Genomic DNA, 54,169 nt, shown 5'->3' with positions numbered 1-54,169 from the left:
AAGTCTCGCTGGAGGGAAGCGTCGGATGATGCGTACGTCTTTGCCCGCACTGTTGCTGCTGGGCCTTTCGCCCTGGGCGGTGGCAAACGCGGCCTGCACCCCCGAAGACCTGGCGGGTGCGACCCCGGTCAAATTGCCCGCCGGCACGGTCATCTCCACGCCGAAAGAATTTTCCATGCTGCTGACGACGCGGCAGGACGGCAGCTTCGACGCGATCCGGCCGCTCCTGAGTTCGCGCAACCGTGAGCTGGATCGCGCCGCTGCCGAATCCATCCGACAGGCCTCCCTCCCGGTCTCCTGCCTGCAAGAACCCGGTGAAGAGATCCTCGTGGTCTTCTCCGCCCTCCCCGCTCAACCTGGGCAGCCCGGCAACGGCACGGTGCAGATCGTCCGCATCGACCCCGCAGCCCCGAAATCAACCAAGTCATGACCATGCTGAAGATCGAAAACCTCCACGCCCGCATCGGCGACAAGGAAATCCTCAAGGGCCTGTCGCTGGATGTTAAGCCCGGCCAGGTGCACGCCATCATGGGCCCCAACGGCGCCGGCAAGTCCACCCTGGGCAATGTCCTGGCCGGCCGCGACGGCTACGAAGTGACCGAAGGCAGCGTGCAGTTCGACGGCGTCGACCTGCTCGACCAGGACCCGGAAGCGCGCGCCGCCGCCGGCCTGTTCCTGGCGTTCCAGTACCCGGTGGAAATCCCGGGCGTGAACAACACCTACTTCCTGCGCGCCGCGCTGAATGCACAGCGCAAGGCCCGCGGTGAAGAAGAACTCGATTCCATGCAGTTCCTGAAGCTGGTGCGCCAGAAGCTGGCCGTGCTGCACCTGAAGGACGAACTGCTGCACCGTGGCGTCAACGAGGGCTTCTCCGGTGGCGAGAAGAAGCGCAACGAGATCTTCCAGCTGGCCGTGCTGGAGCCGAAGCTGGCGATCCTGGACGAAACCGACTCGGGCCTGGACATCGATGCGCTGAAGAGCGTCGCCGACGGCGTCAACGCGCTGCGCGGCGCCGACCGCTCGTTCCTGGTCATTACCCACTACCAGCGCCTGCTCGACTACATCAAGCCGGACGTGGTGCACGTGCTGGCCGATGGCCGCATCGTCAAGAGTGGCGGCCCGGAACTGGCCCTGGAACTGGAAGCGCACGGCTACGACTTCCTGAAGGATCGCGTGGTGCGCGAGGCGGCGGTCTGATGAGCGCCCTGCTCGACTCCATGGCCCAGGCCTTCTGCGGCAGCGATGCGCGCCGCGAGGTGCTCGACGCGGCCCTGCGTGACGGCCTGCCTGCCGCCCGCAACGAAGCCTGGAAGTACACCTCGCTGCGCCAGCTGGAGCGCCGTGCGTTCGCGGCTGCACCACTGCAGGGCCCTGCCCTGGATGCCGCGCTGCTGGAGGACATCCCGGCACCGCGCCTGGTGTTCGTCAACGGCCGCCTGGATCCCGCGCTGAGCGACGTGCAGGCCCTGCCGGCCGGCGTGCAGCTGCAGCCGCTGTCGGCCGCACTGGCATCCGGCGAAGACGCCGTGCGTTTCCTTGGCCGCCGTTACGAGCGCAGCGAGGAGATCTTCGCCCGCCTCAACGCCGCACTAGCCGATGAAGGCGTGGTGCTGCGCGTGGACGAAGGCGTGCAGGTCGAAGCGCCGCTGCAGCTGGTGTTCGCCAGCGTCGCCGGCGAGACCGACCTGGCCTGGCACCACCGCCACCTGATCGAACTGCGTGCCGGCGCCAGCCTGGGCGTGGTCGAGCACCGCTTCAGCGTCGGCGATTCGGCCCACCTGGACAACACCGTGCTGCACGCCCATGTCGCCCGCGATGCCGTGCTCAAGCACGCCCGCGTGCAGACCGGCAGCGCGCGCCAGACCAGCTTCCTGCGCACCGACGCGGTGCTGGCACGTGACGCGCAGTACCACCGCGTCGACCTGGAACTGGGCGCCGCGCTCAGCCGCCATGAACTGAACGTGCGCCTGGAAGGCGACAACGCCCAGCTGACCGCCAACGGCGTGCTGCTTGGCAATGGCCGCCGCCACGTCGAAACCCGCCTGGGCATCGACCACATCGCACGCGATACGAGTTGCGAGCTGCTGTGGCGTGGCGTTGCCGCCAACCGCAGCCGCGTGGTGTTCCATGGTGGCATCCAGATCCGCGAAGGCGCCGACGGCACCGACGCGAACCTGTCCAACAAGAACCTGCTGCTGTCGGCCGATGCCGAGATCGACACCCAGCCGACGCTGGTGATCGACGCCGATGAAGTGAAGGCCGCGCACGGTGCGACCGTCGGCCAGCTCGATGCCAATGCGCTGTTCTACCTGCGCTCGCGCGGCCTGCCGCAGGCACAGGCGCAGGCACTGCTGAGCGCCGCGTTCTGCCACGAGCCGCTGAAGGTCCTGCCGGACGCCCTGCGCGAGCAGCTGGCACGCCGTTTGGACAAGGCCCTGGCCGAGGCGGGCGTGGCATGAACCTGTCCACCCCGCGCCCGATCGAAACCCCCAGCGGTGCCCCCGACTGGGACCGCGTCCGCCTCGACTTCCCGCTGCTGATGCGCGAAGTGCACGGCAAGCCGCTGGTCTATTTCGACAATGCCAACACCGGCCAGAAGCCGGTGCAGGTGATCGGCGCGGTGGACGAGTTCTACCGCCGCTACAACGCCAACGTCAGCCGCGCGGTGCATGCACTGGGCAGCGAAGCCACCGATGCCTACGAAGGCGCACGCAACAAGCTGGCGCGCTTCCTCAACGTGCGCCCCAGCGACCTGGTGCTGTGCAGCGGCACCACCTTCGCCATCAACCTGGTGGCGTACTCGTGGGCGCTGCCGCGGCTGAAGGCCGGCGATGTCATCCTGGTGTCCCGCATGGAACACCATGCCAACATCGTGCCGTGGCAGCTGGTCGCCCAGCGTACCGGCGCCACCATCCGCGTGGCCGAGATCACTCCAGATGGGGCGCTGGACCTGGATGCACTGCGTGCTGCCATGACCCCCGAGGTCAAGCTGCTGGCGGTCACCCACGTGTCCAACGTGCTGGGCACTGTCAACCCGGTGCGCGAAATCTGCCGTGAAGCGCGCAAGCGCGGCATCATCACCGTGGTCGACGGCTCGCAGGCAGTGCCGCACCGCAAGGTCGACGTGGCCGCGATCGGCTGCGACTTCTACGCCATCACCGGCCACAAGATGTGTGGCCCGACCGGCACCGGCGCATTGTGGGCGCGCCGCGAGCACCTTGATGCGATGCCGCCGTTCCTCGGTGGCGGCGAGATGATCAAGGAAGTCAGCTTCGACGGCACCGTATTCAATGATGCCCCGCACAAGTTCGAAGCCGGCACCCCGAACATCGCCGGCTTCATCGGCCTGGGCGTGGCTGCCGACTACCTGCAGCAGCTTGGCCAGGAGAACGTGGAAGCACGCGAGGCCGAACTGCTGGCGCACTTCACCGAAGAGCTGCGCCGCGTTGACGGCCTGCGCATCATCGGCGAAGCGCCGGAGAAGGCCGCCGTGGTCTCGTTCCTGATCGATGGCGCGCATGCCCACGATCTGGCCACCCTGCTCGACCTGGAAGGCGTGGCCGTGCGATCGGGCCAGCACTGCGCGCACCCGCTGCTGCAGTACTTCGGTGTGGCGGCCACCTGCCGTGCCTCGCTGGCGTTCTACAACACCCACACCGAGATCGAGCGCTTCATGACCGCGCTGACCAAGGTACGCAAGCTGCTGGGCTGAGCCCTGCAGACGGGGTCAGAGCCCTTTCGCCCAGCGAAAGGGCTCTGACCCCACGCCGCTCCCCCATTTGCGCCCGCCCACGGCCCACCTAGAATGGGCCGATGAGCACCCTGACCTACCGCGCCGCCACGTCGGCCGACATCCCCGCCCTGATCACCCTGGTCACCTCGGCCTACCGCGGCGACGCCAGCCGCGTCGGCTGGACCACCGAAGCCGACCTGCTGGACGGTGCCCGCATCGACGCCGAAGGCATCCAGGGCGACCTCGACCGCCCGCGCTCCACCATCCTGCTGGCCGAACGCGAGGGCCAACTGGTGGCCTGCGCCCACGTCGCCGATGTCGACGGCAAGGGCTACTTCGGCATGTTCTCGGTCGACCCGGCCCAGCAGGGCGGTGGCGTCGGCAAGCAGCTGATGGATGCCGCCGAAGCGCACGCCGCGCGCGAATGGAACGTGCCGGTGATGCAGATGACCGTCATCGACGTGCGCGACGAACTGATCGCCTTCTACGAGCGTCGCGGCTACAGCCGTACCGGCATCAAGAAGCCGTTCCCGTATGGCGACGAACGCTTCGGCATCCCCAAGCGCGACGACCTGCGCTTCGAGATCCTGGAAAAGCCGCTGGCCGGAGCCGCCGCGTGAGCGAGGCCTGGACCTTTGTCTGTGCCGGCAACGAGCTGCTGCCGGGCGAAATGAAGAGCGTGTTCGACGAAGTGACCGGCACGCCGATCGTGGTGTTCAACCTCGACGGCGAGCTGTACGCACTGGAAGATCAGTGCACGCATGAAGAATTCGAGCTGTCCTCGGGCGAGTTCAACACCACCGAAGGCAGCGTGGAGTGCGTGCTGCACGGCGCGCGCTTCGACGTGCGCGATGGCCGCGCCCTGTGCGCCCCGGCCTATACCCCGGTGCCCAAGTTCCCGGTAAAGCGGGAGCACGACGCGGTCTGGACGCGCGACGACCGGGATTGAGGCCGCGCCCCGGCGAGGGCGCCCACACCCATGGGGTGGATCCACAGAAACGCCTTGAGGGCCTTCCCAGGGCGCCTCAGGGGATCCCCGGCAGCCCACCACACCCCGTACATGCGAATCATTATCGTTGATGTTATTCTACGTAACATCTTCGTAACGACTTCGCCCCTGCGCCATGGCTTCGCCCACGCCCACCGCCACGCTGTGCCAGCTTGCCCGCCAGGGGTGGCCGCTGCTTGTGGCCGTGCTGCTGACGCTGCTGCTGGGCTGGTCGGCGCTGCACGAGGGGCGCGGCACGACAACCAGCGACGCGCCCACGGTGTATGCCCTGGGTGCCGCGCCTGCTTCCCCGCCATACGTGCTGCCGCACGAACAGGCGATGCACCGCGCTGAATCCGAACCCGATGGCAGCCGCGGCGAAAAGCCGCCCGTGCTGCGGCGACTCTGCCTGCAGCACCCTGACAATGCACCTGCAGATGCTCCGGCCCCGGTGACACCGGCCCCTCCGGTGCACATGCCGGGCCGACGCCAGCCCCCTTCCCAGGCTCCGCCCGCGCTGCTGGCCTGACGTTCCGCTGCGCCAAGCGCAGCCGCATCCGCACGTCCCCCATCGTTCTACGTACTGCTGCCGCGCGGCCCGCGCCGGCCGCCCTTCCCTGTTCCCCTTCTGCAGACGCCCATGAACCCGATCAAGAGCCGCAAGCACGCTTCGCCGCTTCGTACCCTGCCGCTGGCCACCGCCAGTCTTGCCGCCGGCCTCGGCCTGGCCACCCTGCCCGCGCTGGCCCACGCCGAAGCCGCCGACAACGCACGCACCCTGGACAAGATCGACGTGCACGCCACCCGCGGCTACAAGGCCGACAAGGTCGCCTCGCCGAAGTTCACCCAACGCCTGCAGGACACCCCGCAGACCATCCAGGTGATCACCAGCGACCTGTTCAACCAGCAGGGCGCCACCACGCTGACCGAGGCACTGCGCAACAGCCCCGGCGTGGGCACCTTCTATGCCGGCGAGAACGGCAACACCACCACCGGTGACGCGCTGTTCATGCGTGGCTTCGACACCTCCAACAGCCTGTACGTGGACGGTGTGCGCGACCTGGGCTCGATCTCGCGCGATGTGTTCAACATCGAACAGGTGGAAGTGACCAAGGGGCCAGCCGGCACCGACAACGGGCGCTCGGCGCCGACCGGTGCGATCAACCTGGTCAGCAAGCAGGCCAACCTGCAGGACGCGACGTCGGCCAGCATTTCGCTGGGCAGCGACCAGCAGCGCCGCGCCACCGCCGACTGGAACCAGTCGCTGGGCGCCACCAGTGCGCTGCGCATCAACGGCATGTGGCAGGACAGCGACCAGCCCGGCCGCGACCATGTGCAGAACAAGCGCTGGGGCATCGCACCTTCGTTGGTGTTCGGCCTGGGCACCGCCACCCGCTATTACCTCAACCTGCTGTACGTGAAGCAGGACAACGTGCCCGATGGTGGCGTGCCCACCCTGGGCCTGCCGGGCTGGACGCCGCAGCCGACACTGGAAGCGCTGGCCGGGCACCCGGTCGATCCGGAAAACTTCTACGGCACCCGCGCCGACCACGATGACGTGACCGCGAAGATGGCCACGTTCCGCTTCGAGCACGACTTCAACGACAGCGTGCGCCTGACCAACACCGCGCGCTGGGGCCGCACCGAGCAGGACTACCTGCTCACCGCCTTCATGGGCACCGGCGTACGCGGCGCGGGCGGCCGCCCGACCGGCAACATCACCTATGCCAACCCGGCCGACCTCTCCAGCTACGCCATCGCGCGCAGCCTGCCGACCTTCAAGGACCAGCGCAACACGATCCTCACCGACCAGCTGAACCTGCGCGCGGACTTCGCCACCGGCGCGGTCGGCCACGCCCTGAGCGCGGGCCTGGAGTTCACCCACGAGGAACTGGACAGCTACGGCCAGGCCGCCACCGCCGGTACCAGCTGGCCCGCCGCCAACCTGTACGACCCGGACTGGAACGTCAGTGGCCTGAGCTGGGCGCACAACGGCGCCGACGCGCACGGCAAGACCACCACCTCCTCGGCCTACCTGTTCGACACCCTGTCCTTCGGTGAAAGCTTCCTGCTGACTGCCGGCGTGCGCGCCGACCACTACAAGACCGAGTACGCCAGCGCGTCGGTGTGTGGCGGTCGTGGCGGCCCGGTGTGCGGCAACAACCCCACCGGCACCGTGCTGCGCAACCCCACCCTGGAAGCCAGCGACACCCTGCTGAACTGGAAGCTGGGCGCGCTGTACAAGGTGGGCGACACGGTCAGCCTGTACGCCAACTACGCCATTTCCCAGCAGCCGCCGGGCGGCGCCAACTTCCAGTTGAGCAGCTCGGCCAGCAGCGCCGACAACCCCAAGCTGGACCCGCAGAAGGCCAAGACCTTCGAAGTGGGCACCAAGTGGGGCTTCATGGATGACGCACTGGCGGTGAACCTGGCGCTGTTCCAGACCGACGTCGACAACGAAATCAACACCACCGTGCTGGACGATGCCGGCAACCCGACCCAGACCGGCAGCAAGCGGGTCAAGGGTGTGGAACTCTCCGCGGTCGGCCGCCTGACCGACAACTGGTCGGTCAGCGCCGGTTACAGCCACCTGAATACAGAAGTGAAGGAAGGCGCCAAGGTGGCCGCCGATGGCACCACCAACCTGACCTACACCCCGGACGATACGTTCACCGGCTGGACCAGCTACATCCTGCCCTACGGCATCACCGTGGGCGGCGGCGTGCGCTACGCCGCTGGCATGCACCGCGGCACCGACGGCGCGGTGGGCACCCCGTCGTTCACCAAATCCTACGTGGTGTACGACGCTGTCGTGTCCTGGGCGATCAACGAGACCATCTCGCTGCGCTTGAATGGCTACAACCTGTTCGACAAGCAGTACGTGGCCAGCATCAACAAGAGCGGCTACCGTTACACCCCGGGTGCCCCGCGCACCTTCCTGCTCAGCGCGGACATCCGCTTCTGATGCATTGCGCGGGGGAGCCACGCTCCCCCGCGCCCCAAAAGGAACCGCCATGCTGCTGCACATTCCCGACGTGCTTTCACCCCAGGACGTGGCGCAGGCACGCAGGCGGCTCGACGCTGCAGACTGGACCGACGGTCGCGAGACCGTCGGTGCGCAGGGAGCGATGGTCAAACACAACCAGCAGCTGCCGGACGCCTTGCCCCTGAAAGCGGAACTGGGCCGGGACGTGCTGGCCGCACTGAGCCGCAGCCCCCTGTTCTTCGCTGCAGCGCTGCCCCTGAAGATCCTGCCGCCACGCTTCAACCGCTACAGCGGTGGCGGCACCTACGGTTTCCATGTCGACGGCGCGGTGATGAACCTGGCCAACGGCGAGCAGCTGCGCTCGGACATCTCCTGCACCCTGTTCCTGTCCGATCCGGACGAGTACGAGGGCGGCGAGCTGATCATCAGCGACACCTACGGCGAACACGAAGTGAAGCTGCCGGCCGGCGACCTGGTCGTGTATCCGTCCAGCAGCCTGCACAAGGTCAATCCGGTCACCTGCGGCGCGCGTGTGGCCTCGTTCTTCTGGGTGCAGAGCATGATCCGCGACGATGTGCAGCGCCGCCTGCTGTGGGAGATGGACGGCTCGATCGAGCGCCTGCGGCAGACCGGCGGCGACGCCGAAGCGGTGCTGCAGCTGACCGGTGTGTACCACAACCTGCTGCGGCGCTGGAGCGAAGTCTGAGCCTTGCCGGGCCGGCCTGCGACATTTTGGCAATCATTCTCATTTGCAACGGCTAACGGCTCTCATTACAATCACGCCCCGTTGATGCCGGCCGCTGCCGGCAGCCCCATGGGGACCCCCGCTTGCTGCGTCCGCTCCGCCCTCGCCCACTGATCCATCGCAAGATGGGTGCCGCCATGCGCGGCCAGCGTCCTGCGCTGGCCAGCCTGCTGGCGTGGGTGGCGATGCTGGCGTTGCTGCTGGGCACCCTGCCGCTGCTGCCGCATCCGGCGACAGCGGCGACCGTGCAGGTACCGCTGGAAGAACGCGGCGGCGAAGGCCCATTGCAGGAAGAAGCCCCGGCCAAGCTGCGCCGCTGTGCCTCCACCCCGGTGAAAGCGGCCGAGAAGGCCCGTTCGCCGCTGCTGCTGGCCAGCCAGTGGCTGCGTACCGAACTTGAACTCGTACCCGCCACGCCGGCCATGCCTGGCGTGCGCACGGACTGGCCACTGGCCGCTCCGGACACGCCCTGGGCCGACGCGCCCGGGCGTCGCCAGCAACGCGGCCAGGCGCCGCCGCTCGCCTGATCAACGGCCCGACGTGACCGCCTGCGCGGTCGCGCCCGCACGCCGCTGCCTGCTTCATCCCTGCCGCCCCTGACCGGGCTTCCCACGCATGCCGCGCCCTTCGCGCCCGGCATCGCACCTCCCTGCATCTTTCGAGGTAACTGCCATGGCCCAGCGCCATCGTGTCCGTTCGTCCCTGTCCCGCCCCCTGCTGACCAGCGCCGTGCTGGCGGCGATGGCGGCCCCTGCTTTCGCGCATGGAGAGGTCGCCGGCGCCCCGCAGACGCTGGACAAGGTGGTGGTCACCGCCTCCGGCTTCGAACAGAAGGTGGTCGATGCACCGGCCAGCATCAGCGTGGTCAGCCGCGAGGAACTGAGCAAGCGCCCCTACACCAACCTGGTCGATGCGCTGCGCGACGTGGAAGGCATCGACGTCGGCCTGGAGGCCACCGACAAGAACGGCCGCGCCACCATCTCCATGCGCGGCCTGCCCTCCGAATACACCCTGGTGCTGATCGACGGCCGCCGCCAGAGCAATGTCGGCCAGCTGTACCCGAACAACTTCGGCGGCGGCCAGTTCGCCTACCTGCCGCCGCTGGATGCGATCGAGCGCATCGAAGTGGTGCGCGGCCCGATGTCAACGCTGTACGGCTCGGACGCGATGGGCGGCGTGATCAACATCATCACCCGTCGCAACCAGGACAGCTGGCATGGCGCGCTCACCCAGGGCTTCACCGTGCAGCAGGACGACCAGTTCGGCGATGCACGCACCACCGACCTGTACCTCAGCGGCCCGCTGCTGAAGGACCGCCTCAGCCTGGCGGTGCGCGGCAGCTACTACGATGCCAAGGCATCGAATCCGGAATGGGATGCACTGACCCTTCCCGACGGCACGCTGTGGGAGCGCAGCATCGGCTTCGGTGGCGGCGGCAAGTCGGTGGCAAACACCAACTGGAATACCGGCGTGCGCCTGGACTTCCGCGTCAACGATGACCACGAGCTGTGGCTGGACTACGACGTCTCGCGGCAGAAGTACGACAACAGCCAAGGCCAGACCGGCACCCTGGACAGCCTGGCCAGCCTGTGGCGCGTGGGTAACGCAGTCATTCCCAACCCGAACGGCAACGGCACGGTCACCCGCCGCGTGGTGCAGCCGCGCGTGGGCTACACCGCCTACCAGCGCTACGAGCGCGACCAGCTGTCGCTGACCCACCAGGGCCGTTACAGCTTCGGCACCTGGCAGACCTCGCTGACCCACAGCAAGAGCAGCAACCTCGGCCGATCGCTGCCGCTGACCCTTGACGAGCGCGCCAACCTGCAGACGTTGTGGAACGACGTGTGCCGTCGTACCGGTGCCGCCAGCAACTGCGCGGCCGGCCGTGGCAATGCGCTGACCGCACTCAACCCCAGTGAAATGGCGCGCCTGCAGGCCTTCCTGCCGCGTCCGCTGCGCACCATGGAACTGGAAGGCTACGTGCTCGACACGATGCTGGATCTGGACTTCGGCGCGCACAAGCTCACTGTCGGCGGCCAGTACAACGACACCGACATGATCGACGGCGTGTTCGGCATGGACGGCGCCGGCTACCGCAGCAACACCAGGCAGAAGCATCGCATGTGGGCGCTGTTCGCCGAGGACAACTGGGCGCTGACCGACACCCTGACTGCCACCTTCGGCCTGCGCTACGACGACCACAACATCTTCGGCAGCCATCTCAGCCCGCGCGGCTACCTGGTGTGGAATGCCAGCGATGCGTGGACCTTCAAGGGTGGCGTCAGCACCGGCTACAAGACCCCGCGTCCGGACCAGCTGTTCCCGGGCATCACCGGCTTTGGTGGCCAGGGCGTGCTGCCGCTGGTGGGCTCGCCGAACCTGAAGCCGGAAACCAGCACCAACTACGAGCTGGCCGCCTACTACGAAGGCCAGCGCTGGGGCTTCAACGTCACCGGCTTCATCAATAAGTTCGAGGACAAGATCGCCAGCGGCGGCACTTTCCCGAACTGCGAAGTGGCACCGGCCGGCAGCGGCTACTGCGTGGACATCGGCCCGGGCTGGGCGGCGCTGGGCTACAGCACCTTCACCCAGAGCGTGAACATCGACAAGGCCGAAACCCGTGGTGCCGAACTGGCCGGCCACGTCGACCTGCTCGACACCCTGCAGCTGCGCGGCAACTACACCTGGACCAGGAGCGAGCAGACCAGCGGCCCGCAGAAGGGGCTGCCGATCACCGGCACCACCCCGGCCAAGCACATGGCCAATGCCAGCCTGAACTGGCAGCTCAACGAGGCCATCAGCCTGTCGCTGATCGGCGAGGGCCGCTACGACCGCTACCGCGACACGCTGCTGGACGCCAACGGCGCCAGCCAGACCCGCTACTACGAGGACTACACCATCTTCCACCTGGGTGGCAGCTGGAAGGCCACGCCATGGCTGACGGTCAATGCGCGGGTCAACAACCTGTTCGACAAGAACTTCGTCTCGCAGTCGTGCCTGCTGATCAGCCAGAGCGAGTTCAACTGCGTGGACGATTACGCGACCAAGGACCAGCGCCGCAGCTACTGGATTTCGTTGAACGCGAAGTTCTGACCGCCGCGCACCGGCAGTGCCGGCCACTGACCGGCATTGCCCTGCTCCGGTGGGTGCCGACCTTGGTCGGCACCGCTTCATCCACGATCCGCGGTAGCGGTAGTGCCGGCCGCTGGCGGAAACCAGCAAGGGCCCCTCCGGGATACAGAACGACACGCAATTGCGAGCTATTCTCACCAATGATGTAATGGGCAGTCCCCGTCCGCCTCGAACCGTGCCGTGAGCCGTCCTGCCTCTTCCGCCGTGCAGCAGCAACAAAGCCGTGGCTTCTGGCTGCGGACGCTGCACCAGTGGCACTGGATCAGCTCGGCGGTGTGCCTGATCGGCATGCTGCTGTTCGCGGTGACCGGCCTGACCCTCAACCATGCCGCGAAGATCGAGGCCAAGCCACAGGTGCAGAACCAGCACCTGGAACTGCCAGCCGATCTGCTTGGCCAGCTCGGCACGCGCGAAAACGGCAATGCGCCGATCCCGCGCCCCGCCCGGCAATGGCTGGATACGCAGCTGGGCATCGCCATCGGCGGCCGCCCGGCCGAGTGGTCGGCCGAGGAGATCTACCTGTCGCTGCCACGACCGGGTGGCGACGCGTGGTTGAGCATCGATCGCGAGACCGGCGCGGTGGAGTACGAATCAACCTCGCGCGGCGCGGTGTCCTACCTCAACGACCTGCACAAGGGCCGCAATGCCGGCCCGGCGTGGGGCTGGTTCCTGGACCTGTTCGCCGTGGCCTGCCTGGTGTTCTGCATCACCGGCCTGTTCCTGCTGCACCTCCATGCACGGCAGCGGCGCATGACCTGGCCGCTGGTCGGCCTCGGCCTGATGATCCCGCTGCTGATCGCCCTGCTGCTGATCCACTGACTTTTCCCCGTTTCCGGAGCCGCCCCATGCGCGTCACCCTGACCATCGCCCTCAGCGGCCTGCTGGCCACCTCGCCAGCCTATGCCACCACCCTCGACATCAACGTCGAAGTGCCCAAGCTCAACGTGGCCGAATACCACCGCCCGTATGTGGCCGTGTGGCTGGAAGGCGCCGACCAGAAGGTCGCGGCCAACCTCTCGGTCTGGTACCAGCAGACCAGCAACAGCGAAGGCCACGGCACCAAGTGGCTGCCCGACCTGCGCCAGTGGTGGCGCAAGAGCGGTCGCACCCTGCAGGTGCCGGTGGATGGCGTGACCGGTCCGACCCGCCCGGTCGGCAAGCACGCGCTGTCGTTCAACGACAAGCAGCCGGCACTGAAGCAGCTGGCCCCGGGCAACTACACCCTGGTAGTGGAAGCGGTGCGTGAAGTCGGCGGCCGCGAACTGCTGAAGATCCCCTTCACCTGGCCAGCCACCGCCGCGCAGAACGGCAAGGCGCAGGGCGCCACCGAACTGGGCCAGGTCACCCTCGCCGTCAAACCCTGAAAAGGGGACGGAGGGGATTAAGTCCTAATCCCCTCGCTCTTGTCGCATCACCCCGCATCCACTGGAGTCTTCCGCATGAAGCGCACGCTCGTCCTCGCCGCCGCCCTGGCCGCTGCCCTTCCCTTCTCCGCCCTGGCCCACAAGGCCTGGCTGCTGCCCTCGCAGACCGTGATCGCCGGCAACGCGCCGTGGATCACCGTCGACGGTGCGGTCTCCAACGACCTGTTCTACTTCAACCACGTGCCGCTGCGCCTGGAATCGCTGGTGATCACCGCACCGGACGGCAGCACCGTGCAGCCGCAGAACGCGTCGACCGGCAAGTACCGCAGCGTGTTCGACATCGAACTGAAGCAGGCGGGCACCTACCGCATCGCCTCGGTCAACGACGGCCTGTTCGCCACCTACGAACAGAACGGCGAGCGCAAGCGCTGGCGCGGCAGCGTCGCCACCTTTGGTGAACTGCCGAAGGATGCGAAGAAGCTGGAAGTGAGCCAGTCGGTCGGTCGCGTGGAGACCTTCGTCACCAACGGCGCGCCGAACGACACCGCGCTGAAGCCGACCAACCGTGGCATCGAGCTGGTCGCCGTCGGCCACCCGAACGACCTGTTCGCCGGCGAGGAAGCCACCTTCCGCGTACTGGTTGACGGCAAGCCGACCGCCGGCCTCGAATTCGAGATCGTGCGTGGCGCCACCCGCTACCGCAACGCGCAGGACGAACTGAAGCTGACCAGCGATGCCAAGGGCGAGATCAAGGTGACCTGGCCGGAAGCCGGCATGTACTGGCTGGAAACCGGCACCGAGGACAACAAGACCTCGGTGAAGCAGGCCGCGAAGCGCCGCCTGAGCTACGTGGCCACGCTGGAAGTGCTGCCGCAGTAATGACGTGGACCGCGATGCCGGGCAGGCCCCGGCATCGCCGCCGCAACGCCTCACCATGACCGATTCCCTGCTCGACATCGCCCGCCTCGGCGGCACCACCATGGGCACCACCTGGAGCGTGTCGCTGGTTGCGCCGCGCCAGCGCGACCTGCACCCGCTGCACGCCGGCATCCAGGCGCGGCTGGATGATGTGGTCGCGCAGATGAGCACGTGGGAGCCCGGCTCGGATCTAAGCCGCTACAACCGCACCAACGCCGGCCAATGGTGCGTGCTGCCGGCCGAGACGCGCCACGTTCTGGCCTGCGCACTGGCCATCGCTGCCGCCAGTGACGGTGCCTTCGATCCCACCATCGGCCCGCTGGTTGCACTGTGGGGCTTCGGTGCACATGCCGGTGAACGCCGCCAGCCCGACGACGCTACCCTGCAGGCCACGCGCGATCGCTGCGGTTGGCAGCGCCTGCAGTGGCAGGACGATGCGCTGCTGCAACCGGGTGGACTGGAACTGGATCTTTCTGCGATCGCCAAGGGCTTTGGCGTCGATCACGTGGCCGCCTGGTTGCGTGGGCAAGGCATTGCTGCTGCACTGATCGAGGTCGGTGGCGAACTGGCTGGCTATGGTCGCAAGCCGAACCGCCAGCCGTGGCGCGTGCTGGTGGAATCGGCGCCGGAAGAAGACGCGCACACCGAAACACCACCGCGGGTGCTGGCGCTGGACGGCAAGGCGGTGGCCACCTCCGGTGATCGCTGGCACCAGTACCAGGCCGATGGCGAGGCCTACAGCCACAGCCTGGACCCGCGTTCGGGCAGACCGGTGCGGCAGGTTGCAGCGGCGGTCACGGTGGTGGCCGACGACGCCATGCACGCCGATGCCTGGGCCACCGCACTGACCGTACTCGGTCGCGAACAGGGCATGGCGCTGGCCGAACGCGAAGGACTGGCCGCGCGCTACCTGCAACGCGCCGCAGAAGGCCCGCGGGAATTCCTCAGCAGCGCCCTCCAGCGCCTGCTCGACGAGCAGGACGCATGAGTGCACGACCGTCGCGCGCGCTGCTCGGCAACGCGCTTGTACTGATCCTGCTGGCGCTGATCGCCTGGGCGCTGCTGCGACTGCATCTCGGCGAAGCCTGGTGGCAGGGCGCGCCGCCGGAACGGCAATCGCAGATCGCCATCATCGCCACCGCGCTGTATGCGCTGGCCTGCGCCGCACTGTGGTGGCGTGGGCGACCGCGCGACGATACTGCAACCGGTGACACGCCCCCGATCCTGCTGGTCTGGTCCAGCCAGACCGGCTTTGCCCGCGAACTGGCCGGACGCAGTGCCGAGGCATTGCGTGGTGCCGGCGTGCCGGTGCGCGTGCGTGGCCTGCATGAGGTGGACGCGGCGCTGCTGGCCGACAGCCAGCGCGCGCTGTTCATCGCCAGCACCACCGGCGAAGGTGATCCGCCCGACCACGCCCTGCCCTTCCTGCGCGGGGTGATGGCCACGCCGCCCTCGCTGCAGCACCTGCGCTACGGCGTGCTCGCGCTGGGCGACCGCAGCTATGGCCACTTCTGCGGATTCGGCCACCAGCTCGACCAATGGCTGCGCCAGCACGGCGCGCACCCTCTGTTCGATGCGATCGACGTCGACAACGCCGATCCGGCCGCGCTGCGTCACTGGCAGCAGTTGCTGGGACAACTCGGCGGTAACGCCAGCGAACTGCCCGACTGGAGTCCGGCCGAGTACCAGCCGTGGACGCTGCTGCAGCGCACGCATCTGAACCCGGGCAGCCCCGGCGGCCCGGTGTACTGGATACGCCTGCAGCCACCGGCCGATGCAGATGCGCAGTGGCAGGCCGGCGACATCGCCGAGATCGGCCCGCAGCATGCATCGCACACCGTACGTGCCTGGCTGGACGCACAACGCTTCGATGCGGACATCGTGCTGGATGACGGGCAGACGTTGCTGGCACGCGTCGCGCGCTCGCACCTGCCCTCATTGGTTCCCCCGGGTGATCTGCCCGCATTGCTGGCGACCCTGCAGCCGCTGCCGCATCGCGAATACTCGATCGCCTCGGTGATGGCCGGTGGCGCGGTGGAACTGCTGCTGCGTCGCCAGCTGCGCGCGGACGGTACACCCGGCATCGGCAGCGGCTGGCTGTGCGACCACGCGGTCATCGGCGAGCCGGTGCAGCTGCGGCTGCGTCGCAACGACAACTTCCATGGCGTCGCCGCCCACGTGCCGCTGCTGTTGATCGGCAACGGCACCGGCATCGCCGGCCTGCGCGCGCACCTGCACGAACGTGCCCAGCGTGGCGCACGCCGTACCTGGCTGCTGTTCGGTGAGCGCACCGCCGCGCACGACTTCCACTTCGGTGAAGAACTGCAGGCGATGCTGGCCGACGGCTCGCTGGCGCGGTTGGATGCAGTGTTCAGCCGTGATGGCGGCGCGCACCGTTACGTGCAGGACCGGCTGCTGGCCGAAGCGGCAACGCTGCGGCAGTGGGTGGATGAAGGCGCGGCGATCCTGGTCTGCGGCAGCCTGCAGGGCATGGCCCCGGCGGTGGATGCGGTGATCGAGCAGGTGCTGGGAGCGGACGGCAAGGAAGCGTTGCTGTTGGCCGGTCGTTACCGGCGCGATGTGTATTGAGGTGGCCGCATCCACGCATGGCGTGGATCTACTGTAGAGCCGAGCCATGCTCGGCTGGCCGTGCCTGCCGGCGCCAACGAATCATCACCCCGCCGCACTGACCCGGATCGCCAACAGCTCGCCACCGCCCTGCAACGCGTGCCGCTGACGTTCACCGGCTGCCAACCACGCGGTATCGCCGGCCTGCATGGCCGGCAGTCCACTGTCCTCACCAAATTCGGCGTGCCCGGCCAACAGGTGCAGCGCCCAGGCCACACCCGGTTCGCAGAAGAAGAACATCGACCCCACCAATGGCCGGTGCAGCAGTTCGGCCTGCAGCAGCTCGCGCTTCCACATCAGGTTGAAGTCGTGGGTGATGCCGTCCACCAGTTCACCGTGCAGTGTTTCCTCACCCGCAAAGCGCACCCGTCCATGCGGTGGCAACACGTCGGCCACGCGGTCATCGTCGAAGCGCAGGCGCACGCCATTGCCCTGCAGCAGCACCAGCTCGCGCTCCACACCAGGGAAGGCGGAGAACGCCGCGTCCTGCTCGATCTCGGCCACCGACAGGCGCAGCGCCCAGTCATCGCCCTGCACGGGCAGGCGCAGGATCTCGCGGGTCCAGCCCAGGCCGTTGCGCCACCGTTCGCGGCGGTAGTCCAGGCTGGAGATCACCTGGCTCGGAGTGTGCAGCAGGGAGTCAATGTTCATCAGCGCATTGCATCATGCCGCGCGCCGTCGTGCATCACCGCGTGGCGAGCGTGCCCTGGCCACCGCACCCACCGGCCAGCAGCTGCGAGTGCTTCAGCCAATCCTGGTCGGGGTAGTAAGCAAACACCATCGTGCCACCACGCAACGCATCGATCAGCGGCTTGGCTACCGACAGCCGCACCGCCGGACAGCCCAGGCTGCGCCCCAGCCGCCCCTGCAGCTGTGCGGTGGCCGGATTCACGTACGGCGCGCCGTGGATGACGATTGCTCGGTCACGCGCGCGGTCGTTGAAGCCCGGTTCCAGCCCGGCCAGGCGCAGCGAATATCCATTGCCCCCCATGTAGGTCTCCTGCGCGGTGAACGCACCAATACTGGACATGAAGCTGCCATCGCGGTTGGAGAAGTGCTCGGTGCGGTTCTCGCCACTGTTGCGGCCATGCGCCACCCATTCCTCGAACAGCAGGCGCTGGTGGGCCAGGTCGAACACCCACAGGCGCGGCTCGGTGGACGGCCGCGAATAGTCGATCACGCTGAGGCGATCACCATTGATGCCCAGCTCCGGCCGCTGCAGTGCGCAGCGCATGGCATGCGCCGCCAGTTGCAGCACGTGGCGGTCGGCCTTGGGTGCGCTGCGCGACAGCAGGGCAGCCAGATCATCGGCAGAGGTGGCGAGGGCGGGCGTCTGTGCCAGCGCCGGGGCGCTGGCCGAGGTCGCCAGCAGGCCGAACGCGGCCAGCCGGCACAGGCGGGATGCAGTCATGGGCACAACGAGGGGACTCAGTTGCCCTTGAGGGTGGACCCTGGCGGCTCGGATTCCAAGACCGGCTGCATTCCGGATTCAGCCGGGCTTGGGCGGACCGCCGGCAGCGAGGTCACCAGCAGGGTGGTGCCCGGCACCAGCACCTGGTACAGCTGACGGGCGAAATCGGTCGGCAGCGCCATCGGCAGCGAGGGCGTGGCCAGCAGGTCCGGCGTGGCCTGGGCACGGTCCTGGCCCAGCAACGGGTAGGCCGTCCACTGGTGCAGGCGCTGGTTCACGTCCAGCGGGCTGGGGGTGTCGCTGTAGCCCTGCCCCATCACGAACAGGGTCGTGCCCTGGAAGGCCGGCAGTGCATCGGCCTTCAACGGCGACTCGCCGATCATCACGCCATCGCGCAGCACGTACAGGCGCTGGTCGTGCAGGCTGACCAGGATGCCGACCTGCCCGGCCGGCGCCGCGCTGTCATTCCACCAGCCCTGGGTGGCCACACCCTCGGTTTCCGGCAGCGCCTGCCCGCGCGCGTTGACCGGCGCCAGCACCGACGGATAGGCCAGGGTCATCGGCGAGCTCTTGGCATCGGCCACGACCACGGTATCGCCGCGCTGGGTTTCACTGAACAGCTTCTGCGCGAAGGCCTGCGGCAGGCGCACGCAGCCGTGCGAGGCCGGATGCCCGGGCAGGCTGCCGCCATGCAGGGCGATGCCGTCCCAGGTCAGCCGCTGCATGTAGGGCATCGGCGCGCTGTTGTAGAGGTTGGACTTGTGGTCCTTGTCCTTTTGCAGGATGGTGAACACACCAGTCGGTGTTTCGTGCCCGGCCTTGCCCGAGCTGATCGTGGTCAGGCCGATGGCAATGCCGTTGCGGTACACGTAGGCGCGCTGCTCATCGAGGCTGACCACCAGCACGATCGGGCCGCTCGGCGAGATTTCCGGATGCCACAGGTATTCGCCCGGCTTGAGGTCGGTCGGCCCGCGCACGTCGGCCGTGCTGGCGGCAGCGGCGGGCTTGGCAACCGGTGTCGGCGCAGCGGCATGGGCCAGCAGCGGCAGGGCCAGTGCAAGGGCGAGCATCAGGGTCGTGGGGCGATGCGGAAACATCCAGCGGGTGTCCTTTCCGTGCGGAGCAGCCACCGTACACCATCGACCCGTGGTGGCCGCGGCAAAACCGGGCGCCGCAAATGAAACTGCCCGGCGACACAGCCATGTGTCGTACCGGGCAATCGTTACGTCCCTGTCGGCCTGCTGCCGCCCCCTCGCATCCTGCGCTGTGGGGGTAGCGTTGCGTCCTGCACGCGGCCGCGTCTGTCCTGTTTGTATCTCAGCCCCTTCCACAGGTCTGTGATGCCACCATCCTGGTGATTGGTGCCGCATCCTGCGGCGGTCGGTGGTCACAGGCGTCCTGCCCGTGTCCGGTGAACCAGCCTCCTGCCAGTTCCGACGATTCCTGCTGTCAGCGCCTGGGTACGGTTCGCACCGGTACCGATCCGGGTACCGGATCCGCCGGCAACAGCCTGTTGCCTACGGTGATCCGCTGTCGATTCCGTTCGACGATTGCATTCCCTATTCCCTTCACCTGCGTCAGGTCCTCGACGCGATGAAACGGGCCGTGTCTGCGCCGGTGCTCGACAATTGCCTCGGCCTTGGCGGCTCCGACCATCGTCAATCCCTGCTGCAGCGCTTGGGCATCAGCGCGGTTGATGTCGATCGGTTCGGCGGCATGCGCCCCAGCGATCCCCATTACCAGTACCAGCACCCTCAACACGACAAACCAAGGCACGACGTGTATCTCCTTGTGATTCTGGCCGTCCCGACCGGCAATCCCGTCGGTAGGAACAGTGTCCGTCACCACATGTGCACAGCCTATCGGTTTCCCGGATTTCCGTAAGCCAGCCAAATACCCGACGTGATGTAGGAAAAACCCTACCCCAGCACAGGCGTAGAATGGCGCGATCACAGCCCATGCAACCGGAGTTTCAGATGGACAGCGCCAAGCTCGGCCAATTCGTCAATGACAAGTGGGACAGCGAGATCGTCCCGCAGTTGGTCGACTACATCCGCATTCCCAACAAGTCGCCGATGTTCGACGCCAATTGGGTGCAGAACGGCTACATGGAACAGGCGGTCACCTTGATGGAGAACTGGGCCAAGGCCCAGCAGCTGCCCGGCCTGAAGGTTGAAGTGGTGCGCCTGGAAGGTCGTACCCCGCTGATCTTCCTGGAAATTCCGGCTACCGGCGCCGAAACCGGCGACGACACCATCCTGCTCTACGGCCACCTGGACAAGCAGCCGGAAATGACCGGTTGGGACGACGACCTCGGCCCGTGGACCCCGGTCCTGCGCGGCGACAAGCTGTATGGCCGCGGCGGTGCGGACGACGGCTACGCCATCTTCGGCTCGCTGGCCGCCGTGCTGGCGCTGCAGGCCCAGGGCCTGCCGCACGCGCGCTGCGTGGTGCTGATCGAAGCCTGTGAAGAATCGGGCAGCTACGACCTGCCGGCCTACGTCGACCACCTGGCCGACCGTATCGGCAAGCCATCGCTGGTAGTCTGCCTGGATTCGGGCTGCGCCAACTACGACCAGCTGTGGTGCACCACCTCGCTGCGCGGCCTGACCGGCGGCAATTTCACCGTGAAGGTGCTCAACGAAGGCGTGCATTCCGGCGATGCCTCCGGCGTGATCCCGTCCAGCTTCCGCCTGCTGCGCCAGATCCTTTCGCGCATCGAGGACCAGGACACCGGCCGCATCCTGATCGACGGCATGAACGTCGAGATCCCGGCCGAGCGCCAGGAACAGGCCAAGCGCGCCGCCGAAGTGGTCGATACCGAGATCTTCGAGAAGTTCCCGATGGTCGACGGCCTGCGCCCGATGAACGAGGACCTGACCGAGCTGGTGCTCAACCGCACCTGGCGCCCGGCGCTGTCGGTCACCGGCGTCGGCGGCATGCCGCCGCTGGAATCGGCCGGCAACGTGCTGCGCCCGCAGACCTCGGTGAAGCTGTCGCTGCGCCTGCCGCCAACCGCCGATGGCAAGACCTGCGGCGAACTGCTGAAGGAAGCGCTGCTGCGCGACCCGCCGAACGGCGCGCAGGTCACCCTGGACCTTGAAAAGGCGTCCACCGGCTGGAACGCCCCGGCCATGGCGCCGTGGCTGACCCAGGCCATCGACGACGCCAGCCAGGCCTTCTTCGGCAAGCCGGCGATGTACATGGGCGAAGGCGGCTCGATCCCGTTCATGGGCATGCTGGGCGAGAAGTTCCCGGGTGCGCAGTTCATGATCACCGGCGTGCTCGGCCCGCACTCCAACGCGCATGGCCCGAACGAGTTCCTGCACATTCCGATGGGCAAGAAGGTCACCGCCTGCGTATCCAAGGTGATCAGCGAGCACTACGCCGCCAGCCTGCGCGGCGAGACCAGCGGCTCGCCGGTGGCCGCCGACAGCGGCACCCGCCACGGCGACCACGGCTGCTGCTGATCCGGCACCCGTGACGGACGCAGCCTGGCCTTGCTAGGCTGCGTCCACACTCAAGCGGAATCCGCGCGCATGAATGGTCTGTTCGGCAGCAGCAGCTGGCTGTACATCCTGCTGGTGGGCTTCTTCGTTGGCCTGCTCGGGCGCTTCTTCATGCCCGGCAACAACCGCATGGGCTGCCTGCTGACCATCGTGCTGGGCATCCTTGGCGCGCTGCTGGCCGGCTGGTTCGGCCAGTACATGGGCTGGTACGCCCCCGGTGAACCGGCCGGTTTCCTCGGTGCGGTGGTGGGCGCGGTGGCCGTGCTGGCCGTCCTGCGCCTGTTCAGCGGCCGCCGCTGACCCCGTCCCCTTCCTTTCCTGTTCCCGACGTTGGCGCGCCCGGCGCGCCCGGATATGCCTGCATGACCGAACCCGCCTCCGATCCCCAGCGCAGCGCGCAGCGCCTGCGGTGGGCCCGTACCCAGCTCGATGATGCCAACGCGGTGGTCGAGCGCGCTTCGGTCGATGCCGGCATGCGCAGCTACTGGCGCACCACCAGCACGCGCGGCAGCCACATCGTGATGGACGCCCCGCCGGGGCTGGAAGATCCGCGGCCGTGGCTGCGCATGCGCGGCCTGCTGCACGACAACGGTCTGCGCGTGCCCATGCTGCTCGCGCAGGACCTGGAGGCCGGCTTCCTGCTGCTGGAAGATCTCGGTGGCCCGACCCTGGCGAAGATCCTCGATGAGCGCAACGCCGATGAATGGTTCGGCCGCTCGATCGAACAACTGCTGCGCCTGCAGGCGATTCCGGTGCCGGCCGACTTCGGCCAGTTCGGCGAAGCGCTGCTGCAGCGTGATGCCGGCCTGTTCGACGAATGGTTCCTGCAGCGGCACCTGAACCTGGAGCTGGACTGCGGCGAGATCGAAGGCCTGCAGCTGGTGCATCGCCGCCTGATGGACAACGCGCTGGGCCAGGCCCAGCTGATGACCCACCGCGACTACATGCCGCGCAACCTGATGCCAGTCGACGACGGCCCGGCGGTACTGGATTTCCAGGACCTGGTGCGCGGCCCGATCGCCTACGACGCGGTAAGCCTGTTCAAGGACGCCTTCCTGAGCTGGCCGCTGCAGCGTGTGGACGAATGGCTGGCGCAGTACCACGAGCGTGCGCGCGAGGCCGGCCTGCCGGTGCCCGACCGCGCCACCTTCCTGCGCGATGCCGACTGGATGGGCATCCAGCGCCACGTGAAGATACTCGGCCTGTTCTGCCGCCTGCGTTACCGCGACAACAAGGGCCATTACCTGGACGACGCACCGCGCTTCATCACCTATCTGGATGAAGTGCTGCCACGCTACCGCGAACTGGCACCACTGCAGCAGCTGCTGGAGCACCGCATCAAGCCGGCGCTGGCCGACCTGGCCGCACCGATGCGCGTGGCCCGATGAAGGCGCTGGTCTTTGCCGCCGGCCTCGGCGAGCGCATGCGCCCGCTGACCCTGCACACGCCCAAGCCGCTGCTGGAAGTAGCTGGCAAGCCGCTGATCGTGTGGCACCTGGAACGCCTGGCCGCACTCGGCGTGCGCGAGGTGGTGGTCAACACCGCATGGCTGGCCGAGCAGTTCCCGGCGACGCTGGGCGATGGCAGCCAATGGGGCCTGCGCCTGCATTTCATGTACGAAGGGCAGACCCCGCTGGAAACCGGCGGCGGCATCCTCAACGCGTTGCCGGTGCTGGACGACGCCCCGTTCCTGGTCGTGAACGGCGACATCTGGACTGACTTCGATTTCGCCACGCTGCCGCGCGAGCCGCAGGGCCAGGCGCACCTGGTGCTGGTCGACAATCCCACGCAGCACCCGGACGGTGACTACCGGCTGGACGCGCAGGGGATGCTGCACCACGACCGCGAGGGGCCCTGCCTGACCTACGCCGGCATCGGCGTGTACCGTCCTTCGATCGTGGCCGACTGGCGCGCAGTGATCGGCGAGGCACCGGGCAGCGAGCGGATGCCGCCGAAGTTCTCGGTGGTGCCGCTGCAGAAGCATTTCATGGCGCAGGGGTTGATGACGGGGCAGCACCATCGTGGGCGCTGGACCGATGTCGGCACCGTGGATCGCCTGCGTGCGCTGGATGCTGAGTTGGCGGCGAACGGCTGAGCCCCTCGTGGCTGGAAGCGTAGAGCGGATCGCGTGCTTGGCCGGGCGGGTGGGCCATGCAGGGGACGCTGCAAGTACGTCCCTGTAAGCTCGATGGCGCCATCCATGGCGCCAACGCCCCTGCATGGCCCACCCGCCCGGCCTCTGACAGTTTCCGTGGGCGTCCAGCCACGGAAGAAAGAAAGAAAAGCAAAAGCGGGTTGCTTCGCTGCGCTTGCTCTGGTGTCGACCAAGGTCGACACCCACCAACAGTAGTCAGCAGTGCAGTACGCAGTCCCGGCAGATCGCGGGAACCTGTCGAAGGCGGGGCGCTGTGGGTTTGCGGGGTGTGAGCCGCATGGATGCGGCGACCAAGCCCCCATGGACGGGTTCACGGCGTCCCCGCAAACCCACAGCGCCCCGCCATCCCACGGATAGCCCGCTTTTGACGTTGACGTTGCTTCGGCTTCTGCGGGTGCAGGGCGCAGCCCTGCCGAACAACATCCCTCAGTAACGCGGCCGGCCTTCTTCCAGCACCTGGCGCAGGAACGGCACGGTGATCCGCCGCTTCGCCGCCAGCGACTCGCGGTCCAGCCAGTCCAGCAGCGTGATCAACCCACCCAGCTCGCGACCGGTGTGCGACAGCAGCCACTCGATGGACGCCTCGTCGATCGCCAGCCCACGGCGCAGCGCACGCTCACGCAGCACCGCTGCTCGCCCTTCCTCATCCAGCGGCTGCAGCAGCACGCGCACGCACTGGCCCAGCCGCGAACGCAGGTCCGGCAGCACCAGGCCCAGCGCTTCCGGCGCCTTCTGCGCCGTGTACAGCACGGTCACGCCCGCCGCGCGCGCGCGGTTGTGGAAATCGAACAGCGCGATCTCGTCCTCGCGGTTGCCGGCCACCTCGTCCAGGCCGTCCAGCGCCACCAGTTCGCGCGCCTCCAGCCCATCCAGCGCCGCACGCACGCGGCCGGCCGCACTGGCCAGCGGCACATAGGTCGGCAGCCGCCCGGCCTGCTCGGCGCTGGAGCACATCGCCAGCGCCTGGTGGGTCTTGCCCGTGCCCGCCGCACCTTCCAGATAGACCCAATCGTGGCTGGCACCCACCGCGATCGCGCGCAGCTGCGCCAGCGCGCCATCCGGCGCGCCGATGAAGGTCTCCAGGCGCTGGTCCCGCGGGTAATGCAGGGCCAGCGGCAGTTGCGGCACACCCATCACTTCAGGTCGGGGCCCTTGTCGTTCGGAATGATGATATGGGGGGCATCGACCACGCCATCAAGCACGATCGCCGGCTTCTCACCCACGTACAGCTCGCTCTGGCGATAACGCTGGTGCGCGTAGCGCAGCAGCACGTTGGTCACTGCGGCCACCGGCAGCGCCAGCAGCATGCCGAGGAAGCCGAACAGCTGGCCACCGGCCATCACCGCGAAGATCACCGCCACCGGGTGCAGGCCGATCTTGTCGCCGACGATGCGCGGGGTCAGCACATAGCTCTCCAGCAGCTGGCCCACGGTGAACACCACGCCCACCAGGATCAGCAGCTTCAGGTCGAAGCCCTGCGCCTGCACCAGCGCGGCCACCACCGCCATCAGGATGCCGGTGGTCGCGCCCAGGTAGGGAATGAAGCTGATCAGGCCGGCAATCAGTCCGATCAGCAGGCCCAGCTTGAGGCCGACCAGCGACAGGCCGCCGGCATAGATCACGCCCAGCGCCAGCATCACCAGGAACTGGCCGCGGATGAACGCGCCCAGCACCTCGTTGGATTCACGCGCCAGCGCGCTGATGGTGCCGATCTGGTTGCGCGGAATCACCGACGCCACCCGCTCGACCAGCTTGTCCCAGTCACGCAGGAAGTAGAACGCCAGGATCGGCAGCAGCAGGATGTTGACCACCCAGGTCACCATCGCAAAACCCGAGCGCGAGACGTAGCCCATGAACGTGGTGGCAAAGCCGCCGGCCTGCTGCCAGTGGCTGCGCACCCATTCGATCAGACGGTCCGGATCCATCCACTGCATCACTTCCAGGCCGGTCTTCTGCTCGAACCAGGGAATCCCCTTCTCCATCAGCCACGCCTGTGCCTGCGGCGCGACCGCGATCAGGGTGGTGATCTGGCGCTCGATCATCGGCACCAGCACCAGCAGCAGCGCCACGATCACCAGTACCATCGCCGCGAACACCAGCACCACGCCGGTCATGCGCGAGCGGCCGGTGGCCTCGATGCGATCCACCAGCGGGTCACCCAGCCAGGCCAGCGCCAGCGCCAGCACGAACGGGGTCAGGATCGGCGCCAGCAGCCACACCACCCAGCCGATCAGGCCGGCGAACAGGATGTACTTCAGGCGGCGCAGGAACTGCGCGATTTCCGCTTCAGGGGTCAGGGTCATCGCAGGCGGTACTCGTTGCTGACCGGGGCGGCCACCGGGGTACCGGTGGTGTCATCGATCGGCGTGGGCAGGGCCGGCAGCGGCGCGCTTGGCACCAGCACGCCGTTGTCGCCCAGCATGCGGTTGAAGCCGGCCAGGCCGGTGGTCATCTCCAGGCTCAGTTCCAGCTGGCTTGCCGAGGCGTGCAGCGGGGTGACGCTGCGTACCACCGGCACTTCGCGCAGGCCGGCAGGCAGGCGCAGGTAGTCGTCGGCACTGTTGATGCCGGTGACCACCACACGGTAGGTCCCGGCCTGGCCGACGGCAGCGCCCGCCTTGGCATAGCGCTTGACCAGCGCATCGGCGGCGCCGTCGGCACCGGCGGCCATCGCGCGCATGGCGTTGGCGTCCTTGCTGGTCCACTTGTTCAGTTCACGGCCGTTGTCGACGAACACCCAGTCCGCCTGCCAGCCGCCATTGGCGCGGTACAGCTTGCCGATCAGCTGCATCGGCGGCGAGTAGCGCGAGGAGGCACGGGCCACGGCGGCACTGTCCTGGCGCCAGATCGCACCCGCCAGCGCCTGTTCGGCGGCACCACCACTGGGCAGGCCCAGCTTGTAGCCACGCTCGATGGCGCGGTTCAGCAGCGGGCGGGCGGCGTTGGCCTGCTGCACGCTGACCAGGCGCGGGCCGCTGCCATCGTCGACGGCCAGCCACAGCACCGGCTTCGGTCGCGGCTGCGGCCACAGTGGCAGGCCCAGCGCCGACACCAGCGAATCAACGTCGTCCTCGCGGAAGCGGGCCACCAGCAGAGTACGGAAGCTGGGGGCACCGTTGGCGCTCACGCTCTGGTCCTGCTTGTAGTCGTAGCTGGCCACGTAGTCCTTGGCGTTGCGCAGCGCCTGCACCACGCCGGGGCGGGACATCACGCTGCGGTCGCCGGACAGCTTGCCCAGTACCACGCTCAGGGCGCGGGCCAGGGCGCCGTTGCGATCGGCCTCGGCTTGGCTGTTGACGGGCACTTCGGCCTCGTACGCGCCACTGGCGGTGGCGACATCACCCTCGGTGCGAAGGCCGCTCTGGGCCATCGTGGCCACCGGCAGGCTCAGCGCAAGGAGCAGGGTCAGAATCAGGCTGCGGCGCATCAGGACATCCATTGGCTCGACGTATCCGGGGGAATTGTTGCCCGAATACGGCCTTTGCGCCAATGCGGCCTGTTAAAATCGCCCGTTCAACCCCTGCCAGCGCCGACGCCCGTGACCAACACCCCGTCTTCCGCCCCCTCCCCCCTCACCTATCGTGACGCGGGTGTCGACATCGACGCCGGCAATGAGCTGGTCGAGCGGATCAAGCCCCTGGTCAAGCGCAGCTTCCGCCCGGAAGTGATGGGCGGCCTGGGCGGCTTCGGCGCCCTGTTCGACCTGTCCAACAAGTACCGCGAGCCGGTGCTGGTGTCCGGTACCGACGGCGTGGGCACCAAGCTGAAGCTGGCCCACCAGCTGAACCGCCACGATACGATCGGCATCGACCTGGTCGCCATGTGCGTGAACGACGTGCTGGTGCAGGGTGCCGAGCCGCTGTTCTTCCTGGACTACTTCGCCACCGGCAAGCTGGACATCGATACCGCCGCAGCGGTCGTGGGCGGCATCGCCAACGGCTGCACCGAGGCCGGCTGCGCCCTGATCGGCGGCGAAACCGCTGAAATGCCCGACATGTATGCCCCGGGCGAGTACGACCTGGCTGGCTTCACCGTCGCCGCAGTCGAGAAGAGCGAGCTGAAGGACGGCGCCAGCGTGGCCGCCGGCGACGTGCTGATCGGCATCGCCTCCTCCGGCCCGCACTCCAACGGCTACTCGCTGGTGCGCCGCATCTACGACCGCGCCGGCCGCCCGGCCGATCTGGAGCTGGAAGGCGGCGTGAAGCTGGTCGATGCCCTGATGGCACCGACCCGCCTGTACGTCAAGCCGATCCTGTCGCTGCTGAAGTCGCACGGCGAGGCCATCCATGGCATGGCCCACATCACCGGTGGCGGCCTGACCGAGAACATCATCCGCGTGGTGCCCGACGGCCTCGGCCTGGACATCCAGGCGTCGTCCTGGACCCTGCCGCCGGTGTTCCAGTGGCTGCAGAAGGAAGGCGCGGTGGCCGACAGCGAGATGTGGCGCACCTTCAACTGCGGCATCGGCTTCGTGCTGATCGTCGCAGCGGAGCAGGTGGCCGCCGTGTCCGAGGCGGTCAAGGCGCAGGGCCTGGAGCACTGGACCATCGGCCATGTGGTCACCGCCGAAGGCGCCGAGCGCGTCCACATCGGCTGAGCCCGGCAACCAGGAGCCCGCATGGACGCAACGCCCCCCTTGTCGCCCGCCCCCGTACCGCCGCCGCTGGCGACGGTACCGCCGTTCAGCGCGCAGGATGCCGACCACCTGCGCATGCTGGCCATCGCACACTTCGTGGTCGGTGGCCTGATCGTGCTGTTCTCGCTGATCTTCATCCTGCACATCGTGATCGGCATCGCTGCGTTGACCGGCAGCCTGCCGATGAAGTCTGGCGGCGAGCCCTCCTCGCCGGAGGAACAGCGCCTGATGGGCTGGGTGTTCACTGTTCTCGGCTGCGTCGTTGTGTTCGGTGGCATCGCGCTGGGCGGGTTCGTGGCCTATGCGGGTCGTTGCCTGGCCCGCCGTCGCCGCCATCTGCTGTGCCTGATCGCGGCTGGCCTGGCCTGCCTGTTCACGCCGGTCGGCACGGTGCTGGGTGTGTTCAGCCTGATCACCCTGCTGCGTCCGCAGGTCAAGGCTGCCTTCGACGCTCCCGCCACGGCCGCATGACCGCCTCCAACATGCCGCCGCCGTTGCCGCAGCAGACCCTGGCGCAGCTGCAGCTGGTCAGCCATCTGCAGACACTGGGAGTGCTGTTCTACGCCCTGGCCGGTTTCCACTGGGTCGCCGCAGTGGCGTTCCTTGGCCTCAGTGGATGGGTGGCCCACTCACGCGGCCTGGACGATGCCTGGATGCTGACCACGGTCTATGCCTCGATCGCCGTGCTGGCCATCGTGCTGGGTGTTGTGCAGCTGCATACCGCGCGCCTGCTGTCACGCCGCACCGGCCTGGCCTGGTGCCAGCGCGCGGCGTGGCTGGGCGTGCTGGCTGGCCCACTGGGCATGGCGTTGACCGCCTATGCCTGGGTGTTCCTGTCCAAGCCGGACATGGCCGCGCTGTTCGACCGCGGCGACCATCTCGGCGTCTGAGCCCGCAGGCAGACGACCCGCCCTTCCCAGATCGACTCTCCATGTCCTCGCCTGCCCTCTCGACAACCGCCTCACCCACCCGTTACCGCTTTTCGGGCCTGAAGAAGCTGGCCTTCGCCGCCGTGCTGGCGGTCTTCGCGATCAGCTGGATCCACCCGCTGTGGCCTACCGAACAGGCCCTGCACAGTACCCTGACCGTGATCGGGCTGGCCGCGCTGCTATGGGTCGACCGCCGCGGCGGCTGGCTGGGCAATGGCGCTTTCATCGCCATCTGCGGTTTCATCGCCCTGCACTGCGTGGCGGCGCGCTGGCTGTATTCGAACGTGCCCTACGACGCCTGGGCGCAGGCGCTGACCGGCTGGTCGCCCAACGCGGCATTCGGCTGGCAGCGCAATCACTTCGACCGCCTCATCCACTTCCTGTTCGGCGTCTGCTTCACCCCCGCGCTGCTGCAGCTGGCGCGCCATGCGTGGCCAGCGCTGCGCCTGGGCCAGGCCTTCGCCCTGGCGGTAATGACGGTGATGTGCGCCAGCCTGGTCTACGAATGGTTCGAATGGGCCATCGCGCTGGCGCTGTCGCCGGATGCCGCCGAGGCCTACAACGGCCAGCAGGGTGACATGTGGGATGCGCATGCCGACATGCTGATGGCGACCATCGGCAGCCTGCTGACCTGGCCATTGATCCGCCGGAGTTCCCTGCAATGACCGCCCCAACCCGCATCGCCGTGCTCGCTTCGGGCCGCGGCAGCAACCTGCAGGCCATCCTCGACGCGATCGGCAATGGCCGCCTGCCGGCCGAGGTGATCGGCGTGTTCTCCGACCGCCCCGCTGCAGAAGCACTGCAACGCGTCGATTCCAGCCTGGGCTGGGCACACACGCCGAAGTCCTTCAGCGACCGCGCCGCCTACGAGCAGGCTCTGGGCGATGCGCTGGCAGCAGTACAGCCGGACTGGATCGTCTGTGCAGGCTACATGCGCATCCTTGGTCCGGCCTTCGTGCAGCGCTTCGCTGGCCGCCTGGTCAACATCCACCCGTCGCTGCTGCCGCTGCACAAGGGCCTGGACACCCACGCGCGGGCGCTGCAGGCCGGCGATGCCGAGCACGGTGCCAGCGTGCACCTGGTGGTGCCGGAGCTGGATGCCGGAGCCGTGCTGGCGCAGGTGCGGGTTCCCGTGCTGCCCGGCGACGACGCGCACAGCCTGGCCGAGCGGGTGCTGGCGGTGGAGCACCCGCTGCTGATCGCCACGCTGCAGCTGCTGTGCGAGGGCCGCCTGGCTGAACGGGAGGGTCAGCCCTGGCTGGACGGTCACCCCCTGTTTAGCCCCTTGGCCCTAGATTCCGCCGGAAACCTGAACCGGTAACGCCCTTGCACACGCCCCGCTGACTGCGGGGCTGGCATCCTGCCCCCTCCTGCGGTCCCTGTCCTCCATGAAGACCACGACGCTGCTGTCCACTTCACTGCTGTTGTCGCTTGCCGTGCTTCCCGGCGTGGGCTGGGGCCAGGCGCAGCCGCCCGCGGCTTCACCGGCACCGCCACCTGCACCCGCTGCGCTGCCACCGAACGAGCCCAGTGTGCCGCTGCTGCCGGCATTGGCCTGGGAACCGCCGCCGCTGCAGCCGTTCACCGCCACCTACCAGGCCTTCTACAAGGGCAAGGAAGCGGGTGATGCCAGCATGCAGGTCACCCACACCGGCGGCACCCAGTGGCGGGTGGACATGCAGGTGGTCGGCCGCCGCGGCTTTGCCAGCGTGCTCGGCCTGAACATCGAGCAGAGCACGGTGTTCGAAGAGCGCAGTGGCGTCTACGCACCGCTCAGCCAGAGCACGGTGCGCAAGGGCCTGTTCCTGGGCAAGAAGGCCGTGGGCACCTACAACTGGCAGGCCGGTACCGCGCAGTGGACCGGCGACGTCAAGAAGGAACGTGCGCAGCCGATCCCGCTGCAGCCGGGCGACCAGAGCGCACTGCTGATCAACCTGGCGATCATGCGCGACGCGCGCCCCGGCGCCGCCATGCATTACCGCTACGTGGACATGGGCAAGGTCCGCCAGCACGACTACCAGGCCGCGCCGCAGACCGAGAACGTCGAGGTCGGCGACCTGTCCTACAACGCGCTGCGGGTCTACCGGACCAATGGCGGCAACAACGAAACCATCCTCTGGATCGCCAACGGTGTCCCCACCCCGGTGCGCATCCTGCAACGCGAAGACGGCGAAGACCGCGTCGACCTGCGCCTGATCGAATACCAAGGAGTCTGAGCATGAGCACCCTGACCCGCCCCCTCACCTGGATCGCCGCTGCCGCGCTGACCGTGGCCAGCCTGCCGGCAATGGCGCTGGAGCCGTTCAAGGCCGACTACCTGGCCAGCTACATGGGCATGCAGGCCAACGGCACCATGACCCTGTCCAGCGAAGGCGCCAACAAGTGGCGCTACAGCCTGCAGGTGAAGAACCAGCTGGCCGACCTCAGCCAGAGCACCGTGTTCGAGGAAGTGCGCGGCCAGCTGCGCCCGCTCAGCAGCCAGGACCGTTCGGCCCTGCTGGTGAAGAAGCGCAACGTGCAGGCCACCTACAACTGGAACAGCAACCAGGCCACCTGGAGCGGCGACATCAAGCCCGACCGCGCCGGACCGATCGCACTGAAGGCCGGTGACATGGATGCGCTGCTGATCAACCTGGCGATTGCCCGTGACCTGGCGGCCGGCAAGCCGCTGACCTACCGCATGGTGGACGAGGGCCGGATCAAGAACATGACCTACCGCGTGGTCGGCAAGGAATCGATCACCGTGGCCGGCAAGAGTTACGAGGCCACCAAGGTATCGCGTGCCGATGGCAACAAGGAGCTGATCGCCTGGATCGTACCGGACTTCCCGGTGCCGGCGCGGATGCTGCAGCGTGAGAGCGGCCGCGATGCGCTGGACCTGACCATCAAGGCGATGAACTGACTGGAGATCCACGTCATCCACGCATGGCGTGGATCTACTTCACGTTCCAGTAGATCCACGCCATGCGTGGATGCGTGTATCCCAAAAAAACGCCCGCTTTCGCGGGCGTTTTCTTATTTCTTCGCTTCGGCCGGTTTCTCTTCGGCCGCCTTGAACTCGGTGCGGCAGTCCACGCGGATCTGCTCGCCGGTGCTGCGCCAGACAAACGTGCGGCAATGGCGGTTGCCGTCCTGGCTGTCGTTCACCGCAACCGCATAGAACGACTCGATGATCTCGTCACGCGTAACCGTTCCGTCGCCGTTCCAGTCCATGTCCTTCTGCTCGATGCCCTGGGTGATGGCGATGTTGGCGTACCAGGCATAGCCCAGCCACGCCAGCACGATCAGCACCAGGGCCAGCAGCGCCTTGCGGCGCGGGCTGAACTTGCCGCGCAGGATCATGGCACGCGCCGGATGGTGGCGCCGAGCGAAGACAGCTTCTCTTCGATGTTCTCGTAGCCACGATCAAGGTGGTAGATGCGGTCGATGGTGGTATCGCCGCTGGCCATCAGGCCGGCCAGGATCAGCGAGGCCGACGCACGCAGGTCGGTCGCCATCACCGGTGCGCCACTCAGGTGCTCGCTGCCACGCACGATGGCGGTGTGGCCTTCGACCTGGATGTCCGCCCCCAGGCGCAGCAGTTCGTTGACGTGCATGAAACGGTTCTCGAAGATGGTTTCGTTGATCACGCCCACGCCGTCAGCCACGCAGTTGAGTGCCATGAACTGCGCCTGCATGTCGGTCGGGAATGCCGGGTACGGCGCGGTGGTCAGGTTGACCGCCTTCGGCCGCTTGCCCTGCATGTCCAGGGTGATGCTGTCGTCGGTGGTCTCGATCTTCGCACCGGCCTCGACCAGCTTGGACAGCACCGCGTCCATGGTGTTCGGGCGCGCACGGTTGACGGTGACCTTGCCACCGGTCATCGCCGCGGCCACCAGGAAGGTGCCGGTCTCGATGCGGTCGGGCAGCACTTCATGGCGGCCACCGGACAGGCGCTCGACGCCTTCGATGACCAGCCGGGCAGTGCCCAGGCCTTCGATCTTCGCGCCCAGCGCGATCAGGCATTGCGCCAGATCGGTCACTTCCGGTTCCATCGCGCAGTTGTCGAGGATGGTGGTGCCTTCAGCCAGCACCGCGCCCATCAGCACGTTCTCGGTGCCGGTGACACTGACCATGTCGAAGGTGAAATGGCCACCCTTCAGGCGCTTGGCGGTGGCCTTGATGAAGCCGTTCTCGACCACGATCTCGGCACCCAGCGCCTGCAGGCCCTTGATGTGCTGGTCGACCGGACGCGAGCCGATCGCGCAGCCGCCCGGCAGCGACACTTCGGCCGCGCCGAAACGGGCCAGCAGCGGGCCCAGCACCAGGATCGAGGCGCGCATGGTCTTGACCAGCTCGTACGGTGCCACGTGCTGGTTCACCGAGCGCGGGTCGACCACGATCGCGCTGCCGCGCGACAACGTGCCCTGGTCGATGGTGACCTTGGCGCCCAGCTCGCCCAGCAGCTTCACAGTGGTGACCACGTCGTGCAGGTGCGGCACGTTGGTGATCTCCACCGGTTCATCGGCCAGCAGGGTCGCGCAGAGAATGGGGAGGACGGCGTTCTTGGCGCCGGAGATGCTCACTTCACCGTGCAGCGCAGCGCCGCCGGTCACAACGATCTTGGCCATGTATTCGGGATCTTCTGCGGTTCAGCCGGCTTCGGCCGGGGTCACGGTTTTCAGCGCCAGCGCGTGGATCGCGCCGCCCATCAGGTCGCCCAGAGTGGCATACACCATGCGGTGGCGGGCCAGCGGCATCTTGCCGGCAAAGGCCTCGCAGACCACGGTCGCTTCGAAATGCACGCCATCGTCGCCCTGCACGTCGGCGCGGGCGCCGGGCAGGCCGGTTTCGATCAGATTGCGGATGGTGTCGGCGTCCAACGGGCTTTCCTAATAAAATGTGCGTCCATTCTACTTCCGCTGCGTGGCGTCCGCATGGCCGAATCCCTGTTGCCCCCCCGTTCCGTCGACCCTGCCGGCCTGGTTGCCAGCGGCCGCCGCGTGTTCGAGATCGAGCGGCAGGCGCTGGATGCCGTGGCCGACCGCCTCGGCGAAGCCTTCCAGCAGGCCTGCCAGGCGATCCTGGCCAGCCGTGGCCGGGTGGTCGCCACCGGCATGGGCAAGTCCGGGCATATCGCCCGCAAGATCGCTGCCACCCTGGCCTCTACCGGCACGCCGGCGTTCTACGTGCACCCCGGCGAAGCCGGCCACGGCGACCTGGGCATGATCACCGAGGACGACGTGGTGCTGGCCCTGTCCTATTCGGGCGAATCGGACGAGGTGCTGATGCTGCTACCGGTGCTCAAGCGCCAGGGCAACGTACTGATTTCCATGACCGGCCGCCCGCAGTCCAGCCTGGCCACCGCCGCCGACATCCACCTGGACGTGAGCGTGCCGGCCGAGGCCTGCCCGCTGGCGCTGGCGCCCACCTCCAGCACCACCGCCTCGCTGGCCATGGGCGATGCACTGGCCGTGGCCCTGCTCGACGCACGTGGCTTCACCGCTGATGACTTCGCCCGTTCACACCCGGCCGGCAGCCTTGGCCGCCGCCTGCTGCTGCACATCACCGACGTCATGCACACCGGCGACGACCTGCCCAGCGTGAGCACCGACGCCAGCCTCAGCGAAGCGCTGATGGAGATGAGCCGCAAGCGGCTGGGCATGACCGCCGTGGTCGACGCCGACGGCGTGCTGATCGGGCTGTTCACCGACGGCGACCTGCGCCGTGCGCTGGACAGCGCGTTGGACGTGCGCACGGCGAAGATCGCCGACGTGATGACCCGCAACCCGCGCACCATCGGCGCCGACCAGCTGGCGGTCGAGGCCGCCCGGCTGATGGAGACCCACAAGATCACCGGCCTGATCGTGGTCGATGGCCAGGGCCGTGCGGTCGGTGCCCTGAACATTCATGACCTGTTGCGGGCCCGGGTGGTTTAACCGACAGTCCATAGACCCCATTCAGTCTGTAACGCCGTACCCGCCCACAACGAGCCTGCCGCCCTGATGCCCTGGTCCCCTCTGCCCGCCTTCCCCGCCCACCTGCATGCCGCCGCGGCCCAGATCCGCCTGGCGTGCTTCGACGTGGACGGCACCCTCACCGATGGTCGGCTGTACTACGACAAGGACGGCAACGAGAGCAAGGCGTACTTCGTGCAGGACGGCCTGGGCCTGAAACTGCTGCAGCAGCACGGCATCCACCCCGTGCTGATCACCGCGCGCAACAGCCAGTCCGCGCTCAAGCGCGGCGCCGACCTCGGCATCGACACCCAGATCGCCGTGGGCGACAAGCTGGCCAGCGTGCAGGCGCTGTGTGCGCAGCACGGCATCGGCCTGGAACAGGTGGCGTTCATGGGCGATGACCTGCCCGACCTGGCGCCGTTGGGTGCGGTCGGCCTGGCGGTGGCCCCGGCCAATGCCCATCCGTGGATCGCCGAACGCGTGCACTGGCAGACCCGCGCCGAGGGCGGCCGTGGCGCCGCGCGCGAGCTGTGCGACATCCTGCTGGCCGCTCAGGGCCGCGTGGATGCGGTGCTGGCGAGGTTCGGCGCATGAACGTGCCCACCTTGAACTGGCGCACCCTGCTCGGCATCGGCCTGCTGCTGGCCGCCCTGCTGAGCAGCTGGGCGGCGCTGCGCAACCGCGACAAGGGGCCAGCCACGGGTGGCCAGGAAATCGGCGTGGATTACATCCTGCATGACTTCCAGATCGTCGCCCTGGATGAGCACGGCAAGGAATCGACCACCCTGCGCGCACCGTTGCTGGAGCGCCAGCGCGGCGACCAGACCATCAACATCGCCACCCCGCTGTTCGAGATGCCGGACAAGGATGGCAAGCACTGGACGCTGCGTGCAGAGACCGGCTGGCTCAGCGCCAAGGGCGACGAGATGAAGCTGCGCGGCAATGTCGCCGGCGACAGCCCGGCGGGCCCGGGCGTGGTGCCGACCACCTTCCGCACCGACCATCTGGACGTGTTCCCGAAGGACAACCGCGCCCGCACCGACGCCCTGGTAACCATGACCCGCCCGGGCATGGAACAGTCCGGCGTCGGCTTCGAAGTGGATTCGAAGAACAACACGTATCATTTCCTCAGCCAGTCCAAGGGCCGCTACACGCCCAAACGCTGATTCCGCCGCCAGCCTGCGACGTCTCCGGACAGGCGCAGGGCCGGCAGCCCCACCCGCCCGCCCCCGGTCCACCCGGGAGGCCCCCACCGGTAGAACGGACCCCGATGAAGATTCCCTTTGCCGCCGTACTCGCGCTTGGTCTTCTTGTCCCCAGCGCCGCCTTCGCCAAGTCCACCGACCGCAACGAAGACATGCACATCGATTCCGGCGCCCAGTCGGGCACGCTCACCGGCGACGGCAAGACCGTGCTGTCGCAGGGCGTGGTCATCACCCAGGGCACGCTGGACCTGCGCTCGTCCGAGGCCGAGATCTACCTCAAGGACGGCGAAGCCGTGCGCGCGGTGTTCACCGGCAAGCAGGCCAAGATGAAACAGCAGCTTGATGACGGTACCTGGATGGACGCGCTGGCTGATCGCATCGACTACGACATCAAGACCGAGATCATCACCCTGACCGGCAACTACAAGGTCACCAGCGCGCGCGGCACCAATGCCGGCCAGCGCATGGTCTACAACACCCGCACCGGCGAGATGAACTCCGGTGGTGACGGCAGCCGCGTGCGCACCGTCATCCCGCCGAAGAACAAGACCCCGGCCGCACCGGCGGCACAGCCCAAGGCCGCCACGCCGGCACAGCCGGCCGGGAGCAAGAAGTAATGCTCGTCGCCAAGGGCCTGCGCAAGAAGTACAAGCAGCGCGAAGTGGTCAAGGACTTCGGGCTGACCCTCGATGCGGGCGAAGTGGTCGGCCTGCTCGGCCCCAACGGCGCCGGCAAGACCACCTGTTTCTACATGATCGTCGGCCTGGTCGCCGCCGATGCCGGCAGCATCGTGCTCGACGGCAAGGACATCACCGGCGACCCGATGTACACCCGCGCCAAGCAGGGTGTGGGCTACCTGCCGCAGGAACCCTCGGTGTTCCGCAAGCTGACCGTGGCCGACAACATCCGCCTGGTGCTGGAACTGCGCGAGGACCTGGACTCGGCCGGCCGCGAGCGCGAATTGAACGGCCTGCTGGACGAACTGCAGCTGGGCCATGTTGCCGACCAGCTCGGCGCCAGCCTGTCCGGTGGCGAACGCCGCCGCTGCGAGATCGCCCGCGCACTGGCCGCGCAGCCGCGCCTGATCCTGCTAGACGAACCCTTCGCCGGTGTCGACCCGATTTCGGTGGGCGAGATCCAGCGCATCGTCACCCATCTCAAGCAACGTGGCATCGGCGTGTTGATCACCGACCACAATGTGCGCGAGACCTTGGGTATCTGCGACCGCGCGTATATCCTCGCCGAGGGCAGCGTGCTGGCCCAGGGTTCGCCGGAGGCGATCCTGGACAACGCCGACGTGCGCCGGGTCTACCTTGGGGATTCCTTCAAGCTGTGACTGCGGTCGCCGGGTCCCTTTCCTTCCTTTCGGCACAGGCATGAAGACTCGGTTGCAGACATCGTTGGGACAGCAACTGGTGCTCACGCCCCAGTTGCAGCAGGCGATCAAGCTGCTGCAGATGTCGACCACCGAGCTGGAGCTGGAGATCGCCCAGGCAGTGGAGAGCAACCCGCTGCTGGACTGGGCCGACAGCAACGACAGCAGCGCCGCCAATGAAGGCAGCGATGTCAACGACAACGAAGCGCCTGCAGAACGCAGCGATGAAGGCGACGACTGGGCGCCGGCCGAACTGGACTGGACGGCGACCGGCAGCGGTGGCAGCTTCGATGATGACGACGATACCGGCAGCGCTGCCGAGCGCGTGGCCGAAACCGAAACGCTCGCCGACCATCTGCTGTGGCAGCTGCACCTGTCGCATCTTTCTGCCAGCGATCGCAGCATCGGCGCGGCACTGATCGATGCACTGGACGACGACGGTTACCTGCGCGAGCCGCTGGCCACCATCGCCGAAACCCTGTTGCCGGCGATCCACGCCGACGAGGACGAGATCCTTGCCGTGCTGCATCGCATCCAGCGTTTCGATCCGGTGGGTGTGGCTGCACGCACGCTTGGCGAATGCCTGCAGCTGCAGCTGGACGTGCTGGCCGATGAAACGCCGGGCCTGCTGCTGGCGCGACAGATTGCCGCAGGACCACTGGAGCGGTTGCCGCGCAGCGGCGTTGCCGGGCTTGCACACGAGTTGAAGCAGCCGCTGGACGAGGTCGAGACTGCCGTGGCGCTGCTGCGCTCGCTGGACCCGCGCCCGGGCACGCAGATCGCGCCGCTGTCGCAGGACACCTACGTGGTGCCGGACGTAGTGGTGTGGCGGCAGAACGGCGTGTGGCGCGCGGCGCTGGCCGGGCACGCCGGACCAAAGGTGGTGATCCATCGTGGCTATGAACAGCTGATCCGCCGCTGCGGCGACGCCGACGCCGGCTACCTGCGCGCCCAGCTGCAGGAAGCACGCTGGCTGCTGAAGGGCCTGCAGCAGCGTGGCGAGACCCTGCTGCGCGTCGTGCGCAGCCTGATCCTGCAGCAGGCCGGCTTCCTCGAATTCGGCGAGCAGGCGCTGCGTCCACTGACCCTGCGCGAGATCGCCGCCGAGCTCGGCCTGCACGAATCCACGGTCTCGCGCGCGATTGCCCGCAAGCACGTTCGTACCCCGCGCGGCACCCTGCCGCTGCGCGCCTTCTTCGCCTCGGGCATTGATACCGAGGGCGGTGGCGAAGCATCCAGCACCGCCATCCAGGCGATGATCCGCCGCCTGATCGACGACGAGAACCCGCGCAAGCCGCTTTCTGACGCCAAGCTGGCTGACCTGCTCAAATCGTCGGGAATTCCAGTAGCGCGACGCACCGTGGCGAAGTATCGTGAAGCCATGAACATTTCCGCCTCGCACGAAAGGGTCAGAATCGCTTGACGCGCCGCCGCGCCCGGCGGAGAGGTTCATTGGCACATCCGAACACAGGAGAAACCCGATGCGCATCGAAACGTTTGGCAAAGATGTCGAAGTCACCCCGGCCCTGCAGTCCTATGTGGAGGAGAAGCTGGCCCGGATCGGCAAACACTTCGACCAGCACTGCGAAGCGCGGGTGACCCTCAAGCTGCAGAAGACCGAGCACCACGTCGACGCCAGCCTCAACATCCCTGGGCAGACCCTGCACGCCGAGGCCGGCGGCCAGACCATGTACGCCGCGATCGACCTGCTTGCGGACAAGCTTGACCGCCTGGTGATCAAGCACAAGGAGAAAAAACAGCAGCACGCACCGCTGCCGGTGGGCGACAATGGTGGCTGATCGCCACCGTTCCCCGCAGACATGCCCCTGACTGACCTCCTGGCGGCCGTGCAGACCCAGCTCTGCACGGCCACCGACCGTGACAGCGTCCTGCAGGCCGCCGCCGGGTTGCTGGCCTGCCGCCAGGCCAACGCCGAACAGATCTATCTGAACCTGTGCCAGCGCGAAGCGCTGGGCAGCACCGCGATCGGCCACGGTATCGCCATTCCCCACGGCCGCGCGCCGACCCTGGACCGCCCCCGTGGCGCCCTGCTGCGCCTGGCCACCCCGGTCGACTTCGGTGGCGACGAGCCGGTGGACCTGGTATTCGCGATGGCCGTTCCCGCCCACTACACCCACCAGCACCTGATGCTGCTGTCCGAGCTGGCCGAATTGTTCTCGGCAGCGGATGTCCGCCAGGCCCTGCGCCAGGCAGGCGATGCCCGGGCCCTGCGCGAGGCGCTGGACATGACCCCACCTGCGAGTGCCGCATGAATACCAGCATCACCGCCCGTGAACTGTTCGAACAGCAGCGCGAGCGGCTGGGGCTGCGCTGGGCCGCGGGCCAGTCGGGTGAAAAGCGCGAGCTCGAGGCCGGCAATACGGTCTCGCGGCGCCCCTCGCTGGCCGGCTACCTCAATGCGATCTACCCCAACAAGGTGCAGATCCTGGGCACCGAGGAACTGTCCTGGCTGGACGCACTTGAACCGCGCCAGCGCTGGGAAACGATCGAAAAAATCATGCAGTCGCACCCGCTGGCACTGGTGCTGACCCGCAACCAGGCGTGCCCGGAAGACCTGCGCGCCGCCGCCGATGAATCCGGCACCCCGTTGTGGCTGTCGCCCAAGCGCGGCCACGAGCTGCTCAACCACCTCTCCTACCACCTGGCGCGGACGCTGGCGCCGCGGGTGATCCTGCATGGCGTGTTCATGGAGATCTACTCCATCGGCGTGCTGATCACCGGCGAAGCGGGATCCGGCAAGAGCGAACTGGCGCTGGAACTGCTCAGCCGTGGCCATCGCCTGGTGGCCGACGATGCCCCCGAATTCACCCAGATCGCACCCGATGTACTCGACGGCACCTGCCCGGAGCTGCTGCAGGACCTGCTGGAAGTGCGCGGCCTGGGCGTGTTGAACGTGCGCGAGATGTTCGGCGACACGGCTGTAAAGAAGAACAAGTACCTTCGGCTGATCGTTCACCTGACCAAGCCGATGACCGAACCCACCCCGCATGGCTACGAGCGCCTCACCGGCGATTCGGGTACCCGCCATGTGCTGGATCTGGACGTGCCGCTGATCACCCTGCCGGTAATGCCCGGCCGCAACCTGGCCGTGCTGACCGAGGCGGCCACCCGCCTGCATATCCTGCGGACCAAGGGCATCGACCCGGCGGCGATGTTCATCGCCCGCCACAGCAACCTGCTGGAACGGCGAACGCCCTGACCCCCTGCCCTACGAAGAGCCTGTCCATGAGCACCGTCACCCCCTCCGCCCCGACCCTGATCATCGTCAGCGGCCTGTCCGGCTCGGGTAAATCCGTCGCCCTGAAGACCTTCGAGGACCAGGACTACTACTGCTCGGACAACCTGCCGATCAACCTGCTGCCGGACTTCGTGCGCAGCCTGCTGGCCAATCGCGGCGGCAGTGCACCGCGCCGGCTGGCCGTAGGCATCGACGTGCGTGGGCAGGCCGACCTGAGCCAGCTGGGCGACTGGCGGCAGCTGGCCGCCGACGCCGGCGTGGACGTGAAGGTGCTGTTCTTCGAAGCCAGCGACGAGACGCTGCTCAAGCGCTACGCCGACACCCGCCGCCGCCATCCGTTGAGCCAGCTGGGGCTGTCCCTGCCCGAAGCCATCGCCCGCGAACGCGAGTTGACCGCACCGCTGCGCCGCGAGGCCGATGCGGTGATCGATACCAGCAACCTCAACGTGCACCAGCTGCGGCGCCGGATCATCACCGAGTTCACGATGGACCATGCCACCGGCCTGTCGCTGCTGTTCGAATCGTTCGCCTACAAGCGCGGCGTGCCGGCCGAAGCGGACTTCGTGTTCGATGCGCGGGCGCTGCCCAATCCACACTGGGACCCGGAACTGCGTGCGCTGAGCGGTCGCGAACCCGGCGTGCGCGACTACCTGGAAGCGCAGCCGGATGTGCAGCGCTATCTGGCCCAGTTGACGGACTTTCTCGATACCTGGCTGCCGAAGCTGGGGGATGGCACCCGCAGCTATGTGACCGTGGCGTTCGGCTGCACCGGCGGCAAGCACCGCTCGGTGTTCCTGGCCGAGCGCATGGCACGCCACGCCCGCGAGATGGGCTGGGAAGACGTGGCAACGTACCACCGCGAACAGGATTGAGGGCGGCCGGGCTGCGCCCGGCACCCGCAGAGGCAACGTCAACAGCCAAGGCAACGGCAACAGCCGCATTCCGTGGGATGGCGGGGCGGTGTGGGTATGCAGGACACGCCGTGAACCCATCCATGGGGGCTCGTAGGCGCCATCCATGGCGCCTGCGGTCCTGCATACCCACACCGCCCCGCCTCTGACAGATTCCGTGTGCTGTTGGTAGGTGTCGACCTTGGTCGACACGGTAGATCCACGCCATGCGTGGATGGGAGCAAAGGGGATGGGGTCAGAGCCCTTTTCCCGTGGAAAAGGGATCCGACCCCGGCAACGCTGAATACGGGACACAGTGCCCCTCTCCTGCTGCTATCGCCGATTCACCTTGACCTGTTAACGTGCAGTAATGACCTGTGGCATTCTCCTCGTAACACATCCTGGGGTCGGGACCGCCCTGCTTGACGTGGCGACCCGGCTCCTGCGGCAATTGCCGCTGAAAACCGAAGCTTTCGAAGTACCGTTCGACGCAGACCTGGACGCCCTGCTCCCGCTCGCCTCGGCCGCTCTGCGGCGGGTCGACAGTGGTGAAGGCGTATTGATCCTGACCGACCTGTACGGCGCCAGCCCCGCCAACCTTGCCGGGCAGCTGGCCCGGCTGGGGACCCCGGTTCGCCGGGTGTCGGCGCTGAGCCTGCCGATGTTGCTGCGGGTGATGAATTATCCGGAACAGGGACTGGATCAACTGCCCGCCACAGCCGCGGCGGGCACCCGTAATGGAGCGATAGTCGACGATGCTTGAACGAGAACTCACCGTGAGCAACCGCCTGGGCCTGCACGCCCGGGCCACCGCCAAGCTGGTGCAGACCCTGGCGCCGTTCCGCTGCAACGTGACCATGGCCGCCAAGGGCCGTGAGATCAACGCCAAGAGCATCATGGGCGTGATGCTGCTGGCCGCCGGCCAGGGCACCCCGGTCACGGTGCGCATCAACGGCGAGGACGAAGCCGCCGCGATGGAGGCGGTGGTCGGCCTGTTCGAACGCCGTTTCGACGAGGACAGCTGAGCGTGCCACGCGCACGCGCCGGCCAGCCCCCTTCCGGCCAACGGCCGGTACTGCTGCTGGCCGGCCATGGTGCCGCCCGCGGCACGGCAATGGGGCGCGCCCGCGTGCGCCTGCCGCATGCATTGGAAGTGGCCGAGCAGCGCGTTGCCGCCAACCAGGTCGAGGCCGAACTGGCCCGCCTGCACCGTGCGCTGGATGCCGCACGCACGGAGATGCACGAGCTGCGCCAGCGCCTGCATGGAGCGCTGAACCAGGAAGTGGGTGAGTTCCTCGACCTGCATGCGCTGCTGCTGGACGATCCCGAGCTGCTGTATGGCCTGGACGAACTGATCCGCAGCGGACCGTACAGCGCCGGCTATGCATTGCGCCTGCAGCGCGACCGCCTGGCCAAAGTCTTCGACGGCATGGACGATGCCTATCTGAAGAGCCGCATGGACGACCTCGACCATGTGATCGGCCGCATCCATGCCTTCCTGCAGCCCGAGCGCCCGCCGGCGGTGAAAGGCCTGGCCGGGGAAATCCTGGTCTGCGACAACATCGCCCCGTCCGAGCTGGCACAGCTGCAGGCACAGGGCGTGGTCGGCATCGTCACCGCCGCCGGCAGCGCGCTCTCGCACAGCGCGATCCTGGCGCGCAGCCTGCACCTGCCCCTGATCGTCAACGTGCCGCAGCTGCTCAGCCGCATCGCCGATGGCGACGTGCTGATCATCGATGGTGCCGACGGCAGCATCACCGCCAATCCGCAGGCCGACAATCTGCGCGACTACCGCGCACGACTGAAGGAACATGCGCGCGAACAGCGCGAGCTTGGCCGCCTGCGCAGCAAGCCCAGCCGCACCCGCGACCAGGTCGACATCGCCCTGCTGGCCAATGCCGAATCGCTGGAGGACGTGACCCAGGCGCATGCGCTGGGCGCCCACGGCCTGGGCCTGTACCGCACCGAATTCCTGTTCCTGCAGCGCAACGAGCTGCCGGACGAAGAAGAACAGTTCCAGACCTACCGCGATGCCGCACTGGGCATGAGCGGGCGACCGGTGACCATCCGCACCCTCGACCTGGGTGCGGACAAGGCCGACCGCACCGGCCTGACCCTGAGCAACGAAGAGAACCCGGCGCTCGGCCTGCGCGGCGTACGCCTGTCGCTGGCACGGCCGAAGGTAGCCGACACCCAGCTGCGCGCGATCCTGCGCGCCTCGGCCTACGGCAAGCTGCGGGTGCTGGTGCCGATGGTCAGCACCCGCGAGGAGCTGCTGACAGTGCGCCGGCGCATGCTCAAGCTGACCGAACAGCTGCGCGGCGAAGGCCACATGGTGTCCGACCACGTGCCGCTGGGCGCGATGATCGAAGTGCCGGCGGCCGCGCTGGCGCTGGAGAGCTTCATCGATCTGGTCGACTTCCTGTCGATCGGCACCAACGATCTGGTGCAGTACCTGCTGGCGGCCGACCGCAACAATGAAGCGCTGGGCGAGCTGTATTCGCCACTGCACCCGGCGGTGCTGCGGCTGCTGCAGATGGTGATCGAGACCAGCGCGCGCCACCGCATCCCGGTGGCGGTCTGTGGCGAGATGGCCGGCGATGCGCGGATGACCCCGCTGCTGCTGGCACTGGGCCTGACCGAATTCAGCCTGCACCCGGGCACGCTGCTGGAAGTACGCCGCGCGATCCGCGAGGCCGACCTGGCGACGTTGCGTGCACGCGCACCCAAGCTGCTGGCCGCGCGCGACCGCCGCGCGATCGAACGCTGGCTGGCACTGGTGGCCGATACGCCCTGACACCACCCGCTCGCCGGGCATGCACGCCTGGGGTCGGATCCCTTTTCCGCTGGAAAAGGATCTGACCCCGTCTCGTTGCCGCCGGGGTATCCGGTGAAACATCCCCTTGCGATAATGACGCGCTGAACACCCCTGTTGCCGCATCCTTGCCGGGATCGCGGCTTTTCTTATCCCCGCGGGAGCTGCGATGGCTGAAGCTGTACGCCACGACAAGACTGCACGCCAACTGCGGATGCTGTCCGATGCACTGGACAGCGGCCGGCTGGGCCCGGTGCGGCGCCTGGTCAACACCCTGGCCCCGGCCGAGATCGGCAACCTGCTCGAATCGCTGCCGCCGGGCAAGCGCGAGGTGGTGTGGGGCCTGGTCGATCCGGAAGATGATGGCGAGGTGCTGGTCCACGTCGGCGACGACGTGCGCGAAAGCCTGCTCGCGGACATGGACCCGGACGAGATCATCGCCGCGGTCGAAGACCTGGACATCGACGATCTGGCCGACCTGGTCGAAGACCTGCCGGACACGGTCATCGACGAAGTCCTCAAGTCGATGGACCGCGAGAACCGCGAGCGCCTGGAACAGGTGCTGTCCTATCCCGAGGACAGTGCCGGCCGCCTGATGAACCCGGACGTGGTGACCGTGCGCGCCGACGTCAATGTCGACGTCGTGCTGCGCTACCTGCGCCTGCGCGGTGAACTGCCCGACCACACCGACCACCTGTTCGTGGTCAGCCGCCGCCATCAGTACCTCGGCCGGGTGTCGCTGGCGGCACTGGTGACCCACGAGGACACCACGCCGATCAACCGCCTGATCGACGACGAGCAGCCAGCCATCGACGTCGGCGAGAGCGACCAGGAAGTCGCCCGCCAGTTCTCCGACCATGACTGGATCTCCGCGCCAGTAGTGGACGACAACAACATCCTGATCGGCCGCATCACCATCGATGACGTGGTCGACATCATCCGCGGCCAGGCCGAGCACCAGGCGCTGGGCGCCGCCGGTCTGGACGAGGACGAGGATCTGTTCAGCCCGGTCTGGCGCGCGATGCGCCGTCGCCTGATGTGGCTGTCGGTGAACCTGTGCACGGCCTTCCTGGCCTCCAGCGTGGTCGGTCATTTCGAAGGCACCATCGACAAACTGGTGGCACTGGCGGTGCTGATGCCGATCGTCGCCGGCCTCGGCGGCAACGCCGGTACCCAGGTGCTGGCACTGATGGTGCGCGGCCTGGCGCTGGGCCAGGTGGGCGCCTCCAATGCCCGCACCCTGCTGTGGAAGGAAGTACGGGTCGCGCTGCTGAACGGCGTGATGCTGGGTTCGGTGCTGGGCCTGATCGTGCTGGCCTGGTTCCACTCGCCCGGGTTGTCCGCAGTGATTGCCATCGCACTGACCTGCAACCTCCTGTTCGCTGCATTGGCGGGCGTGCTGGTGCCGTTGACGCTGAAACGCTTCGGCTTCGACCCGGCGCTGGCCAGCGGCATCTTCCTGACCGCCGTGACCGACTCGATGGGCTTCTTCACCTTCCTCGGCCTGGCCACCCTGGTGCTGCTGCACTGAACCCTGCAGGGTCGGATCCCCGCCACGCCGGGCTCTGCCCCGATCCCAACTGGAACACCCATGGCAACGACGATCGAAAACTACTTCCAGCCCGGCTGGCGCGACCAGCAGCACACCTGCCCGGCCTGCGAATGGAAGGGCAGCTCGCGCGCCATGGAAATGGAACTGGACGAGGACGCCACCGAGTACGACTGCCCGGTCTGCGAAAACCCGCTGCTGGTGGTGCTGCACCCGGACATGGCGCAGGTGCAGGCCGCCGCTGCCGAAGGCAATGCCGAAGCACGGGAGCAGTTGGAGATCATCGCCAGCTTTCCTCGGCCGGAGTGACGCGGTGCATGATGCTGCGTTGACCCGCCGCGCACTACGATGCAGGTGACCCTACTGCCTCGGGAAGTCCCATGGTCCGTTCGATGTCGCGCTGGCTGCCGCTGCTGGCCGTACTGATGATGTCCGGTTGTGCCTCGTTGCCGGACAGTGCGCGCGGGCATTTCGAGGGCCGCGCGGTGAAGGTGGATGGCGAGACCGCCTACTACCAGGTCTTCATTCCTGCCGGCGTCCGGGCCTCCGCCCCGGGCAGCGCAGCCACGCAGGACGGACCCCCGGTCATCCTGTTCCTGCATGGCTCGGGCGAGCGCGGCGCCGATGGCGTCAAGCAGACCTACTCGGGACTGGGCCCCTATCTGCGCGAGCATCCCGACTTCCCGGCCCTGGTGGTGTTTCCACAGGCACCGCGCCATTCCGAATGGAGCGGGCGCAACAACCGCATGGCCCTGGCCGCACTGGACGCGATCGTCGCAGAGTTCGGCGCCGACCCGGCACGGCAGTACCTGACCGGCATGTCGATGGGCGGTTACGGCAGCTGGAACATCGGCCTGGACGACCCGCATCGTTTTGCCGCGATCGTGCCGGTATGCGGTGCCGTATTCGCACCGCGCGCGAAGCGACCGACCCTGTTCGTCGAGCAGGTCGCGCAGGAGTCAGATCCGTATGCGGTGATCGCCCAACGCCTGCGGCAGACGCCGATCTGGATCTTCCACGGCGCACTCGATGATGTGGTGCCGCCGGACGACGACCGCCGGCTGCACAGCGCCTTCCAGAGCGCCACCGCGCGCGACGTGCGCTATACCGAGTACCCGGAAGGCAACCACAATGCCTGGGACGCCACCTACGCCGACCCGGCGATGTGGGCCTGGCTGTTCGCGCAGAAGCGCTGAACCGCAGCTTCTGGTAGCTGCCAACCTTGGTTGGCATTGACTGCTCTGGTAGTTGCCAACCTTGGTTGGCATTGACTGCTTTGGTAGTTGCCAACCTTGGTTGGCACTGGCCTACCTGAAACCAAGCCTTTCCCCGATGTTCACTGAAAGCAGGCCCGCCCATGCTTGCTCCATGCAGAACACCTGTCTCCTGCTCGGCCGTCACTCCAGCATCGGCCTCAGCTATATCCTCACCACCGTCGTCCATGACCGCGCGCCGCTCTTCACCAACGCCGCAGCGGCCGCCTTGGCAGTCCGCGAATTCCAGCGACTGGATCAGGAAGGCTTCACCCGCTCGATTGCCTACGTGGTCATGCCCGACCACATCCACTGGCTAGTCGAACTACGTGCGGGAACGCTGGAAACCGTCATGAAGCGTTTCAAGTCGCGCACAGCCCAGCAGGCAAACCGATTGCTGGGGCGAGTCGGGCGCTTCTGGCAGGCCTGCTATCACGATCATGCGATCCGCTCTGACGAATCGTTGCACCGGCATGCGATGTACCTGATGGGAAATCCGATCAGGGCCGGGCTGACGACGCGGCTTGGGCAATATCCCCATGCATGGTGCGAATGGGAGCTTGGGGCGTCATGTGATCTGCCCGATGACATTAGCACCGGTGGATAGTGCCAACCAAGGTTGGCATCTACCAAAACAGTGCGCGCACGAACCGGGCGGTGAGTGTGTCAACCAAGGTTGACACCTACCCCACCAGGGCAGGTCAGCCCAGCAGGGTTTCCAGCACGGCCATGCGCACGGCGACGCCGTTGGCGACCTGGCGCAGTACCCACGACTGCGGGCCGTCGGCCACGTCGTCGGTGACTTCCACGCCGCGGTTGATCGGGCCCGGGTGCAGCACCGCTGCATCCTTGCCGGCGCGGGCCAGACGATCATTGGTCAGGCCGTACTGTGCGTGGTACTGCTCCAGCGACGGCACCAGACCTTCTTCCATGCGCTCGCGCTGCAGGCGCAGCATCATCAGCGCGTCGACGCCTTCCAGCATCGCATCGAAGTCATCGCCGACCACGCAGCCCTTCAGGGTCTCGTCGTCCGGCAGCAGCGACTGCGGGCCGCACACGCGGATCTCGCCCACGCCCAGCGTACGCAGCGCGTGCAGGTCGGTGCGAGCCACGCGCGAGTGCTTCACGTCGCCGACGATCACCACCTTCAGCTTCGAGAAATCCGGGCCCTTGGCCTGGCGCAGGGTCAGCATGTCCAGCAGGCCCTGGGTCGGGTGCGAACTGCGGCCGTCACCGGCATTGACCAGCGCGGTGCCCTCGCCCGCGGCGTCGGCCAGTGCGGCCACGGCGCCGTCATCGGGGTGGCGTACCACGAAGCCGCGCACGCCCATTGCTTCCAGGTTGCGCAGGGTGTCGCAGGCGGTTTCGCCCTTGCGCGTGGACGAGGTCGAGGCATCGAAGTTCAGCACGTCGGCGCCCAGGCGCTGCGCGGCCAGCTGGAACGAGCTGCGGGTGCGCGTGGACGGTTCGAAGAACAGCGTGCACACCGCCGAACCGGCCAGCACGTGGCGCTTGTTGCCAACGCGGCCGACCGCGGCATCGCGGATCTGTCCCGCCCGGTCAAGCAGCTGCAGCAGGGTCTCACGCGGCAGGCCCTCCAGGGTCAGCAGGTGGCGCAGGCGTCCGGAGGCATCGATTTGCTGGGCAGTCATGGCGGGAGTCAGCAGTCAGGGAATGGGGGTGGCGTCGTCCGGCGACGACAGCCAGCGGTCGATGATCACCGCCGCGGCCACGGCATCGAGGGCGGCCGCATCACGGCGGCGCTTGCGCCCTTCGGCGCGCTCGACAGCGAAGCGGCGGGCGGCCTCGACCGAGCTGGAACGCTCGTCGATCATCACCACTGGCAGCTTGAAACGTTCCCGCAGCTGGCGGGCAAAGCCCTGCGCGCGCTTGCGGTTGGGCTGGTCCTGGCCGTCCAGGGTCAGCGGGTCGCCCACCACCAGGCCGTCGGGCTTCCATTCCTTGAGCAGGCGTTCGATCGCGGTCCAGTCCGGGCCGTTGCCGTGCACATCGACCACGGCCACCGCGCGCGCATGCGCGGCGAAGGCACTGCCGATGGCCACGCCGATCCGGCGCGAGCCGACATCGAAACCCAGGACCGTGCCGTCACGGCGGATGGCCGGGGCAGCAGGGTCCGGCGCGGGCGTGACGGGCTCAGACATGGCCGCTGTAGTCGGTCAGCCGGAACAGGTCGACGCCGATGCGCGAGGCCGCACCCTGCCAGCGCTGCTCCAGCGGCAGCTGGAACACCAGTTCGGCATCGGCCGGCACGGTCAGCCAGCTGTTCTCGGACAGCTCGCTTTCCAGCTGCCCTGCGCCCCAACCGGCACAGCCGAGGGTGACCACGGCATTGGCCGGGCCTTCGCCGCGCGCCATCGCTTCAAGAATGTCGCGCGAAGTGGTCAGGTACAGGCCGTCGCCCACGGTCAGGCTGGAATCCCACGCCCGCGCGTCGTCATGGATGACGAAGCCGCGCTCGGGATGCACCGGGCCACCGTTGAGCACCATGCGCGCCTGCAGGTCGCCATCACCGGTGGTGATGTCCATCTGCGCGAGCACTTCTCCCAGCGTGTATTCGGACGGCTGGTTGACCAGCACGCCCATCGCCCCGTTCTCGTCGTGCTGGCAGATCAGCGCGACGCTGCGGGCGAAGGTCGCGTCGAGCAGCGACGGCAGCGCGACGAGCAGGTGATCGGCAAGGGAGGTCGGCGTTACAGGCATGGGCCCATTCTACCTGCTGGGCGCGGGATGGTCGCGCGATGGCGCCGAACGGCGATGGGCTAGGATGGCGCTTTGCCATGGAAGGTCATCGATGCAGTCTTCATCGCCCCTGACCCTGCCGGCACGCAGCGCCATCGTCCTGATTGCCCTGCTGCAGGGTCTGATGCTGTATGCCGCGCAGGAACTGTCCGATGCGTGGCCGTTCCGCGATATCGGCTGGCGCTACTGCTGGTACGCCTGGGTGCTGGCCATTCCCAGCGCGGTGGCGTTGAGCCTGGTCGAGCTGGGCCAGCGCCGCCTGTGGCTGCAGGCCGTGCTCGGCTCGGCGGTGGTGCTGGCGCTGGCCGCCTGGATCGGCTGGAACCTCACTGGCGAGACCGCGCTGGAGTCGAGCGCGCTGCAGTTTCCACTGACCCTGGGCATGGCCGTGGCGGTGTTCGTAGCGCTGCCCTGGTGGCAGTTCCAGCTGCACCACGGGCACTGGCGCGCCAGCTACCCCGAGCTGTTCGAGCGCGCCTGGCAGAACGGCCTGACCCTGGCGCTGGCAACGCTGTTCACCGGATTGACCTGGCTGCTGCTGTGGCTGTGGGCGGCGCTGTTCCAGCTGCTGGACGTGAACGTCTTCCGCGATCTGTTCCGCCAGGATGCATTCATCGCGCTGGCCACCGGCAGCCTGGCCGGCTTCGGCGTGCTGATCGGGCGCACCCAGCACCGCGCGATCCAGATCACCCGCCAGGTGCTGTTCGCGATCTGCCGCGGGCTGCTGCCGCTGCTCTCTTTCATCGCCGTATTGTTCGTGCTGAGCCTGCCGCTTACCGGGCTGGAGCCGCTGTGGAAAACCCGTTCGGCCGCCAGCCTGCTGGTGGTGGTGTCACTGCTGCTGGTGACGTTCACCAATGCGGTCTACCAGCAGGGGGATGACAGTGCACCCTACCCTCTCGTGCTGCGCAGGCTGGTCGAGGCCAGCCTGCTGACGCTGCCGGTGTACGCCGCGCTGGCGCTGTATGCACTGGGCCTGCGCGTGACGCAGTACGGCTGGACCATCGACCGGTTCTGGGCGGTACTCGTCGCGTTGGCCGTGGCCGGCTATGCCGTGGGCTACGCGCTGGCGGTGCTGCGCCGGCAGCGCCGCTGGTTGCAGATGCTGGAGCCGGTCAACCGCTGGATGTGCTGGGCGGTACTGGCACTGGCATTGCTGGGCAACTCGCCGCTGCTGGACCCGATGCGGCTGACCCTGTCCAGCCAGCTGGCGCGGCTGCGCGCGGACCCGCCAGCGATCACCAGCAGCGACGTCAACGTGCTGCGCTTCGATCTTGGACGCCGTGGTGTGCAGGCGCTGCGCGAGCTGCAGCGTGATCCAGCCATCACCGCCGATGCCAATGCGCCGCAGGTGATCGCTGCAGCGTTGGCACGTACCTCACGCTGGGACGACGGCCATCGCCTCGACAAGGGGCCGCAGGACGTCACCGCCCTGCAGCGCGCGCTGAAGCTGGCCAAGGGATCCAGCTCGCCGCCGGACGATTGGTGGCAGGCACTGGCCACGCGCGCGATCAATGGCGAATCCTGCGCCCAGAGCGAGCGCGACTGCCTGATCGTGCATCGCGACCTGGACGGCGATGGCACCGGCGAAGTGCTGCTGTGCGAGCTGTACACCCACCGTGGGCCGGACTGCGTGCTGTACGCACGTGGCAGTGATACCCACTGGCGCCGGGCAGGTTCGCTGTTCGGCACCGCGAGCGGGCAGGCCGAAGCGATCAACCAGGCACTGCGTGATGGCGAGCTCACTCTCGAACCGCCACGCTGGCCGATGCTGTCCATCGGCGGGCGCCCTGCGTTGGCCATCGATCCCGAACCCGAATCCAACGAGTCTTTCCCATGAGCGGTTACTGCCTCATCGCCCCGGGCCATCCGGTGCACGACTACTACCACGCCAACGAGTACGGCTTCCCGCAGCGGGACGAGCGCGAACTGTTCGAGCGGCTGGTGCTGGAAATCAACCAGGCCGGCCTGAGCTGGGAAACGATCCTGAAGAAGCGCGAGGGCTTCCGCACGGCCTATGACGGCTTCGATGTGGACCGGGTGGCAGCGTATGCCGAGCAGGACATCGAGCGGCTGCTTTCGGACGCCGGCATCATCCGCAACCGGCTGAAGGTGCTGGCGGCGATCCACAACGCACAGGTGATCCAGCAGCTGCGGGCCAGCCACGGCAGCTTCGCGGCGTGGCTGGACGCGCACCATCCGCGCAGCAAGGCCGACTGGGTGAAGCTGTTCAGGAAGACGTTCCGCTTCACCGGCGGCGAGATCACCGGCGAATTCCTGATGAGCCTGGGCTACCTGCCCGGTGCGCACGCCGAGGACTGCCCGGTGCATGCGCGGCTGCTGACGCTGTCGCCGCCGTGGCTGCAGGCCTCCCGGTAGTGCCGGCCGCTGGCCGGCAGCCTCGGAATGCCGCAGGTGCTGCCGGCCAGCGGCCGGCACTACCGTCGAATCGTCACACGCCCATGTAACGGCCCGGGCGGTGGTTGAACATCAGCACCAGGCTGAGCACCACCGCGCCGATGGCCGAGTACAGCACCTTCGACGGCGACAACACGAAGAACGCGGCCACCATCAGGCAGGCGTCGTAGGACATCTGCACCTTGCCCGCGCTCCAGCCGCGGGTGCGCTGCAGGTACACCGCCAGGATGCCGATGCCGCCAAGGCTGGCGCGGTGGCGGATGAAGAACAGGATGCCCAGGCCGGACAACGCACCGCCCACGATCGCCGAATACAGCGGGTGGATGTGCGAGAAGTCGATCCAGCGCGGCAGCAGGTCGGTCAGCACGCCACAGGCGGTGACCGCGGCGAAGGTCTTCAGGGTGAATTCCCAGCCCATGCGCCGCAGCGCCACCCAGTAGAACGGCAGGTTGACCAGCACGAACACCACGCCGAAGTTCCAGTCCAGCGCGTAATGCAGCAGGAAGGCCATGCCGGCCATGCCGCCGATCATCAGCCCGCTCTTGGCGAAGATCGCCAGGCCCAGCGAGGCCACCATCGTGGCCAGCACCATGCCCTGCACATCCTCGGCGATCGAGTGGCGCAGCGCTTTTTCGTCGGCGGTGGTACCAGCGCTGTCCGGCGGCGGGGTCAGCGGACCAGCGGTGACCAGGTGGCCGTCAGCGTCGTCGCACGGCGCGGGGCCATGGGAGGGAAGGGACATACGGGTGGGGAACAGCAGGTGGGGAGCGCTATTAGACACGATCCGCATGACAGTTGCAGATGAAATCGTTCAGCTGAATGCGCCCCACCCTGCTTGCCCCCTTGCCGATCAGCCCTTGCCGGCCAGATGGTGCGCCACCAGTGCGTTGGCATGGCCATGGCCCAGGCCGTGCTCACTCTTCAGGAAGCTGACCAGTTCCATGTGCTTGAGCCCCTTCTTCTTCGACAGCAGGCCGAACCAGTGCGCCACCGGCTGCCCGTAGGTCTTCTCGATGGAGGGGAAATACGAGGCCGGGCCTTTCGGCTTGGTGTCAGTGCTCATGTGCAGCTCCCGTTGAAGTCATTCATTCGACGAACCACAGACGCAGAAATCGACATACCCACACGTCCGACCCAGTGCCGACCAACGGTCGACACCCACCAAAGCAGAATGCCGTTCCAACAGCTCGCGGGAAACTGTCGAAGGCGGGGTGGGTCCGGTTGAGGGGGCGTGAGCCGCATGGATGCGGCGACCGAGCCTACATGGACGTATTTACGGCGTTCCCCTCAACCGGCCCCACCCCGCCATCCCACGGGATGCACGCATTTGACGTTGACGTTGCCTTGGCTTGAAGCAGGTGCCGGGCGCAGCCCGGCCGTATCATCCCGTCATGCCCCGCGAAAACCTCAACGACCTGCAGGCCTTCGTCCACGTTGCCCGCGAGGGCAGCTTCACCAAGGCCGCCGCCCAGCTGGGCGTCTCCCAGTCCGCGCTCAGCCATGCCATGCGCGGCCTGGAACAGCGCCTGGGCGTGCGCCTGCTGACCCGCACCACCCGCAGCGTATCCACCA

General features: G+C 67.6%; 63 protein-coding genes (2 of these 63 only partly in view). 48 read left to right on the top strand and 15 right to left on the bottom strand.

Annotation, left to right across the window (positions count from 1 at the left end):
• The 17 genes from sufB to AC5P57_RS01355 all read left to right on the top strand — a co-directional run.
• Positions 1–29 carry the final stretch of a Fe-S cluster assembly protein SufB gene (gene sufB / locus AC5P57_RS01435; protein WP_010483551.1) on the top strand. 1,447 nt of this gene lie to the left of the window's left edge, so the window shows 29 of its 1,476 coding nt (coding positions 1,448–1,476); the start codon falls outside the window, past its left edge; the stop codon is at positions 27–29.
• On the top strand, positions 26–430 hold the full coding sequence (locus tag AC5P57_RS01430) for a hypothetical protein (RefSeq protein ID WP_106549260.1): 405 nt from the start codon (positions 26–28) through the stop codon (positions 428–430). Before sufB ends, AC5P57_RS01430 begins: the two co-directional genes overlap by 4 nt.
• 2 nt (positions 431–432) lie before the next feature.
• Positions 433–1,197: a Fe-S cluster assembly ATPase SufC gene (sufC, locus tag AC5P57_RS01425; RefSeq protein ID WP_099553069.1), complete on the top strand. Its 765-nt coding sequence runs from the start codon at positions 433–435 to the stop codon at positions 1,195–1,197.
• Entirely contained in the window at positions 1,197–2,459 is a 1,263-nt protein-coding gene (gene sufD, locus AC5P57_RS01420) for a Fe-S cluster assembly protein SufD (protein ID WP_099553070.1), read from the top strand. Before sufC ends, sufD begins: the two co-directional genes overlap by 1 nt.
• Complete coding sequence (locus AC5P57_RS01415; RefSeq protein ID WP_262236074.1) at positions 2,456–3,712, top strand: cysteine desulfurase; 1,257 nt, start codon at positions 2,456–2,458, stop codon at positions 3,710–3,712. Before sufD ends, AC5P57_RS01415 begins: the two co-directional genes overlap by 4 nt.
• 101 nt (positions 3,713–3,813) lie before the next feature.
• Positions 3,814–4,353 (top strand): GNAT family N-acetyltransferase, encoded by a 540-nt coding sequence (locus AC5P57_RS01410; protein WP_099553072.1) that lies wholly within the window; start codon positions 3,814–3,816, stop codon positions 4,351–4,353.
• Positions 4,350–4,682, top strand: coding sequence for a non-heme iron oxygenase ferredoxin subunit (locus AC5P57_RS01405; RefSeq protein WP_012479365.1), 333 nt, complete (start codon positions 4,350–4,352; stop codon positions 4,680–4,682). The genes AC5P57_RS01410 and AC5P57_RS01405 overlap by 4 nt, the downstream gene beginning before the upstream one ends.
• A 175-nt stretch (positions 4,683–4,857) precedes the next feature.
• Positions 4,858–5,250, top strand: coding sequence for a hypothetical protein (locus AC5P57_RS01400; protein ID WP_262236073.1), 393 nt, complete (start codon positions 4,858–4,860; stop codon positions 5,248–5,250).
• A gap of 111 nt (positions 5,251–5,361) precedes the next feature.
• The gene (locus tag AC5P57_RS01395) at positions 5,362–7,686 is read left to right on the top strand and encodes a catecholate siderophore receptor Fiu (RefSeq protein ID WP_262236072.1); all 2,325 of its coding nucleotides are present in this window, start codon (positions 5,362–5,364) and stop codon (positions 7,684–7,686) included.
• 49 nt (positions 7,687–7,735) lie between these two features.
• A complete protein-coding gene (locus AC5P57_RS01390) occupies positions 7,736–8,413 on the top strand; it encodes a Fe2+-dependent dioxygenase (RefSeq protein WP_262236070.1) in 678 nt (225 codons plus the stop codon).
• Positions 8,414–8,577: 164 nt separating this feature from the next.
• Positions 8,578–8,979, top strand: coding sequence for a hypothetical protein (locus tag AC5P57_RS01385; RefSeq protein ID WP_099553077.1), 402 nt, complete (start codon positions 8,578–8,580; stop codon positions 8,977–8,979).
• A gap of 145 nt (positions 8,980–9,124) precedes the next feature.
• Positions 9,125–11,545, top strand: coding sequence for a TonB-dependent receptor domain-containing protein (locus AC5P57_RS01380; protein ID WP_262236069.1), 2,421 nt, complete (start codon positions 9,125–9,127; stop codon positions 11,543–11,545).
• A 219-nt stretch (positions 11,546–11,764) separates the two neighbouring features.
• Complete coding sequence (locus tag AC5P57_RS01375) at positions 11,765–12,403, top strand: PepSY-associated TM helix domain-containing protein (protein ID WP_142807435.1); 639 nt, start codon at positions 11,765–11,767, stop codon at positions 12,401–12,403.
• A 26-nt stretch (positions 12,404–12,429) separates the two neighbouring features.
• Positions 12,430–12,948 (top strand): DUF2271 domain-containing protein, encoded by a 519-nt coding sequence (locus AC5P57_RS01370; protein WP_099553080.1) that lies wholly within the window; start codon positions 12,430–12,432, stop codon positions 12,946–12,948.
• Between the two features lie 75 nt (positions 12,949–13,023).
• A complete protein-coding gene (locus AC5P57_RS01365; RefSeq protein ID WP_099553081.1) occupies positions 13,024–13,827 on the top strand; it encodes a DUF4198 domain-containing protein in 804 nt (267 codons plus the stop codon).
• Positions 13,828–13,882: 55 nt separating this feature from the next.
• On the top strand, positions 13,883–14,854 hold the full coding sequence (locus AC5P57_RS01360; RefSeq protein WP_495219418.1) for an FAD:protein FMN transferase: 972 nt from the start codon (positions 13,883–13,885) through the stop codon (positions 14,852–14,854).
• The gene (locus AC5P57_RS01355; protein ID WP_262236066.1) at positions 14,851–16,455 is read left to right on the top strand and encodes a sulfite reductase subunit alpha; all 1,605 of its coding nucleotides are present in this window, start codon (positions 14,851–14,853) and stop codon (positions 16,453–16,455) included. The genes AC5P57_RS01360 and AC5P57_RS01355 overlap by 4 nt, the downstream gene beginning before the upstream one ends.
• A gap of 84 nt (positions 16,456–16,539) precedes the next feature.
• Here AC5P57_RS01355 and AC5P57_RS01350 read toward each other — a convergent pair whose 3' ends face one another.
• The 4 genes from AC5P57_RS01350 to AC5P57_RS01335 form a co-directional block, all read right to left on the bottom strand.
• Complete coding sequence (locus AC5P57_RS01350) at positions 16,540–17,145, bottom strand: HutD/Ves family protein (RefSeq protein WP_099553083.1); 606 nt, start codon at positions 17,143–17,145, stop codon at positions 16,540–16,542.
• 34 nt (positions 17,146–17,179) lie between these two features.
• A complete protein-coding gene (locus AC5P57_RS01345) occupies positions 17,180–17,905 on the bottom strand; it encodes a murein L,D-transpeptidase catalytic domain family protein (protein WP_262236065.1) in 726 nt (241 codons plus the stop codon).
• Positions 17,906–17,922: 17 nt separating this feature from the next.
• Entirely contained in the window at positions 17,923–19,002 is a 1,080-nt protein-coding gene (locus tag AC5P57_RS01340) for a L,D-transpeptidase (RefSeq protein ID WP_262236064.1), read from the bottom strand.
• Between the two features lie 352 nt (positions 19,003–19,354).
• Positions 19,355–19,681, bottom strand: coding sequence for a ComEA family DNA-binding protein (locus tag AC5P57_RS01335; protein WP_239503787.1), 327 nt, complete (start codon positions 19,679–19,681; stop codon positions 19,355–19,357).
• A gap of 200 nt (positions 19,682–19,881) precedes the next feature.
• Here AC5P57_RS01335 and AC5P57_RS01330 point away from each other — a divergent pair, with 200 nt between their 5' ends.
• The 4 genes from AC5P57_RS01330 to murU all read left to right on the top strand — a co-directional run bounded on the left by AC5P57_RS01330 (position 19,882) and on the right by murU (position 23,509).
• Positions 19,882–21,375, top strand: a complete 1,494-nt coding sequence (locus AC5P57_RS01330; RefSeq protein ID WP_099553086.1) for a M20 family metallopeptidase — start codon at positions 19,882–19,884, stop codon at positions 21,373–21,375.
• 69 nt (positions 21,376–21,444) lie between these two features.
• On the top strand, positions 21,445–21,714 hold the full coding sequence (locus AC5P57_RS01325) for a GlsB/YeaQ/YmgE family stress response membrane protein (protein WP_005415577.1): 270 nt from the start codon (positions 21,445–21,447) through the stop codon (positions 21,712–21,714).
• A 62-nt stretch (positions 21,715–21,776) separates the two neighbouring features.
• Positions 21,777–22,802, top strand: a complete 1,026-nt coding sequence (locus AC5P57_RS01320; protein ID WP_099553087.1) for an aminoglycoside phosphotransferase family protein — start codon at positions 21,777–21,779, stop codon at positions 22,800–22,802.
• A complete protein-coding gene (gene murU, locus AC5P57_RS01315) occupies positions 22,799–23,509 on the top strand; it encodes an N-acetylmuramate alpha-1-phosphate uridylyltransferase MurU (RefSeq protein WP_262236063.1) in 711 nt (236 codons plus the stop codon). Before AC5P57_RS01320 ends, murU begins: the two co-directional genes overlap by 4 nt.
• A 486-nt stretch (positions 23,510–23,995) precedes the next feature.
• Here murU and hda read toward each other — a convergent pair whose 3' ends face one another.
• Genes hda through AC5P57_RS01300 form a run of 3 tightly spaced genes read right to left on the bottom strand, consistent with a single transcriptional unit; the run spans position 23,996 to position 27,008 of the window.
• Positions 23,996–24,703, bottom strand: a complete 708-nt coding sequence (gene hda / locus AC5P57_RS01310; RefSeq protein ID WP_099553089.1) for a DnaA regulatory inactivator Hda — start codon at positions 24,701–24,703, stop codon at positions 23,996–23,998.
• Positions 24,703–25,872, bottom strand: a complete 1,170-nt coding sequence (locus AC5P57_RS01305; RefSeq protein WP_099553090.1) for an AI-2E family transporter — start codon at positions 25,870–25,872, stop codon at positions 24,703–24,705. The genes hda and AC5P57_RS01305 overlap by 1 nt, the downstream gene beginning before the upstream one ends.
• Positions 25,869–27,008, bottom strand: coding sequence for a DUF2066 domain-containing protein (locus AC5P57_RS01300; protein WP_495219417.1), 1,140 nt, complete (start codon positions 27,006–27,008; stop codon positions 25,869–25,871). The genes AC5P57_RS01305 and AC5P57_RS01300 overlap by 4 nt, the downstream gene beginning before the upstream one ends.
• Positions 27,009–27,107: 99 nt before the next feature.
• Here AC5P57_RS01300 and purM point away from each other — a divergent pair, with 99 nt between their 5' ends.
• From purM to AC5P57_RS01265, 7 genes are all read left to right on the top strand, one after another.
• Positions 27,108–28,166: a phosphoribosylformylglycinamidine cyclo-ligase gene (gene purM, locus AC5P57_RS01295; protein WP_262236062.1), complete on the top strand. Its 1,059-nt coding sequence runs from the start codon at positions 27,108–27,110 to the stop codon at positions 28,164–28,166.
• 21 nt (positions 28,167–28,187) lie between these two features.
• Positions 28,188–28,676, top strand: a complete 489-nt coding sequence (locus tag AC5P57_RS01290) for a hypothetical protein (RefSeq protein ID WP_099553093.1) — start codon at positions 28,188–28,190, stop codon at positions 28,674–28,676.
• Complete coding sequence (locus tag AC5P57_RS01285; protein ID WP_099553094.1) at positions 28,673–29,095, top strand: hypothetical protein; 423 nt, start codon at positions 28,673–28,675, stop codon at positions 29,093–29,095. The genes AC5P57_RS01290 and AC5P57_RS01285 overlap by 4 nt, the downstream gene beginning before the upstream one ends.
• 41 nt (positions 29,096–29,136) lie before the next feature.
• Positions 29,137–29,799: a DUF2238 domain-containing protein gene (locus AC5P57_RS01280; protein ID WP_495219416.1), complete on the top strand. Its 663-nt coding sequence runs from the start codon at positions 29,137–29,139 to the stop codon at positions 29,797–29,799.
• Complete coding sequence (gene purN, locus AC5P57_RS01275; protein WP_262236060.1) at positions 29,796–30,455, top strand: phosphoribosylglycinamide formyltransferase; 660 nt, start codon at positions 29,796–29,798, stop codon at positions 30,453–30,455. Before AC5P57_RS01280 ends, purN begins: the two co-directional genes overlap by 4 nt.
• Positions 30,456–30,522: 67 nt before the next feature.
• Positions 30,523–31,350, top strand: coding sequence for a DUF3108 domain-containing protein (locus AC5P57_RS01270; RefSeq protein WP_099553097.1), 828 nt, complete (start codon positions 30,523–30,525; stop codon positions 31,348–31,350).
• A gap of 2 nt (positions 31,351–31,352) precedes the next feature.
• On the top strand, positions 31,353–32,036 hold the full coding sequence (locus AC5P57_RS01265; RefSeq protein ID WP_099553098.1) for a DUF3108 domain-containing protein: 684 nt from the start codon (positions 31,353–31,355) through the stop codon (positions 32,034–32,036).
• A 113-nt stretch (positions 32,037–32,149) separates the two neighbouring features.
• On the opposite strand, the gene AC5P57_RS01260 is transcribed toward AC5P57_RS01265, so the two are convergent.
• The 3 genes from AC5P57_RS01260 to AC5P57_RS01250 are packed head-to-tail and all read right to left on the bottom strand — an operon-like array spanning position 32,150 to position 33,996.
• Entirely contained in the window at positions 32,150–32,476 is a 327-nt protein-coding gene (locus tag AC5P57_RS01260; protein ID WP_049445831.1) for a hypothetical protein, read from the bottom strand.
• A complete protein-coding gene (gene murA, locus AC5P57_RS01255) occupies positions 32,473–33,744 on the bottom strand; it encodes a UDP-N-acetylglucosamine 1-carboxyvinyltransferase (protein ID WP_262236059.1) in 1,272 nt (423 codons plus the stop codon). The genes AC5P57_RS01260 and murA overlap by 4 nt, the downstream gene beginning before the upstream one ends.
• A 21-nt stretch (positions 33,745–33,765) precedes the next feature.
• A complete protein-coding gene (locus AC5P57_RS01250; protein WP_005408396.1) occupies positions 33,766–33,996 on the bottom strand; it encodes a BolA family protein in 231 nt (76 codons plus the stop codon).
• Positions 33,997–34,050: 54 nt separating this feature from the next.
• Here AC5P57_RS01250 and AC5P57_RS01245 point away from each other — a divergent pair, with 54 nt between their 5' ends.
• The 17 genes from AC5P57_RS01245 (at position 34,051) to AC5P57_RS01165 (ending at position 48,026) form a co-directional block, all read left to right on the top strand.
• Complete coding sequence (locus AC5P57_RS01245; protein ID WP_262236058.1) at positions 34,051–35,052, top strand: KpsF/GutQ family sugar-phosphate isomerase; 1,002 nt, start codon at positions 34,051–34,053, stop codon at positions 35,050–35,052.
• Positions 35,053–35,118: 66 nt separating this feature from the next.
• Positions 35,119–35,667 (top strand): KdsC family phosphatase, encoded by a 549-nt coding sequence (locus AC5P57_RS01240; RefSeq protein ID WP_099603840.1) that lies wholly within the window; start codon positions 35,119–35,121, stop codon positions 35,665–35,667.
• Positions 35,664–36,239, top strand: coding sequence for an LPS export ABC transporter periplasmic protein LptC (gene lptC / locus AC5P57_RS01235; RefSeq protein WP_099555262.1), 576 nt, complete (start codon positions 35,664–35,666; stop codon positions 36,237–36,239). Before AC5P57_RS01240 ends, lptC begins: the two co-directional genes overlap by 4 nt.
• 104 nt (positions 36,240–36,343) lie before the next feature.
• Positions 36,344–36,895 carry a lipopolysaccharide transport periplasmic protein LptA gene (gene lptA / locus AC5P57_RS01230; RefSeq protein WP_099553984.1) on the top strand — a complete coding sequence of 184 codons (552 nt, stop codon included), beginning with the start codon at positions 36,344–36,346 and terminating at the stop codon, positions 36,893–36,895.
• Positions 36,895–37,614, top strand: a complete 720-nt coding sequence (gene lptB, locus AC5P57_RS01225) for an LPS export ABC transporter ATP-binding protein (RefSeq protein WP_005408391.1) — start codon at positions 36,895–36,897, stop codon at positions 37,612–37,614. The genes lptA and lptB overlap by 1 nt, the downstream gene beginning before the upstream one ends.
• Before the next feature lie 40 nt (positions 37,615–37,654).
• The gene (locus AC5P57_RS01220) at positions 37,655–39,076 is read left to right on the top strand and encodes an RNA polymerase factor sigma-54 (protein WP_099553982.1); all 1,422 of its coding nucleotides are present in this window, start codon (positions 37,655–37,657) and stop codon (positions 39,074–39,076) included.
• A 58-nt stretch (positions 39,077–39,134) separates the two neighbouring features.
• Complete coding sequence (gene hpf, locus AC5P57_RS01215; RefSeq protein WP_005415556.1) at positions 39,135–39,452, top strand: ribosome hibernation-promoting factor, HPF/YfiA family; 318 nt, start codon at positions 39,135–39,137, stop codon at positions 39,450–39,452.
• A gap of 21 nt (positions 39,453–39,473) precedes the next feature.
• On the top strand, positions 39,474–39,926 hold the full coding sequence (locus tag AC5P57_RS01210; protein WP_099553980.1) for a PTS sugar transporter subunit IIA: 453 nt from the start codon (positions 39,474–39,476) through the stop codon (positions 39,924–39,926).
• Positions 39,923–40,873, top strand: a complete 951-nt coding sequence (hprK, locus tag AC5P57_RS01205; protein ID WP_099553978.1) for an HPr(Ser) kinase/phosphatase — start codon at positions 39,923–39,925, stop codon at positions 40,871–40,873. Before AC5P57_RS01210 ends, hprK begins: the two co-directional genes overlap by 4 nt.
• Before the next feature lie 26 nt (positions 40,874–40,899).
• A complete protein-coding gene (gene rapZ, locus AC5P57_RS01200) occupies positions 40,900–41,784 on the top strand; it encodes an RNase adapter RapZ (protein ID WP_164145902.1) in 885 nt (294 codons plus the stop codon).
• A 388-nt stretch (positions 41,785–42,172) separates the two neighbouring features.
• Positions 42,173–42,565, top strand: coding sequence for a PTS sugar transporter subunit IIA (locus AC5P57_RS01195; RefSeq protein WP_014036239.1), 393 nt, complete (start codon positions 42,173–42,175; stop codon positions 42,563–42,565).
• Positions 42,558–42,827, top strand: coding sequence for an HPr family phosphocarrier protein (locus AC5P57_RS01190; protein WP_005408385.1), 270 nt, complete (start codon positions 42,558–42,560; stop codon positions 42,825–42,827). The genes AC5P57_RS01195 and AC5P57_RS01190 overlap by 8 nt, the downstream gene beginning before the upstream one ends.
• A gap of 2 nt (positions 42,828–42,829) precedes the next feature.
• Positions 42,830–44,599, top strand: coding sequence for a phosphoenolpyruvate--protein phosphotransferase (gene ptsP, locus AC5P57_RS01185; RefSeq protein ID WP_495219415.1), 1,770 nt, complete (start codon positions 42,830–42,832; stop codon positions 44,597–44,599).
• Between the two features lie 187 nt (positions 44,600–44,786).
• Positions 44,787–46,148: a magnesium transporter gene (gene mgtE / locus AC5P57_RS01180; RefSeq protein ID WP_005408383.1), complete on the top strand. Its 1,362-nt coding sequence runs from the start codon at positions 44,787–44,789 to the stop codon at positions 46,146–46,148.
• 60 nt (positions 46,149–46,208) lie between these two features.
• Positions 46,209–46,475 (top strand): hypothetical protein, encoded by a 267-nt coding sequence (locus AC5P57_RS01175; RefSeq protein ID WP_099553974.1) that lies wholly within the window; start codon positions 46,209–46,211, stop codon positions 46,473–46,475.
• A 71-nt stretch (positions 46,476–46,546) separates the two neighbouring features.
• Positions 46,547–47,362, top strand: coding sequence for a carboxylesterase family protein (locus AC5P57_RS01170; protein WP_262236056.1), 816 nt, complete (start codon positions 46,547–46,549; stop codon positions 47,360–47,362).
• 172 nt (positions 47,363–47,534) lie between these two features.
• Entirely contained in the window at positions 47,535–48,026 is a 492-nt protein-coding gene (locus AC5P57_RS01165) for an REP-associated tyrosine transposase (protein WP_262236278.1), read from the top strand.
• Positions 48,027–48,120: 94 nt separating this feature from the next.
• On the opposite strand, the gene AC5P57_RS01160 is transcribed toward AC5P57_RS01165, so the two are convergent.
• The 3 genes from AC5P57_RS01160 to AC5P57_RS01150 are packed head-to-tail and all read right to left on the bottom strand — an operon-like array spanning position 48,121 to position 50,140.
• Complete coding sequence (locus AC5P57_RS01160; RefSeq protein WP_495219414.1) at positions 48,121–49,071, bottom strand: aspartate carbamoyltransferase catalytic subunit; 951 nt, start codon at positions 49,069–49,071, stop codon at positions 48,121–48,123.
• 15 nt (positions 49,072–49,086) lie between these two features.
• Positions 49,087–49,581, bottom strand: coding sequence for a Holliday junction resolvase RuvX (gene ruvX, locus AC5P57_RS01155; RefSeq protein WP_099553967.1), 495 nt, complete (start codon positions 49,579–49,581; stop codon positions 49,087–49,089).
• Positions 49,574–50,140: a YqgE/AlgH family protein gene (locus tag AC5P57_RS01150; protein WP_005408377.1), complete on the bottom strand. Its 567-nt coding sequence runs from the start codon at positions 50,138–50,140 to the stop codon at positions 49,574–49,576. Before AC5P57_RS01150 ends, ruvX begins: the two co-directional genes overlap by 8 nt.
• 91 nt (positions 50,141–50,231) lie before the next feature.
• Here AC5P57_RS01150 and AC5P57_RS01145 point away from each other — a divergent pair, with 91 nt between their 5' ends.
• Positions 50,232–52,019, top strand: coding sequence for a DUF4153 domain-containing protein (locus AC5P57_RS01145; RefSeq protein WP_262236053.1), 1,788 nt, complete (start codon positions 50,232–50,234; stop codon positions 52,017–52,019).
• Entirely contained in the window at positions 52,016–52,558 is a 543-nt protein-coding gene (locus AC5P57_RS01140; RefSeq protein WP_099553963.1) for a DNA-3-methyladenine glycosylase I, read from the top strand. The genes AC5P57_RS01145 and AC5P57_RS01140 overlap by 4 nt, the downstream gene beginning before the upstream one ends.
• A gap of 73 nt (positions 52,559–52,631) precedes the next feature.
• Here AC5P57_RS01140 and AC5P57_RS01135 read toward each other — a convergent pair whose 3' ends face one another.
• Complete coding sequence (locus AC5P57_RS01135) at positions 52,632–53,339, bottom strand: YitT family protein (RefSeq protein ID WP_099553961.1); 708 nt, start codon at positions 53,337–53,339, stop codon at positions 52,632–52,634.
• A 108-nt stretch (positions 53,340–53,447) separates the two neighbouring features.
• Entirely contained in the window at positions 53,448–53,660 is a 213-nt protein-coding gene (locus AC5P57_RS01130) for a DUF4287 domain-containing protein (protein WP_099553959.1), read from the bottom strand.
• 328 nt (positions 53,661–53,988) lie between these two features.
• Here AC5P57_RS01130 and AC5P57_RS01125 point away from each other — a divergent pair, with 328 nt between their 5' ends.
• Positions 53,989–54,169 carry the beginning of a LysR family transcriptional regulator gene (locus AC5P57_RS01125; RefSeq protein ID WP_262236051.1) on the top strand. The gene runs 716 nt beyond the window's last position, so only the first 181 of its 897 coding nucleotides appear in the window; it begins with the start codon at positions 53,989–53,991; its stop codon lies beyond the right edge, outside the window.

This window comes from Stenotrophomonas sp. YJH_SMC_79 (assembly GCF_059367995.1).
Note: the sequence above shows the minus strand (reverse complement) of the source record. Positions and strands in the feature narration are given on the sequence as shown.

What these genes read in the sequence shown, in the direction of transcription:
- AC5P57_RS01265 (WP_099553098.1), top strand. Translation starts at nt 31,353, where the DNA reads ATGAGCACCCTGACCCGCCCCCTCACCTGGATCGCCGCTGCCGCGCTG.
- AC5P57_RS01285 (WP_099553094.1), top strand. Translation starts at nt 28,673, where the DNA reads ATGACCGCCTCCAACATGCCGCCGCCGTTGCCGCAGCAGACCCTGGCG.
- AC5P57_RS01240 (WP_099603840.1), top strand. Translation starts at nt 35,119, where the DNA reads ATGCCCTGGTCCCCTCTGCCCGCCTTCCCCGCCCACCTGCATGCCGCC.
- sufC (WP_099553069.1), top strand. Translation starts at nt 433, where the DNA reads ATGCTGAAGATCGAAAACCTCCACGCCCGCATCGGCGACAAGGAAATC.
- AC5P57_RS01395 (WP_262236072.1), top strand. Translation starts at nt 5,362, where the DNA reads ATGAACCCGATCAAGAGCCGCAAGCACGCTTCGCCGCTTCGTACCCTG.
- AC5P57_RS01350 (WP_099553083.1), bottom strand. Translation starts at nt 17,145, where the DNA reads ATGAACATTGACTCCCTGCTGCACACTCCGAGCCAGGTGATCTCCAGC.
- AC5P57_RS01290 (WP_099553093.1), top strand. Translation starts at nt 28,188, where the DNA reads ATGGACGCAACGCCCCCCTTGTCGCCCGCCCCCGTACCGCCGCCGCTG.
- AC5P57_RS01300 (WP_495219417.1), bottom strand. Translation starts at nt 27,008, where the DNA reads ATGGATGTCCTGATGCGCCGCAGCCTGATTCTGACCCTGCTCCTTGCG.
- AC5P57_RS01190 (WP_005408385.1), top strand. Translation starts at nt 42,558, where the DNA reads ATGCTTGAACGAGAACTCACCGTGAGCAACCGCCTGGGCCTGCACGCC.
- AC5P57_RS01220 (WP_099553982.1), top strand. Translation starts at nt 37,655, where the DNA reads ATGAAGACTCGGTTGCAGACATCGTTGGGACAGCAACTGGTGCTCACG.
- AC5P57_RS01430 (WP_106549260.1), top strand. Translation starts at nt 26, where the DNA reads ATGATGCGTACGTCTTTGCCCGCACTGTTGCTGCTGGGCCTTTCGCCC.
- AC5P57_RS01385 (WP_099553077.1), top strand. Translation starts at nt 8,578, where the DNA reads ATGGGTGCCGCCATGCGCGGCCAGCGTCCTGCGCTGGCCAGCCTGCTG.
- AC5P57_RS01270 (WP_099553097.1), top strand. Translation starts at nt 30,523, where the DNA reads ATGAAGACCACGACGCTGCTGTCCACTTCACTGCTGTTGTCGCTTGCC.
- AC5P57_RS01355 (WP_262236066.1), top strand. Translation starts at nt 14,851, where the DNA reads ATGAGTGCACGACCGTCGCGCGCGCTGCTCGGCAACGCGCTTGTACTG.
- AC5P57_RS01160 (WP_495219414.1), bottom strand. Translation starts at nt 49,071, where the DNA reads ATGACTGCCCAGCAAATCGATGCCTCCGGACGCCTGCGCCACCTGCTG.
- AC5P57_RS01410 (WP_099553072.1), top strand. Translation starts at nt 3,814, where the DNA reads ATGAGCACCCTGACCTACCGCGCCGCCACGTCGGCCGACATCCCCGCC.
- hda (WP_099553089.1), bottom strand. Translation starts at nt 24,703, where the DNA reads ATGGGTGTGCCGCAACTGCCGCTGGCCCTGCATTACCCGCGGGACCAG.
- hpf (WP_005415556.1), top strand. Translation starts at nt 39,135, where the DNA reads ATGCGCATCGAAACGTTTGGCAAAGATGTCGAAGTCACCCCGGCCCTG.
- AC5P57_RS01370 (WP_099553080.1), top strand. Translation starts at nt 12,430, where the DNA reads ATGCGCGTCACCCTGACCATCGCCCTCAGCGGCCTGCTGGCCACCTCG.
- rapZ (WP_164145902.1), top strand. Translation starts at nt 40,900, where the DNA reads ATGAGCACCGTCACCCCCTCCGCCCCGACCCTGATCATCGTCAGCGGC.
- AC5P57_RS01390 (WP_262236070.1), top strand. Translation starts at nt 7,736, where the DNA reads ATGCTGCTGCACATTCCCGACGTGCTTTCACCCCAGGACGTGGCGCAG.
- lptA (WP_099553984.1), top strand. Translation starts at nt 36,344, where the DNA reads ATGAAGATTCCCTTTGCCGCCGTACTCGCGCTTGGTCTTCTTGTCCCC.
- purN (WP_262236060.1), top strand. Translation starts at nt 29,796, where the DNA reads ATGACCGCCCCAACCCGCATCGCCGTGCTCGCTTCGGGCCGCGGCAGC.
- sufD (WP_099553070.1), top strand. Translation starts at nt 1,197, where the DNA reads ATGAGCGCCCTGCTCGACTCCATGGCCCAGGCCTTCTGCGGCAGCGAT.
- AC5P57_RS01415 (WP_262236074.1), top strand. Translation starts at nt 2,456, where the DNA reads ATGAACCTGTCCACCCCGCGCCCGATCGAAACCCCCAGCGGTGCCCCC.
- AC5P57_RS01305 (WP_099553090.1), bottom strand. Translation starts at nt 25,872, where the DNA reads ATGACCCTGACCCCTGAAGCGGAAATCGCGCAGTTCCTGCGCCGCCTG.
- murU (WP_262236063.1), top strand. Translation starts at nt 22,799, where the DNA reads ATGAAGGCGCTGGTCTTTGCCGCCGGCCTCGGCGAGCGCATGCGCCCG.
- mgtE (WP_005408383.1), top strand. Translation starts at nt 44,787, where the DNA reads ATGGCTGAAGCTGTACGCCACGACAAGACTGCACGCCAACTGCGGATG.
- AC5P57_RS01260 (WP_049445831.1), bottom strand. Translation starts at nt 32,476, where the DNA reads ATGATCCTGCGCGGCAAGTTCAGCCCGCGCCGCAAGGCGCTGCTGGCC.
- lptC (WP_099555262.1), top strand. Translation starts at nt 35,664, where the DNA reads ATGAACGTGCCCACCTTGAACTGGCGCACCCTGCTCGGCATCGGCCTG.
- AC5P57_RS01150 (WP_005408377.1), bottom strand. Translation starts at nt 50,140, where the DNA reads ATGCCTGTAACGCCGACCTCCCTTGCCGATCACCTGCTCGTCGCGCTG.
- AC5P57_RS01365 (WP_099553081.1), top strand. Translation starts at nt 13,024, where the DNA reads ATGAAGCGCACGCTCGTCCTCGCCGCCGCCCTGGCCGCTGCCCTTCCC.
- AC5P57_RS01320 (WP_099553087.1), top strand. Translation starts at nt 21,777, where the DNA reads ATGACCGAACCCGCCTCCGATCCCCAGCGCAGCGCGCAGCGCCTGCGG.
- AC5P57_RS01400 (WP_262236073.1), top strand. Translation starts at nt 4,858, where the DNA reads ATGGCTTCGCCCACGCCCACCGCCACGCTGTGCCAGCTTGCCCGCCAG.
- AC5P57_RS01280 (WP_495219416.1), top strand. Translation starts at nt 29,137, where the DNA reads ATGTCCTCGCCTGCCCTCTCGACAACCGCCTCACCCACCCGTTACCGC.
- AC5P57_RS01380 (WP_262236069.1), top strand. Translation starts at nt 9,125, where the DNA reads ATGGCCCAGCGCCATCGTGTCCGTTCGTCCCTGTCCCGCCCCCTGCTG.
- AC5P57_RS01360 (WP_495219418.1), top strand. Translation starts at nt 13,883, where the DNA reads ATGACCGATTCCCTGCTCGACATCGCCCGCCTCGGCGGCACCACCATG.
- AC5P57_RS01170 (WP_262236056.1), top strand. Translation starts at nt 46,547, where the DNA reads ATGGTCCGTTCGATGTCGCGCTGGCTGCCGCTGCTGGCCGTACTGATG.
- AC5P57_RS01330 (WP_099553086.1), top strand. Translation starts at nt 19,882, where the DNA reads ATGGACAGCGCCAAGCTCGGCCAATTCGTCAATGACAAGTGGGACAGC.
- AC5P57_RS01135 (WP_099553961.1), bottom strand. Translation starts at nt 53,339, where the DNA reads ATGTCCCTTCCCTCCCATGGCCCCGCGCCGTGCGACGACGCTGACGGC.
- AC5P57_RS01165 (WP_262236278.1), top strand. Translation starts at nt 47,535, where the DNA reads ATGCAGAACACCTGTCTCCTGCTCGGCCGTCACTCCAGCATCGGCCTC.
- AC5P57_RS01140 (WP_099553963.1), top strand. Translation starts at nt 52,016, where the DNA reads ATGAGCGGTTACTGCCTCATCGCCCCGGGCCATCCGGTGCACGACTAC.
- AC5P57_RS01175 (WP_099553974.1), top strand. Translation starts at nt 46,209, where the DNA reads ATGGCAACGACGATCGAAAACTACTTCCAGCCCGGCTGGCGCGACCAG.
- lptB (WP_005408391.1), top strand. Translation starts at nt 36,895, where the DNA reads ATGCTCGTCGCCAAGGGCCTGCGCAAGAAGTACAAGCAGCGCGAAGTG.
- hprK (WP_099553978.1), top strand. Translation starts at nt 39,923, where the DNA reads ATGAATACCAGCATCACCGCCCGTGAACTGTTCGAACAGCAGCGCGAG.
- AC5P57_RS01245 (WP_262236058.1), top strand. Translation starts at nt 34,051, where the DNA reads ATGGCCGAATCCCTGTTGCCCCCCCGTTCCGTCGACCCTGCCGGCCTG.
- AC5P57_RS01145 (WP_262236053.1), top strand. Translation starts at nt 50,232, where the DNA reads ATGCAGTCTTCATCGCCCCTGACCCTGCCGGCACGCAGCGCCATCGTC.
- AC5P57_RS01195 (WP_014036239.1), top strand. Translation starts at nt 42,173, where the DNA reads ATGACCTGTGGCATTCTCCTCGTAACACATCCTGGGGTCGGGACCGCC.
- AC5P57_RS01130 (WP_099553959.1), bottom strand. Translation starts at nt 53,660, where the DNA reads ATGAGCACTGACACCAAGCCGAAAGGCCCGGCCTCGTATTTCCCCTCC.
- AC5P57_RS01210 (WP_099553980.1), top strand. Translation starts at nt 39,474, where the DNA reads ATGCCCCTGACTGACCTCCTGGCGGCCGTGCAGACCCAGCTCTGCACG.
- AC5P57_RS01340 (WP_262236064.1), bottom strand. Translation starts at nt 19,002, where the DNA reads ATGTTTCCGCATCGCCCCACGACCCTGATGCTCGCCCTTGCACTGGCC.
- AC5P57_RS01325 (WP_005415577.1), top strand. Translation starts at nt 21,445, where the DNA reads ATGAATGGTCTGTTCGGCAGCAGCAGCTGGCTGTACATCCTGCTGGTG.
- murA (WP_262236059.1), bottom strand. Translation starts at nt 33,744, where the DNA reads ATGGCCAAGATCGTTGTGACCGGCGGCGCTGCGCTGCACGGTGAAGTG.
- ruvX (WP_099553967.1), bottom strand. Translation starts at nt 49,581, where the DNA reads ATGTCTGAGCCCGTCACGCCCGCGCCGGACCCTGCTGCCCCGGCCATC.
- AC5P57_RS01345 (WP_262236065.1), bottom strand. Translation starts at nt 17,905, where the DNA reads ATGACTGCATCCCGCCTGTGCCGGCTGGCCGCGTTCGGCCTGCTGGCG.